The organism is Tropicibacter sp. S64 (assembly GCF_049803835.1).
Taxonomy (GTDB): domain Bacteria; phylum Pseudomonadota; class Alphaproteobacteria; order Rhodobacterales; family Rhodobacteraceae; genus Pacificoceanicola.
The window spans coordinates 135,421-184,963 of the sequence record NZ_JBNAGK010000006.1; the positions used below are offsets into that span (position 1 = coordinate 135,421).

Below are 49,543 nucleotides of genomic sequence, written 5' to 3' on the forward strand. Positions count from 1 at the left end.
ACCCGAGCACCCGGCACATCCCTGAGCAGAACGGCCACCGGATCGTCCGGATCATCGAGATAGACGTGCACCTCCGCCGCGCCCGTGGCGAGGTGCCAGGCGACATTGGCGAGAACCAGCGCGGGCGGCTCGCATACGGTCATCACGATGGCCCAGCTCTGCACGCCCGCACCCCGGTTTCGCTAACAGCCGAAAGCCTAGCGGCAAGGCGAATCCCTGCCAAGCGCTAACAGGAAATCAACTTGTGATCACACCCTGCAAACGTGTGATCACAAATGTCGAAAAAGCGGGGTATTTTCCGCTCCGCAGCAATTTTTTGTTTAACCCGGCCCTGTAAGCGAGCCTATACCGTCACCAAATCGTAGCAAAGCGGGGACAGACGACCCATGAACATCCACGAATATCAAGCCAAGGCGCTTCTGCGCTCATACGGCGCTCCGGTCTCGGACGGCCGCGTTGTGCTGAAGGCCGAAGACGCCAAGCGCGCCGCCGGTGAACTCGATGGCCCGCTCTGGGTGGTCAAGGCACAGATTCACGCCGGTGGCCGTGGCAAAGGCTCCTTCAAGGAAGCCGAAGCCGGCGAGAAGGGTGGCGTGCGTCTGGCCAAGTCGGTCGAAGAGGCCGCCGAGCAAGCCAAGAAGATGCTCGGCAAGACGCTGGTGACGCATCAGACCGGCCCGGCAGGCAAGCAGGTCAACCGCATCTACATCGAAGACGGCTCGGACATCGAGCGTGAGCTGTATCTCGCGCTGCTGGTGGATCGCCAGACCTCGCGCGTCTCCTTCGTCTGCTCCACCGAGGGCGGCATGGACATCGAGGAAGTGGCGGCGAAGACGCCTGAGAAGATCCTCTCCTTCTCCGTCGATCCGGCCACCGGCTACCAGCCGTTCCACGGCCGCCGCATCGCCTTCTCGCTCGGCCTCGAAGGCACGGCGGTGAAGCAATGCGTGAAGCTGATGGGCATCCTCTACAAGGCCTTCATGGAGAAGGACATGGAGATGCTGGAGATCAACCCGCTGATCGTCATGCCCGGCAACGAGCTCAAGGTGCTGGACGCCAAGCTCGGCTTCGACGGCAACGCCATGTACCGCCAGCCGGACGTCGCGGAACTGCGCGACGAGACGGAAGAGGATGCGAAGGAACTTCAGGCGTCGAAGTATGACCTGAACTACATCGCGCTCGACGGTGAGATCGGCTGCATGGTGAACGGCGCGGGCCTCGCCATGGCGACGATGGACATCATCAAGCTCTACGGCGCGGAGCCGGCGAACTTCCTCGACGTGGGCGGCGGCGCGACCAAGGAGAAGGTGACCGAAGCCTTCAAGATCATCACCTCCGATCCGAACGTCAAAGGCATCCTCGTCAACATCTTCGGCGGCATCATGCGCTGCGACGTCATCGCCGAAGGCGTGATCGCGGCTGTGAAGGAAGTCGGCCTGCAGGTTCCGCTGGTTGTGCGTCTCGAAGGCACCAACGTCGAGAAGGGCAAGGAGATCATCGCGACCTCCGGTCTCAACGTGATCGCCGCGGACGACCTCAAGGACGGCGCGCAGAAGATCGTTAAGGCGGTCAAGGGGTAAGCCTGGTGTTGCGGATCTCCTTAATAGCGGCGCTCGGCTTCATTCCGGGCAACGCCTCTTCCCAAGAGGTGCTGCCGCAGGCAATCAAGGGGTATCAAGCTGTATGCCTGAAAGCGGCGCCAGATTTTTCTGGCTACGCGAAACTCGCCAAGCAAAATGGGTTTCGCAAAAACGATGGTTCATTCTACTTGAAGGATGCCGCGGCGCGTGTCGATGTCTTCCCGACGGAACAGGGGTGCGCTTGCGTGACAACACTTGTCGCACCAAACCCGAATGCAACCGCAACGGCCGTTCTGGAAGCAACAGTAAGAAGCTCCGCGAAGGTACAGGATCATCCCAACAAACAAATTGCTGCAGTTCTGACGTGGCCAAACGGCACAAACGCCCTGCAGCTTGAGAGTGACACGCGCGGAAGCGTCCCTTTGGTTCGAGCCACATTGCTGAGCCAAACCGCATGCCCGCGAAAGTGAAATCAGGATAGGAGCCTAAAAATGGCAGTCCTCGTAGACGAAAACACCAAAGTCATCTGTCAGGGGATCACGGGATCCCAGGGCACCTTCCACTCCGAGCAGGCGATTGCCTACGGCACGAAGATGGTTGGCGGCGTGACGCCCGGCAAGGGCGGCACCACCCACCTCGATCTGCCGGTCTTCAACTCGGTGCATGAGGCCAAGCACGTCACCGAGGCGAATGCCTCCGTGATCTACGTCCCGCCGCCCTTTGCCGCCGACTCGATCCTCGAGGCGATCGACGCGGAGATGGAGCTGATCGTCTGCATCACCGAGGGCATCCCGGTACTCGACATGATGCGCGTGAAGCGGGCGCTGGAGACCTCCAAGTCCCGCCTGATCGGCCCGAACTGCCCCGGTGTCATCACCCCGGACGCCTGCAAGATCGGCATCATGCCCGGCCACATCCACAAGCGCGGCTCCGTCGGCGTCGTGTCCCGTTCGGGCACACTGACTTACGAGGCGGTGAAGCAGACCACGGACATGGGCCTCGGCCAGTCCTCCGCAGTCGGCATCGGCGGCGACCCAATCAAGGGCACCGAGCATATCGACGTGCTCGAGATGTTCCTCGCCGACCCGGAGACCACTTCGATCATCATGATCGGTGAAATCGGTGGCTCCGCCGAAGAGGAAGCGGCGCAGTTCCTCGCCGACGAGAAGAAGAAGGGCCGCTGGAAGCCGACCGCCGGTTTCATCGCGGGCCGCACCGCCCCTCCGGGACGCCGCATGGGCCACGCCGGTGCCATCGTCGCCGGTGGCAAGGGCGGCGCAGAGGACAAGATCGAAGCGATGAAGTCCGCCGGAATCGTCGTTGCCGACAGCCCCGCCACGCTGGGCGAGGCCGTCATGGAAGCGATCAACAAGGGGTGATTGGTGCCGGGCATCCGCCCGTCATACATCCCTGACACGAATGAGGAAGGCCGGGTTTTCGAACCCGGCCCTCCGCGCAGAGAAGGAAGCTCCGCGACAGGCGGCCACGGGCCGGCCGCCTTTCCCGAAGCTTCAACCAAGACCAAGGCCGATCCGTGATGCGCAACCCCGAGGTGTTCCAATGAACGACCAGAGCCCCAACGACCTCTTCCACGCTTCCAGCTTCATGCAGGGGCACAACGCGGAATATCTCGAACAGATGTACGCGCGTTATGCGAATGACCCGAATGCCGTGGACGCGGCCTGGCAGGAGTTCTTTGCCCAGCTCGGCGACGACGGCATGGACGTCAAGAAAGAGGCCTCCGGCCCGTCCTGGGCGCGCGCCGACTGGCCGCCTGCCCCGGCGGATGACATCACCGGCGCCCTGACCGGCGAATGGCCGATGCCGGCGGTGCCCGCCGAAGCCCGGGGCGCGGGCAAGAAGATCAAGGAGGCCGCCGAAGCCAAGGGCGTGACCGTCTCCGACGACGCGATCCAACGGGCGGTGCTGGACAGCATCCGGGCGCTGATGATCATCCGCGCCTACCGCATCCGCGGCCACCTCGCCGCTGATCTGGACCCGCTGGGCATGCGCGACAACTCCAGCCACCCGGAGCTCGATCCGAAGTCCTACGGCTTCACCGAGGCCGACATGGACCGCCCGATCTTCATCGACAACGTGCTCGGTCTGCAGATCGCCTCGCTGCGCGAGATCCTGTCGATCGTGAAGCGGACCTACTGCGGCACCTTTGCGCTGCAATACATGCACATCTCCGACCCGGAACAAAGTGCGTGGCTCAAGGAGCGCATCGAGGGCTTCGGCAAGGAAATCGCCTTCACCCGCGAGGGGCGCAAGGCGATCCTGAACAAGATGGTCGAGGCCGAGGGCTTCGAGAAGTTCCTGCACGTCAAGTACATGGGCACCAAGCGGTTCGGTCTCGACGGCGGCGAAAGCCTGATCCCGGCGATGGAGCAGATCATCAAGCGCGGCGGCAACCTCGGCGTCAAGGAGATCGTCATCGGGATGCCGCACCGCGGCCGCCTGTCGGTCCTGGCGAACGTGATGCAGAAGCCCTACAAGGCGATCTTCAACGAATTCCAGGGCGGCAGCTTCAAGCCCGAGGACGTCGACGGCTCCGGCGACGTGAAGTATCACCTCGGTGCTTCCTCGGACCGCGAGTTCGACGGCAACACGGTGCACCTGTCGCTGACGGCCAACCCCTCGCACCTCGAGGCGGTGAACCCGGTGGTTCTTGGAAAGGTCCGCGCCAAGCAGGACCAGATGCACGACTCCGAGCGCAAGAAGGTCATGCCGATCCTGCTGCACGGCGATGCCGCCTTTGCCGGACAGGGCGTCGTGGCGGAGTGCTTCGCGCTCTCCGGCCTGCGTGGTCACCGCACCGGCGGCACCATCCACATCGTGGTGAACAACCAGATCGGCTTCACCACTGCGCCGCACTTCTCGCGCTCCTCGCCCTACCCCACCGACAACGCTCTGGTGGTCGAGGCGCCGATCTTCCACGTCAACGGCGATGACCCGGAGGCCGTGGTGCACGCCGCCAAGGTGGCCACCGAGTTCCGCCAGAAATTCGGCAAGGACGTGGTCATCGACATGTTCTGCTACCGCCGGTTCGGTCACAACGAGGGCGACGAGCCCATGTTCACCAACCCGATCATGTACACCAAGATCAAGAAGCAGAAGACCACGCTGACGCTCTACACCGAGCGGCTGGTAAAGGACGGGCTGATCCCGGAAGGCGAGATCGAGGACATGAAGGCCGCCTTCCAGGCGCATCTGAACGAGGAGTTCGAGGCCGGGAAGACCTACAAGCCGAACAAGGCGGACTGGCTCGACGGCCGCTGGTCACATCTCGACAAGCAGAAGCAGGGCAAGTACCAGCGCGGCAAGACCTCCATCAAACCCGAGACGATGCAGGAGATCGGCACCGCGCTGACCCGCGTGCCGGACGGCTTCCCGCTGCACAAGACCGTCGGCCGGCTGGTGGAGACCCGCGCGGCGATGTTCGAAAGCGGCAAGGGGTTCGACTGGGCGACCGCCGAGGCGCTGGCCTTCGGCTCGCTGCAGACCGAAGGTTATCCCGTGCGCCTCGCCGGGCAGGACAGCACCCGTGGCACCTTCTCCCAGCGGCACTCCGGCTTCATCAACCAGGAAACGGAAGAGCGCTACTACCCGCTCAACCACATCCGGGAGGGGCAGGCAAATTACGAAGTGATCGACTCGGCGCTGTCGGAATACGCGGTGCTCGGCTTCGAGTACGGCTATTCGCTGGCGGAGCCCAACGCGCTGACGCTCTGGGAAGCGCAGTTCGGTGACTTCGCAAACGGCGCGCAGATCATGTTCGACCAGTTCATCTCTTCGGGCGAGTCGAAGTGGCTGCGCATGTCGGGCCTCGTCTGCTTGCTGCCGCACGGCTTCGAGGGTCAGGGGCCGGAGCACTCTTCCGCCCGCCTCGAACGCTTCCTGCAGATGTGCGGCCAGGACAACTGGATCGTGGCCAACTGCTCGACCCCGGCGAACTACTTCCACATCCTGCGCCGCCAGCTGCACCGCTCCTACCGCAAGCCGCTGGTGCTGATGACGCCGAAATCGCTGCTGCGTCACAAGCTCTGCATCTCCGAGGCCGAGGATTTCCTGCCCGGTTCCTCCTTCCACCGCGTCCTCTGGGACGATGCGGAGAAGGGCAACTCGGATACGAAGCTCAAGCCGGACACCGAGATCAAGCGCGTGGTCATGTGTTCGGGCAAGGTCTACTTCGACCTGCTGGAAGAGCGCGACGCCCGAGGCATCGACGATGTCTACATCCTGCGTTTCGAGCAGTTCTACCCCTTCCCGGCCATGTCCGCCGTCAAGGAGCTGGAGCGGTTCAAGAACGCCGAGATGATCTGGTGCCAGGAAGAGCCGAAGAACCAAGGTGCCTGGACCTTCATCGAGCCGAACCTCGAATGGGTGCTCGGCCGCATCGACGCGGCGCACAAGCGTCCGCGTTACGTCGGCCGCGCCACATCCGCCTCCCCGGCAACCGGCCTCGCCTCGAACCACAAGGCCCAGCAAGAAGCGCTCGTGAACGAAGCGCTGACCATCGAATAACGCCCGCAGCGAAAAGGCTGGGCCAGAAGAAGGAAATGAGACAATGACCGAAGTGCGCGTCCCCACGCTCGGGGAATCGGTGTCCGAGGCAACCGTGGCAACCTGGTTCAAGAAGCCGGGTGATGCTGTCGCCGTGGACGAGATGCTCTGTGAGCTGGAAACCGACAAGGTGACGGTGGAGGTGCCCTCTCCCGTCGCCGGCACGCTGGCCGACATCGTCGCCGGTGAGGGTGAGACCGTGGGCGTGGACGCCCTGCTCGCCAACATCTCGGAAGGCGCCGCCGCCGGCCCGGAAGAGACCAAGCCACGGGCCGAGGGGTCGCAGAAGGAAGAAGTCGGCCTCAAACCCGCGAACGGCGGCGAGGCGGTGGACGTCATGGTCCCGACGTTGGGCGAGAGCGTGACCGAAGCGACCGTTTCGACCTGGTTCAAGAAGGTTGGCGACAGCGTCACCCAGGACGAAATGCTGTGCGAGCTGGAAACCGACAAGGTCAGCGTCGAGGTTCCGGCGCCCGCCTCCGGCACCCTGACCGAGATCGTCGCCGGGGAAGGCGCGACGGTGCAGGCCAATGGCAAGCTGGCGGTGATTTCCGCCGGAGAGGGTGCCGCCGCGCCGAAGGCCGAAGCCAAGGCCGACACCCAGTACAGCACGCCGCCCGCGGGCAACGCCGGTCCGAAGGCCGACATCAAGGACGGCCCCGCCGCCGAAAAGGCCATGGCCGAGGCCAACATCAGCCGCGATCAGGTGACCGGCACCGGCCGCGATGGCCGCGCCACGAAGGCCGACGTCGCCGCCGCCGTGGCTGCCGCGAAGTCCGCTCCGGCCGCTTCGGCTCCTGCCTCCGCGCCGCGCGCCCCGGTTCCCGCCGATGACGCCGCCCGCGAGGAGCGCGTCAAGATGACCCGCCTGCGCCAGACCATCGCGCGCCGTCTGAAGGACGCGCAGAACACCGCCGCGATCCTGACCACCTACAACGAGGTGGACATGACGGAGACCATGGCCCTGCGCAACGAATACAAGGACCTCTTCGAGAAGAAGCACGGCGTGCGCCTCGGCTTCATGTCCTTCTTCACGAAGGCCTGCTGCCACGCGCTGAAAGAGGTGCCCGAAGTCAACGCGGAGATTGACGGCACGGACATCGTCTACAAGAACTTCGTGCACATGGGTATTGCCGCGGGCACGCCGCAGGGTCTCGTGGTGCCGGTGATCCGCGACGCTGACCAGATGTCCTTTGCGGAGATCGAGAAGGCGATTGCCGAAAAGGGCAAACGCGCCCGCGACGGCAAGCTCTCCATGGCGGAAATGCAGGGCGGCACCTTCACCATCTCGAACGGCGGCGTCTACGGCTCGCTGATGTCCTCGCCGATCCTCAACCCCCCGCAGTCCGGCATCCTCGGCATGCACAAGATCCAGGACCGCCCGATGGTCATCAGCGGCGAGATCAAGATCCGCCCGATGATGTATCTCGCGCTGTCCTACGATCACCGCATCGTCGACGGCAAAGGCGCGGTGACGTTCCTTGTTCGTGTCAAGGAAGCGCTGGAAGACCCGCGCCGGTTGTTGATGGATTTGTAATCGACCATCGCCGGGCGGACCCGTTCCGCCCGGCTTTCCCTTCGGAGAAGGCTTCATGCCGCGCCGCACCCGAGACCAGCTTCTTGCCGAATTCCACCGGCTCTACGACTGTTTCGAGGCCGCCATCGAGGCATTTCAGGGACTTGGCACCATGTGGGAGCGTGAGCTTCTTGCCGATCACGTCGCGACGCGCGACCGGATGCTGTCCTGGATCGCGGAGGGAAATTCCACTCCTTCGCAGATCGCGGCGGGGGTCCACTCCGCACTCGCGGACATGCGGCTGGGTTTGAAGGACATGACGTGCAACCGACCGGGCCAGGCGGCGTTGTTCCATCATCGCTACGAGGCGATCCGGGGCAAACCGTTCAACGACGACACCGCCGGGCACCCCAGACCGGAGACCACGCCATGACCCTGCAACTTCTCACCCGCCACGACACATTCGACGCTTCCGCCTTCGACAGCGAGGCGGAGAACCGCGCCAATGCGGGCCTCTCCCTGCTGCAACGCTGGACCGAGGGCAGCGCCAGTTGGCAGCTTTACGAAGTCGCCGACGAGGCAAGGGCGAAGGCCTGGCTCGACAAGTCCGCCGCCCTCGGCCACGCCCCCGCCGCCGCGCATTTCCTGAGGACCGCATGACCTACGAGCTTGCCGCGCTGGCCGCCACGGCCCTCATCCATCTCGTCGCTGTCCTCTGGTCGCAGAGGTCGCTCGAGCGTGACATCGGCCATGCGGGCAACGTCGGCACCCGAGAAGGACTGGAGGAGCGTCTCTCCGAGGAGACGCTCCGCCTGCGCCGCGCTCTCGGCAATCATGTCGAGAACACCGGCCTCTTCGTCACCGCCGTGGTCCTCGTCTCCTTCACGGAGACGAACAGCTGGATCACCGCGCTGGCCGCCTGGACCTTCGTCCTGGCGCGCGCCCTCTACTTGCCCGCCTACCGCTTCGGCTGGGTGCCCTTGCGCAGCTACATCTTCATCCTCGGCTTCCTCGCCTGCTTCGTCATGATCATCGCGAGCCTGCTGTCATGACCCCCGAACTCACCGCCCTCACTCTCGCAGCCCTCCTGCAGGTGGTGCATTTCCTGATCTACTCGGTCACGGCGCAGATGCAGGTCGGCACGGGCTACGCCCTCTCCCCGCGCGACACGCCCCGCACGCTCACCGGCGTCGCGGGCCGGGCGCAGCGGGCGATGAACAACCATTTCGAGGGCCTCATACTCTTCGCCATCGCCGCGCTGGTCATCACCTACGCCGACAAGGCGACCCATTCGACCGGCGCCGTCGCCGTGGTCTATCTCATCGCCCGCGTGCTCTATCTGCCCGCCTACCTCTTCGGGCTGAGCCCCTGGCGCAGCTACATCTGGATCGTCGGCTTCCTCGCCACGGTCTACCTGCTCATCCGGGCTCTGACATGACCGCCCGATTTCTTTGTGCTTCAAATATCCCGGGAGTGAATGGGCCGAAGGCCCAGAGAGGGCGGAGCCCTCTTCCCGCCTCAAGGAAAGGACATCAAAATGGCATCTTATGACGTGATCATCATCGGCGGCGGCCCCGGCGGCTATGTCTGCGCCATCCGCTGCGCCCAGCTCGGCCTCAAGACCGCCTGCGTCGAAGGCCGCGAGACTCTCGGCGGCACCTGCCTGAACGTCGGCTGCATCCCGTCGAAGGCCCTGCTGCATGCGTCCCACCAACTGCACGAGGCCGAGCACAACTTCGAGAAAATGGGCCTGAGCGCAGGGAAGGTGAAGGTCGACTGGAAACAGATGCTCGCCTACAAGGATGACGTCATCGGCCAGAACACCAAGGGCATCGAATTCCTGTTCAAGAAGAACAAGGTCGACTGGCTCAAGGGCTGGGGCTCCATTCCCGAGGCCGGCAAGGTCAAGGTCGGTGACGAGATCCACGAGGCCAAGGCCATCGTGATCGCGTCCGGCTCCGAGCCCTCGCCGGTGCCCGGCGCGGACGTGACCGTCGACGAGAAGGTCGTCGTGACCTCCACCGGCGCGCTGGCGCTGCCGAAGGTTCCGAAGCGCATGGTCGTCATTGGTGCCGGTGTGATCGGTCTCGAAATGGGCAGCGTTTACGCCCGCCTTGGCGCGGAGGTCGAGGTGATCGAATTCCTCGACGCCATCACCCCCGGCATGGACAGCGAGGTCCAGAAGACGTTCCAGCGCATCCTGTCCAAGCAGGGCCTGAAATTCACCATGGGCGCGGCGGTGCAAAAGGTCGAAACCAAGGGCGGCAAGGCCACCGTCACCTACAAGCTCCGCAAGGATGACAGCGAGCACACGACCGAAGCGGACGTGGTGCTCTGCGCCACCGGCCGCCGTCCGTACACCGATGGTCTCGGCCTCGAAGGCGTGGGCGTCGAGCTGACCGAGCGCGGACAGGTCAAGACGGACGACCATTGGCAGACCACCGCCAAGGGCATCTACGCCATCGGCGACGCCATCGAAGGCCCGATGCTGGCGCACAAGGCCGAAGACGAGGGCATGGCCGTCGCCGAGGTCATCGCGGGCAAGCACGGCCACGTGAATTACGGCGTGATCCCGGGCGTGATCTACACCGCGCCGGAAGTGGCGTCCGTCGGCAAGACCGAGGACCAGCTCAAGAAGGACGGCGTCGCCTACAAGGTCGGCAAGTTCTCCTTCATGGGCAACGGCCGCGCCAAGGCCGTCTTCCAGGGTGAAGGCTTCGTGAAACTGCTCGCGGACAAGGAAACGGACCGCGTCCTCGGCTGCCACATCATCGGCCCGGGCGCGGGCGACTTGATCCACGAGATCTGCGTCGGCATGGAATTCGGGGCCTCGGCCGAGGACATCGCGCTGACTTGCCATGCGCACCCGACCTTCTCGGAAGCGGTGCGCGAGGCGGCCCTCGCCTGCGGCGACGGCGCGATCCACGCCTGATCCATAGGGTTATCCACAAGATAATACACCGGGAGACACCAGTCTCCCGGTTTTTTCTTGCCGGTGCACCGCCGCGAATTAACCTTATCCGTGCAACAGTTTCGCCCGATGTCCCTGCCAGGACAACAACGGGCAAGAAGTGGTGAGTCGGTATCATGAAGGACCTGGGGGTCATGGGGGCCATAGGCGTGGCGATTTGCGTCTGCGCCGGGGCGGTGCAAGCCGCGCCGATCCAGACGCAGCATAGCCGTGTCCTCGTCGGCGAAAGTGGCGTGCCTGGCGCAGACGGCGCACCGATGCTGCTCTGCGCGGAGACCGATATGCTCAGCGTGTTTTCCTGGCCCCTGCGTGAGACAGTGACCGGCCACACGCTGGCAGTCCAAAGCTGCGAAGCGCAGGACGTGCTGCCGCTGACCGCGGCGGATTATGCCCGGCTCGATGCGGACGGACTGCTGCCCGCGCCGCCAGTGAACGCAAACGCCACGGAAAACCTGAAGCCGGGTCCGGAAACCAAAGGGGCGCTTGCGCTCGTCGCGGCGCTGCTTGCACTGGCGGCCTTCGCCCATGGCCGGGGCCGCAACAGGGCCACACGGAGACTGCGCGCAAGGGCCTGACCGGTCAGCACACTCTCTACGCCCAGCCAGATTTTCTCGTGGATGTGCGCGGTGCAGCTGATCGGCTCGTGCTGCCCGCGCCGTTTTGGCAATGTCGGCGCAAACGAACGCCTGGTCGAGGCAATACGGGCCTGCCGCTCTTCCAGCGTGCCTCTGCGTACAGGTTGGAGAGATCAGCCCGTTCCTCTTCGCTAGGGCGCGTGAGATGCGGGGAGAACGCACCGGTTCGGAGATCGGCACCACGCCTGTCATGCGAAGCCGGCGTGAACCCCAGCTGCGCGCCCTCTCCATCGGCGCTATGGTTCAGCTCGCTGTGCGCGAAGCGCCCTTCCGCGACGGCACGGGTCTACGCGGCGCCATGCCCTCCCCTGTGGGGAGGGTTGGGTGGGGTTGCGACGGTTGTGAGGGTGCGACGGTCAAGCGGGATACCTCCGCCGCGCCGAAGTCACCAGAGTTTCGGCTGCGCCCGTTCCACGTAGGTGCGGTCATATTCCGCGCCGCCTTCGCGCCCGTCCGTCAGTTCCGCCATGATCTGGCCAACCGTCGGCACCGCATCCTTGTCGTCGCGGGTCCAGAGGCGCGATCGGATCAGCGCCTTGGCGCATTGGCTGTAGACCTCGTCGACCGTGATCACCATCACCGTTGCCGGTAGGCGGGTCTTCTTGCGGAAGCTCTCACGCAGTTCCGCATCGTCGGTCAACACGGCACGGCCGTTGACCCGGATCGTGGTGGTGCTCCCCGGCACGAGGAACAGCAGCGCGATCCGCGGGTCGCGGATGATGTCACGCAGCGCATCCAGCCGGTTGTTGCCCCACCAGTCGGGCATCAGAATGGTCTTTTCATTCGTCACCCGCACCACCGGACCATCATCGCCGCGCGGGGTTCCATGGACACCCTCCGGGCCGACCGTGGAGAGGACGCAGAACACGCTGCCCTCGATCCACGCGCGATAGGACGGCGTGAGGTGATCCGCCACCTTGGTCAGCGACAACGGCACGGGCTCGCCGTAGAGCGCGTGCAGATCGTCAAGCGTTTGCAGTACCCGCATCGAATCCGGCCTCCTTCATCAGCGCATTGGACGCGTGTTCCACCTCTTGTTCAAGTCGGGTGACGAATTCCGCCTGGGGGACGCCCGGCGGGATCATCGGCAGGAATTCGACCACCGCCAGACCCGGCTTGCGATAGATTCCCGTGCGCGGCCAGAACACGCCGACATTGGTGGCGGCGGGCACGCAGGGCTGCTGCAATTGCTTGTACAGCACGGCGGCACCCACCTTGTAGGGGATGTGCTTTCCCGGGGCGACGCGGGTGCCTTGCGGGTAGATGATCAACTGCCCCGGCTCGGCGGTGCCCTTTTCCACGTCGCGCATCATGCGGGTGATGGCCTGCGCCCGTTTGCCCCGGTTCACCGGCACGCAGCCGATGCGCCAGGCGTAAAGGCCGATGAACGGTGTCCACAGAAGCTCGCGCTTCATGATGAACTTGGCGGCGGGGACCGCGCCAAAGATCAGGATGATGTCGAAGAAGGACTGGTGCTTGGCGGCGATGACCACCTCGCCGGTGGGGATCTCGCCCCGGATCTCGCTCCTGAGACCGACCAGCCAGGACGCGCTCCAGCGCACCCATTTGGCGTAGAGCCGGCAGGCAAGACGCGCCGCCCGGCGCGAGAACACCGCGAAGGGAAAGAACAGGATGCCGAGGACGGCCATGGCGAGATACATCTGGAAAAGAAATATCCAGGAACGGACCCATTGCAGCATCAGTCGAGCCTTTCCAGTACGCGGCGGGCGGCATAGCCGGTGGCCAGGAACGCCACCAGCGCCGCCAATGGGGGCACGAGGACCGGATAGACCCAGTGCAGCCCCTGGAAGCGCAGCCCGGTGAGGAACGCCCCCGCATCGCCCGCGCCGGGCATGAAGAGGATCGCGATCAGCCCGAGCAACGCCCCCGCCCCGGCGCCGATCAGCGTGCGCAGGGTGAAGCGGCGGACGAAGGCGCTGGCGATATAGGCGTCTGTCGCGCCGACGAGGCGCAGCACCGCGATGACCCGGGCGTTGGCAGAGAGCGCGGCATTGGCGGCGAGGATCACCATGGCCCCCGTCGCCGCGCCGATCAGCAGGATCGAGGTCCATCCAAGCAACCGCAGCCGCGCCGCGGCGGCGATCAGGGGGCGGCGCCAGCGGGTGTGCTCGTCGAGAACGGCGCCGGGAACCTCGGCCTGCAGGCGCAACCGCAGGCCCTCGCTGTCGTAACCGCTCCCGTCTTCCTGCACCTCGATCAGTTGCGGCACCGGCAGGCTTTCGATCGGCAGGTCCGGGCCGAACCAAGGCTCCAGCAGGGCCTTCTGCTCGTCGGCGCTCAGCGCCCGGGCGGAGGCGACGCCGGGGGTCTGTTCCAGCACCTTGAGCGCAGCGGCGGTCTGTTCCGCCATCTGCCCGGCGGGCGCGGAGATCCGCAGCGTCGCGGAGCGGGCCAGTTCGGTATCCCAGGTCGACGCGAGCCGGCCGGAGGCCAGCGACAGCGCCAGCGCAAACACCGTCAGGAAGGCCATGGCCCCGCTGGTGAACACCGTCAGCCAGACGGTGAACCCGGCGGGCGGCACAACTCGGTCGGCGCCCGCGTCGCGGGTCAGCACCGCGCGCATCATCTGCATCCAGCCGTTCACAGGTCCGCCCCCGCCGAGAGGATGCTGCGGTCGGAGATGCGCAGCACCCGCGCCTGCACCTGCGCCTTGGCGGCGCGGATCAGGGCAAGGTCATGGGTGGCGATCATCACCGTCTTGCCCATCTTGTTCAGCTCGACCAGCAGCCGCAGCAGCCGTTGCGACATCTCCCAATCGACGTTGCCTGTCGGCTCGTCGGCGAGGATGATGTCCGGCGAGAGGATCAGGGCGCGGGCAAGCGCCGCCCGCTGCCGCTCACCGCCGGAAAGCTCCGGCGGCAGTGCATCGGCGCGTCCGGTCAGGCCAACCCAGGTCAACAACTCGTGCAGGTTGTCCATCTCGTCCTGCACCGCATGGCCGGAGACGCTCAGCGGCAGGGCGATATTCTCGATCACCGGAAGGTGATCGAGAAACTGGCAGTCCTGGTGCACCACTCCGATCCGTCGCCGTGCCATCGCCACCGCGTCACGGTCGAACCCTGCAAGGTCCTCGCCGAACAGCCGCAGCGATCCGGAGGTGGGGCGCAACGCGCCGTAGCACAGCTTGAGGAAGGTCGTCTTGCCAGCGCCGGAGGGGCCTGTCAGGAAGTGGAAGGACCCGGGAGGCAGGCTCAGGCTGATGTCCGTCAGCAGCGCCTCGCCGCTGTAGGCATAGGCCACGTTTTCAAGCTCGATCACGCCGGTCTGCCCCGCACCCTTTTGTCGTGGTTGCCCCTATTTGCTACAGGTTGGAGCCGGTTTCAATGTACCGCGGTTAAGGATTGGACATTTCCCCTGTAGCCGGGCAACTTATGCAGAAGAATCCGTGCCTCGAAGAACAGAAGGACAGGACGTGAGCAGAATTCGGCTGATCTGCCCCAATTGCGGCGCCCAATACGAGGTGCCCGCAGAGGTGATCCCCGACACCGGGCGCGACGTGCAATGCTCCAATTGCGCGCATACCTGGTTCCAGGCGCACCCCGACCATGACACCGCCCTTGCCGAGGAACAGGGTGCCGCGCCGGAGCCCGAAACCTGGGAGCCGGAGGAAGACGAGGACGAGGGCGACCGCGCCCTGGTGCAGCCCGCCGCACGGGACGAGGCTGGCCACGACGACGAGGACGAGGACGACTGGGAACCGGAGGCTGCGCCGGAGCCGCGTCGCCGCGAGCTTGACCCGCAGGTTGCCGAGGTGCTCCGCGAGGAGGCAGAGCGGGAGCGCCGCCGTCGTCAGGCCGAGGCCGAGACTTTCGAGATGCAACAGGATCTCGGACTGGAAGAGCCGAGCGAGGACGCCCCCGCGCGGCGTGCCCGAGAAGCCCGTGCCCGCATGGCACACATCCGGGGCGAGGACCTGAAGGCGGAGACGCCCGCCGAGGCCGCGCCCGAGGAGCACCCGGAGCAATCGCCGCGCCGCAGACGCAGCCGCCCGACCGAGGAAGGCGCGGGCCGCGCGGCCGCCGCGGCCTCCGCCGCCGTGGCGGAATCCCGGCGTGAGCTGTTGCCGGACGTGGAAGAGATCAACCAGACGCTCCGGGCCAGTTCCGAACCGCGCAGCCGGGTCACCGATGCCGACGAGGGCCGCGTGACCGTGAGCGACAGCAAGCCGGTCAGATCCGGCGGCGGCTTTGCCCGGGGGTTCTTTTTCATCGTGCTGCTCTTCGCGGTCCTGGTCGCGGTCTACGTCTCCGCGCCGCAGATCAAGTCCGCCATTCCGCAGGTGGCGCCGATGGTGGACGGTTACGTCGCCTGGGTCGACGGGCTTCGGATCTGGCTCGACCGGGAGGTGACCAGTCTGATGACGTCGCTGGACGGCATGAGTTCCGAAGCCATGCCGGAACCGGACCAGACCACGGCTCCCGCCAGCGAGTAACCCCGGCGGGCCGCACCCAAGCCAGTTTGGACAGGCCCGCGCGGATTGTGATACTGTGCCCGCAGGCGTCGTCAGAACGCCGGTTAAAGCGCCCCGCCTTGAACTTGAGACGCCGCTACCCTTCCATGCCTTCGGCATTCTCGGGACATCGGCGCCACTGGATGATTCAAGTCAAAAGCGGGACGCTGCAGAGCAGGAGTGCACGGCATGATCGGACGAGCCCTGGCCCTTGCGGGCGGTTTGAGCGGCGCTGCCACCTTTTCGCAGTTTCCGGAATATTCGCAGCAGTACATGCAGCGCCTCGGCGGCGCGGTCGATGAGTTGTCACGGCAGATCACCCGCTACGAACGCGACGCCGCGACAGTCGGGCTGGACCTCGACGGGCTGATCGAGCAGCTGGGCGCGGAGGGCGACCTCAGCGCCATGCAGGCGGCGAACATCCGGGCAGACATCGCCCGGCACGACACGCTTCAGGCGGACCTGGCGGCGCTGGAAGGGGCCGGACCGTTCATGCGGGCGAAACTGGCCACGCATCTGGGGGACCGGGACATCGCACGCCGGGCACTGGAGACCTACAAGCCCGCCGCGCCGATCACCTTCGAGGGCGCTGTCTTTGCCGGAAGCGGATTCCTTGGCGGATGGCTCGGGATCACGGCGCTGCTCGCCTTCCTCGTCGGCGGGCTGTCGAGCCTGAAGCGCCTTGTCGCCCCGCGCCGCCGGGCATGATCATTCCGTGGAGATCAGCACCGCCTCCACCCGCCGGTTCGCCTCCCGCCCCTCCGAGGTGAGGTTGCTCGCCACGGGGGACAGGTAGCCGACCCCTTCCGCGCCGATCTGGCTCTCCGGGATGCCATGACGCTGGCGCAGGTAAGTCACCGCGGAGGCCGCCCGTTTGCGCGACAGCGCCTGATTGCCCGCGAGAGATCCAATCGCATCGGTATGCCCGACGAACAGCACGGTGCGGGCCGGATTGGCTTTGAGATACGCCGCGATGGTGTCGAGCGAAGGCACCGTGCCGTCCCCGAGGGAAGAGGAGCCGGTCTGAAACACCATGTCGTGCAGGATCGCGTGTCCTGCAGTTTCGAGCCGCGTGACCACGTCTCCTGTTTCGGCGGTCCCGGGGCTCTGCGATACCGCCGGCCTCACCGGCGCGCCGTTCGCCCGGGTCTGCCCGCCGGTTCCGGCGCGGATGATCTGGAGGTAAGCCGATGTCGCATCGCGGCTGGCGATCAGCGACACCGCCCCGCCCGTCTCGCTCACCGCAGACACCGCGATGTAATCCGTCAGGTCCACGAACATCTGCGGTGCCGGCAGGACCAGCGTGTCGAACCGGAAGTCGAAGCCGCCGCAGGCGCGGGCGAGACAGTCGAGCACGATCTCGTACCCCGCCCCGGTCAGCTGGTCCCGCAAGGGCGCGATCAGTTGCAGGGGCGTCAGGCCGCTACCCTCGATGCGCCAGCTTTGCGCTGTCACCGCGCCCTCGATCCGCCGCGTCGGCAGGCCACCATCCGCGGTCCAGGGCGCGATCGGCAGGTCATAGGCCCCCGCCTCCTGGGTGACCTCCCGCGTCAGGCTGGCCCCGGCGGGCAGGGACAGGTCCTGCGCCTGCGCCGCGCCCGCCAGCAGGCAGACAGCCAGATCAGCGAGCCGCCGCGTGATAGTCATCGTTCGGTCGCATGTCCGTCGCGCTGGCCACCCGGTTTGTCATGTTGAAGAACCCCGCCACGTTGGCGATGTCCCAGATGTCGCGGTCCGTGAAGCCGACATCGCGCAGCCCCTGCCGGTCCGCCTCCACGATCTCGGCGCTCGCCTTCGTCATCTTCTCCGCAAAGGCCAGCATCGCGGTCTGCCGCGCATCCAGATCCGCCACGCGCCAGTTCATCACCATCATCTCGCCGAGCTTCGGATCGCCCGACAGCTGCCGCACCGCCGCGCCATGCGCCGTGAGGCAATAGAAGCACTTGTTGACCGAGGAGACGACCACCGCGATCATCTCGCGCTCCAGCTTCGTCAGCCCGGAGGGGGCCAGCATCAGATCGTTGTAGAGCGCGGTGAAGCAATTCAGCTTGTCGATGTCGAAGGCATAGGCCTTGAGCACGTTCGGCACCATGCCGAGCTTGTCCTGGCAGACGTCGAAATACTTCTGCGTCTCCGGCGGCAAGGGATCGACCATCGGCAGGTCGAGCGCGGTGGGGTTTGTCACGGTGTCTTTTGCCATCTCAGGCCTCCTCCCTCTGCGGCAGCATTCGGTAGTGGTACTCTCCCACGATCTCCATACCGAGGGAAGCATAGAGGGCATTGCCGCCCACGTTGCCCTTGGTCACGAGGATCGCCAGCCATTCCGCCCCGTTCGCCACCGCCCAGAAGGCCGCGGCGCGCATCATCCAGCCGCCGAGCCCCTTCTTGCGCTGATGCGGCAGGATTTCCAGCGCGTGCAACATGCAGATGCCATCATGGATTGCGCAGAAGGCCGTGCCACCTGGGCTGTCCGACACGCGGCCGAAAATGCCGGTCTTCGGAACGCTCACCCGCTCCATGATCGCCTGCCGGGCCTCGCCGATGCCGCCGACCTCCCAGATCTCGCGCATGATGGCGAGCGGCTCCCAGATGGTGAAGGCGCAGACGCGCGGCAAGGGACGGTCCGTCAGATCGCGGGCGCGAACCAGTCGGATCACGGTGGCATCGACCGCCGTATAGCCCATTTCGGCCAACGTTTCGTCCAGCTTCCCGTCCTCGGGCCTCAGGGTAAAGAGCGGGGTCTGCCCCATCAGTTGCATCGCCTTCTCGGCGGCGGAGATGTCGTCCTCCTGCCAGTCACCAAACGCAGAGGCCGCCGAGACCCGCTTGCCCCCGCCCCGCCCCTCTCGCAGCAGCCAGGGACCGGCCTTCACCGTCGCGGCGGCGGGCCAAGTGGCGTTGATCGTTGCAAAAAGCCGATCGTCAGTAGGGCGATTGTCCATCATGCCCCGTTTATGGCGTGGGGTTGGGGCGCTGTCCATCGGTTGAATGCGCTGCCCCCGTCACGCCGGAAACAACCCCGCAAGCTCTGCCATCGCCCGCTCCACCCTGCCGCCGTCGCTGCCGCGGATCACGACATTTGCGCCATAGACGCCATCGCGCTGGAACGGGTACGAACCCATGGACAAATCCGGATAGCGCTGCGCCAGGGCTGCCAGCGGTTCGGCGATCTCTCCCTCGCCCCGCATGATCCGCAAGCTCTGGCTCAGGAGCGGGGCGCCGCCGGTGAGATGTGGCAGGATACTGGCCACCATGGCCTGGAACACCGCCGGGACCCCGGCCATGACATGCACGTTCTCCATGGTGAAGCCGGGCGCGATGCTCACCGGGTTGTCGATCAGCGTCGCCCCATCCGGAATCCGCGCCATCCGTTGGCGAGCGGCGTTGAACTCCACCCCCTGCCGTTCGTAATGCGCAGCCAGCAGAGCGCGGGCATCGTCCCGCACGTCGATATGCACCCCAAAGGCCTCGGCCACGCAATCGGCGGTGATGTCGTCATGGGTCGGACCGATCCCGCCGCTCGTCACCACCACGTCGAAACCCTTGCGCAGAGCGTTCAGCGCCGCAACGATGGCCGGGCGGTCGTCAGAGACCACACGCACCTCCCTGAGATCGACGCCATGCTTGGTGAACTCCTGCGCGAGATAATGCATGTTCGCATCGCGCGTGCGCCCGGAGAGGATTTCATCCCCGATGACGAGCATGGCGGCGGTGGGGTTGGGCATGGCGGTCTCCTTGCGCGGTGTCGCCCCACGGTATAGCCCCTCTTCATGCGCTTTCAATCCGAACTGATCCCCGCCACGCTGCTGCGTCGTTACAAACGCTTCCTGGCCGATTGCCTGCTGGCGGATGGAACGGAGATCACCGCCCATGTCGCCAATCCCGGCTCCATGCTGGGACTGAAGGACGAAGGGCTGAAGATCTGGCTGGAGCCGAATGACGATCCCCGCAAGAAACTGAAATACGCCTGGCGGCTGGTGGACCACGGCGGCGGCCACTTCACCGGCGTCGACACGGGCGTGCCGAACCGCATGCTGAAGGCTGCCCTGATGGCGGGCGAAGTCCCGGGACTGGACGGCTATGATCTCGTTCGCCCGGAAGTGAAATACGGTGAAAACTCCCGCATCGACTTCCTGCTGACCGGCGCGGGCCGACCTGACGCTTATGTCGAGGTCAAATCCGTCACCCTCTCCCGCAAGCCCGGCCTTGCCGAGTTCCCCGACAGCGTCACGGCACGCGGCACCAAACACCTGCACGAACTGGCCACCATGGCGCAGACCGGCCACCGTGCCGTCATGCTCTACCTCGTTCAGCGTACCGACTGCGCCGAAGTCACCCTCGCCTCGGACATCGACCCGGCCTACACCGAAGCCTGCACAAAAGCCCGTGCCACCGGCGTCGAAATCCTCTGCTTCAACTGCGGCATAAGCCCCGAAGGTGTCACCTTGGGCAAACCGCTCCCCTTCATCGCGTAGGAAAAGGGCCGCCGCTGATGCGCCGACCCCTTGTTCTTCTTGGTCTCAATACCCCTGGGGGAGGCTCGAAGGGCCGTGGGGGCAAAGCCCCCGCATGCGCCGCAGGCGCATTCCGGCGACAGATCAGACCTTGAGATTCGGAATGATCTGCTTCTTGCGGCTCATGATGCCCGGCAGGACGACGGTATCGCCGGACACGCTCGCACCAAAGCTCTTCTCCGCCACGGTCTTCACCAGGTCGTTCGGCACGAGCAGCGTGGCTTCTTCCTTGATGATGTCGACGACGAACAGCAGGACCTCGTCGCAGCCGTCCTCGGCGCAGACGGTCTTGAAGCTCTCCATCAGGCTGGCCTTGCGGTCCAGCGGGATCGACGGCGCGGTCGTCTCGAGCACGGAGACGCGGAACTTGGTGCCACCGACCTCGTATTCCTTGGAGTCCATGCGGATCAGCTCCGCGTCGGAGAAGGCGGAGACGTCCGACTTCGCCGCAAACAGCTCGGCAGCATAATCCGGGATCGACACACCGAGATCGGCCGCGAGTTTCTCGGCCACGGCCTTGTCATGCGCCGTGGTGGTCGGCGAGCGGAATTCCAGCGTGTCGGAGAGGATGCAGGACAGCGCAGCCCCCTTCATCGCTTCCGGCATCTTCGCCGCATCGTCGCCCATCAGGTCGAGCATGATCGTCGCGGTGCAGGCCAGCGGGCGCACGGTGATGTCGATCGGACCCTTGGTCTCGAGACCGCCGACCAGCTTGTGGTGGTCGATGATCGCGCGGATGTCGGCGCTGTTGATCGAGGCCGGCAGTTCGGCGGGGTTGTTGGTGTCGACGATGACCACCGGCGCGCCCTCGGCCACGTCGGAGATGATCTCCGGCTTGTCGAGGTTCCAGCGGGTCAGCACGAAGGCCGCTTCGGTGTTCGGCTCACCGAGAAGCACGGGCTTGGCGGCCTCGCCCTTGATTTCATTGAGATACCAGGCCCAGATGATCGGGCTGCCGGTGCTGTCGGTGTCGGGGCTCTTGTGGCCGAAAACCTGCGTGGTCATGGGAATCCTCATGTCAAAGGTCGTGTTTTGACGCCCCTTTACCTTTGCAAGCGCAGAATGTCACCCCGCCTTGCGCAGGGTGCGACCACGCGTGACGGTAAGGATGATTTTAGACTAAAATCATTCTCACCCCCTGCGCCGCCGCAAAGCCGCGATGCCGCCAAGTCCGGCCAGCAGCAGCCCGCCCGCAGCGGGCAGCGGCACCTGCGACGGCGTGTAGTCGTAGGTCAGGACCGCCGACCAGATGCCGTCATTGAAGCCACTGAACACCGGCGCATCATACGCCGTGTCGATCATGGTGCTCAGACGGCTCCCGGAGGTGAGCGTGCTGGACAGGCTGAATTGTCCGGTCAGCATGTTGGAGGCCGCGTATGCCGTGTCCCAGGCGGCTGCCGAGTAGGTCCGCGTCCCGGTTCTGTGAAAATCGAGCGTGTCGCTCTGCGGGCAGGTCGGCGGCGAAAACGTGCTGGCGTTGCAGGACACGGAAACCGTCTGGGTGTTGGCGATGATGGTGAAGCCATCGAACCCGGTCGTCAGCGAGGCAAACGAGGTGCCGGACGCCCCGGTTCCCGCGTCGTCGAGCATCCAGGTCATCGCGTAATCCACATGGACGGTGATCCGTGCGAAGTTCAGCGCCCCTAGGCCGCTGTCGAACGCGTCCAGGGCAAGGGGAAACAGGCCTGAGGTGCTGCTAGTTCCTGACCCGGGCGTGACATCCACGACGGTCCGGGTCAGATTGAGAGAATAGTCGAACGTCACGGTCTCGGACTGTGCGGCGGAGGCTGTGACAAGCAGAACGGGTATCATGAAAGACAGACGTGTCATGTTTTTTCCTGCAATCGGTGCGGACGGGAGGCCGGTTTGGCATCCCACGACACGCCTTGAAAATATGCCGGCGCTCCGCAAGAGAATGGCAGGATCGTAAAACACACGCCCACCCGCGATCAAGCGCGCATCGCACTGACCATCACGGCGGCCAGTCAGGCGTTCAGACCCTTATCGTGGCAATGGCGTGCGGCCCTTGTTGTAATCCGACCAATCCTCGATTTCCGGGTAATACCGCTTGCGCCACGCCCGCACCTTCGGGTTCATCACCCGGCGCCAGAGGGGGGGAACCATCGCGCTCAGCCCCATCAGCGGATAGCCGAAGGGCAATTGCGGGGCCTCCTGTTCGGAGTAGGTCTGGAGCAGCGGGAACCGCCGGTCCGGCTTGTAGTGATGGTCCGAATGGCGCTGTAGGTTGATCATCAGCCAGTTGGTCGCCCGGTGCGCCGCGTTCCACGAGTGGCGCGGCAGGACGTGCTCGTACTTGCCATCGCCAAGGTGCTTGCGTGTCAGCCCGTAATGTTCGACGTAATTCACGACTTCCAGCTGCCAGATCGCCACCCCTGCCTGCACCACGAAGAGCCCGAGACCAACCCATCCGCCAAGGGAAAACGCCAGCGCCAGCATGGCCAGCTGCAAGCCCCAGTACCGCCAGAAAGGATTGCTTCGATCGCGCCACGAGCGCCCCCTGCGCGCCAGCATGTCTTTCTCCGCCTGAAAGGACGACAGCAAACTCTCCCGAAGCACCCGCGGATAGAAGCGATGGAACCCCTCGTTGTACCGCGCCGTGACCGCATCGCGCGGCGTGCCGACATACCGGTGATGCACCAGCAGATGCTCGGAGCGGAAATGCGAATACAGGACCATCGCCATGAGGATGTCGCCGAGCCAGCGCTCCCGCGCGGTCTTCTGATGCATCAGCTCGTGGGCATAGACGATCCCCACGGTCCCGGACATCACCCCGACGCCGAAGAAAATCCCGAGCCGCTCCAAGCCTCCGAGGTGCGCGGCCCCGCTGACATAGGTGATCAGACCGAACAGCGTCACCATCTGCACCGGCACCCAGACCTGCGTCAGGGCTTTGTACCAGCCGAGATGCTCCTCCCCGGTCTGCGGATCGGCATTCTCCTTGTTCAGCCCGACCAGCACGTCGATGGCCGAGAACAGGTACCAGGTGCACAGAGGGGTCAGCACGATCCACCATCCGCCCAGGAGCGCCCCGGTCCAGAGCAGCGGAACCAGGGTGAACGACAGGAAGAACGGCAGGGCCGAGGTGAACCGGCCAAGGGTGTCTGCGGGGATCATGGATCTGCTCCGGTTTTGCTCCGGATCATACCGACAAAATGCATCCACAAGAAGAGGCCGCGCCGCCGCAGAAGGCACCTTTGCGGACCAAACGGCGTGCCGCGTGCGGAGAAACGCGCCACGTCCCGGCTTTCTTCTCTTCAACAATACTCACCGTACCACACCGGCCGCCCGCGACTGGGCCGAAGGGTCAGCTTCGCCCCTTCCACGGCACCAGCGCCTTCTCCGCCAGCCGCATCAGAACGTCGATGCTGAAGCCGATGACGCCGATGAGGATGATCCCGAGCAGGACGATGTCGGTGTTCTGAAACTTGGAGGCGACCATGATCATCATGCCCGCGCCTTCCTCGGCCGCCACCAGCTCGGCGGCCACCACGGTCCCCCAGCACACGCCCATGGCAACCCGCGCCCCGGTGAATATCTCCGGCAGCGAGTTGGGCACGATGACGTGCCGCATGATCTGTGCCTTGCTTGCGCCCAGCGAATAGGCCGCGTGGACCTTGGTGATGTTCACGCCCGAAACGCCGGCCCGTGCCGCGATGGCCATGATCCAGAGCGCGGCCAGGAACAGCAGGATGACCTTGCCTTCTTCCCCGATACCCGCCCAGAGGATGACCAGCGGGATCAGCGCCAGCGGCGGCACCGGGCGCATGAACTCGACGATGGGGTCGAACCAGCCGCGGAACCAGTCCGACAGCCCCATGGCATAGCCGAGCGGGATGCCGACCAGCGCCCCCAGCAGGAAACCTTCGAGTACCCGCAGCAGCGACCAGCCGAGATGCGCCCAGAGCGGGGTGCCCCGGAACCCTTCGTTCCAGAGTTGGAAGAAGCGTGAGACCACTGTCTCCGGTGCCGGCAGCCAGATCGGCTCCATCTGCCAGCCCTTTGCCGGCTCGACATTGAGCGATCCTTTCTGGCTCATGCTCACCTGGCCGAAGTCCGTCTTGACGGTTTCGCCCGGCGCGATGGGGGTGCCATTGACGGCAACCACCCTGTGCCCCTGATCGCGGCCCAGCTCATCGTTGTTGTCCACCCGGACCAGCCCGGAGCGCCAGGCCCCGACCGTGTCGCTGTCGTTCTTCGCCCACCCCTCGCCCGGCGCCACCTCCGGCGCAGTGACCTCCGTGCCGACCTCGAAGACCCGCACGGTCACCGTTGCGTCGTCCGGCTCCACGCCATCCGCGGTGGCGGTGTAGGTGAAAACGGCGTCGCCGAGGAACGGCCCCGGCGCGTGCAGGAAAGACGGGATCAGTTTCGAACCCGTGAATGCGCCCCAGAGCAGGAATATGACCAGGATCGACACCACCGAGGCGATACGGTTCGGTCGCACCGCGCTTTCGTCGCCGAAGGTGACGGTCTTGAGCGACGTATAATCGTGCAGGCTCCGCTGCACGGCCACCTTCACGATGAAAAAGGCGGCGACGAAGATCAGGACATAGAGGCCGAGGACGATCATGCGGTCTCCTCCGCGCGTCCCATGATTTCCTCTTCCATGTCCCAGATCATGCCGAGAATCTCCTCGCGCCTCGTGGCGAACTCCGGGTGTTTCTTCACCTGCCGCAGGTCGGCATTCACACCGAGATCGGCGAAGGGAAGCCGGTACTCGCGATGGATGCGACCCGGGCGCGGGGCCATGACGATCAACCGCTCGCCAAGGAGCAGAGCCTCCTCCACCGAATGGGTGATGAGGATGATCGTCTTGCCGGTCTCCTTCCAGAGCTTCAGCACGAGGCTTTGCATCTTCTCCCGGGTCAGCGCGTCCAGTGCGCCCAAAGGCTCGTCCATCAGGATCACGTCCGGATCATTGGCGAGGCAACGGGCCAGCGCCACGCGCTGCTGCATGCCACCGGAGAGCTCATAGACGGCCTTTTCCTTGAAATCTCGCAGACCGACGACCTCGAGCAGGTGATCGACCGTCCCTGACCACTCGCGCTCGGACTTGCCCGCCATGCGCGGTCCGAAGCTGACATTGGCGCGCACGTCCATCCACTCGAACAGGGCCCCCTGCTGGAACACCATGCCGCGCTCCGCGTCCGGGCCTTTGACCGGGTGGCCGTTCAGGGTAATCCTGCCCGAGGTCGGGGCGAGGAAGCCGGCGACGATGTTGAGAAGCGTGGTCTTGCCGCAGCCGGACGGGCCGAGCACGCTGACAAGCTCGCCCTGTGCAATGTCGAGCGAGACATCCTTGAGTGCCTGCACCGACGAGCCGTTCGGCAAGTCGAATCGCATGGACAGCGATTGGATGGAAAGGCCTGTTTCGGTCAAGGCGTACCCCCTGAAAGTCCGGGCAAGACCGCGACAAGGGCGGTCAAGAGCCGTCGACGGCTTTCGCAGATTCCGTCCACGGAATTTGCGCGGCCCCCGAAAGGGAGCCGCGCGGCCGTCTCACATCCCGGACGCCGCTTGCAGCGGACCGGTGTTCACGTGATCGGCATAGCTGTCCAGGGCCGAGCCGATCGAGCCGGCGTTGACGAACACGTCCGCCACGCCCTTCATGAACTCCTGCGCGCCGCCGCCGAGCCACTTGGCCGACAACTGGTCTTCCACAGTCGGGAAGACGAAGGTCGAGATGGTCGCCATGGTGGCCTCCTCGTCCATGCCCGCGTCTTTGGCGATCACCGGCAGCATCTCCGCACGGTTTGCCTCATCCGCCCACATGGCGTTGGCTTTCGCCGTGACCGCGAGGAACTTCGCCACCGTATCGCTGTTGTTCGCAACCCAGCCCGCCGGGCCGGAGGTCACGTCGAACACGAGGATGCCCAGCTCTTCCTTCTCCGCCCCGGTCAGCAGCACGTTGCCGTGCTCCTTCATCCGGCGAAGCGAGCCGCCCCAGCCGCAGGCCATGTCCACCGAGCCCTGCGCAATCGCCGCCGCGCCATCGGGCGGCGCCATGTCGACGATCTCCATCGACGCGAGATCGACCCCGAAATGGTTCATCTGCTTGAGGAACCCGTAGTGCGCGGCGGTGCCGAGCGGCACGGCAACCTTCTTGCCCGCCAGTTCCCCGGCGCTGTCCTTGTCGATCTCCAGCGCCTCGCGCACGACGCAGTTGTCGTTGTCCGAGTAACTCACCGCCACGTCGAGGATCTGGAGGTCCTGCCCGGCGCTGGTTGCGACAACGAAGGGCGGCACGCCCTGCGACACGCTCAGCTGCACGTCGCCCGAGGCCATCGCCGCGCTCATCGCGGTGCCGGTGTCGAAGCTGACCCAGTTGACCGGCATGCCGAGCGCCTCGTCATACATGCCCTCGACCTTGGCGTATTCGAAGGGCATCGGCCATTCGAGGAAATAGCCCACGGTGATGCCGCCATGGCTCTCGGCCAGCGCCGCCTGTGCGCCGGTCAGAAGCGCGATCCCGGCCACGGCGGTCTTCAAGGATGTCTTGAAAGTCATTGTCTTGTCTTCCCCTGTTGCGCTCCGGACAAACCCGGCGCGAGGTTCATTCCGGCCATCCGAGGACAGCCCCCTGATCCGGCGCCTTGAAAGCGCTCTGGCCTGATCCGACCGGAAAACAGGCAACCGATCAACGATTTTTCAAAGGCTTGGCATTCGCCCATGGACAGCGGCAGCGCCCCCAACCTGCGCGAGGGTCCTCCAACGATCTGAAAACCCAGAAAAAATGCATCCATTCCTTCACCACCACACTCAAAGGCCCTGGTATCTGGCCATACACGCGCACCCTCTCTGGCCCTATCGGCTGCCCGCTTTTCTGGCTGATGTGCCGGCAAAACCCGCTATCTTGCGGGCAATCCAAATTCCCGCGCCACGAAGGAGATGATTTCATGGACGGCACGCTTTCCCAGAACGACCTGAGCCACATCGTCGAGGCCGACAAGGCCCACGTCTGGCACCATCTCGTCCAGCACAAGGCCTTCGAGACCAAGGACCCGAACATCATCATCGAAGGCAAGGACATGCGCGTCTGGAATCAGGCGGGCAAGGAACATCTCGATGCGGTCTCCGGCGGCGTCTGGACGGTGAACGTCGGCTACGGCCGCGAGTCGATCGCCAAAGCTGTCTATGACCAGTTGATGAAGCTGAATTATTTCGCAGGCGCCGCGGGCTCCGTTCCCGGCGCGCTGTTCGCCGAGAAGCTGATCGAGAAGATGCCGGGCATGAGCCGCGTCTACTATTGCAACTCCGGTTCGGAGGCCAACGAGAAGGCCTTCAAGATGGTCCGCCAGATCGCCCACAAACGCTACGGCGGCAGGAAGCACAAGATCCTCTACCGCGACCGCGACTACCACGGCACCACCATCGGCTGCCTGTCGGCGGGCGGTCAGGACGAGCGCAACGCGCAGTACGGGCCGTTTGCACCGGGCTTCGTGCGCGTCCCGCACTGCCTCGAATATCGCGCCGCCGACCAGGGTGCGCCGACCGAGAACTACGGTGAATGGGCGGCGGACCAGATCGAGCAGGTGATCCTGCGTGAAGGCCCGGACACCATCGGCGCGCTCTGCCTCGAGCCTGTCACCGCGGGCGGCGGCGTCATCACGCCCCCCGCCGGCTATTGGCAGAAGGTGCAGGCGATTTGCCGCAAGTACGACATCCTCCTGCATATCGACGAGGTGGTCTGTGGCGTCGGGCGCACCGGCACCTGGTTCGGCTACCAGCAATACGGCATCGAGCCGGACATGGTGACGATGGCGAAGGGCGTCGCGTCGGGCTATGCCGCCATCGCCTGCCTGACCACCACCGAGGCGGTGTTCGACCTGTTCAAGGACGACGCCAGCGATCCGCTGAACTACTTCCGCGACATCAGCACCTTCGGCGGCTGCACCGCCGGTCCCGCCGCCGCGCTGGAGAACATGCGTATCATCGAGGACGAGGACCTGCTCGGCAACACCACGAAGATGGGCGACTACATGCTCGGCAAGCTTGGCGAGTTGCAGGACAAGCACCAGATCATTGGCAACGTGCGCGGCAAGGGTCTCTTCCTCGGCGCGGAGCTGGTCTCCGACCGCGAAAGCCGCACCCCCGCCGCCGAAGCCAAGGTACAGGCGGTCGTCGGCGACTGCATGGCGCAGGGCGTCATCATCGGTGCGACGAACCGCTCCGTGCCCGGCTACAATAACACGCTGTGCTTCTCCCCAGCGCTCATTGCGACGAAGGACGACATCGACCAGATCCTCGACGCTGTCGACGGTGCCCTGACCCGCGTGTTCGGTTAAGCCTGTGGAGCCGGTCCTCAACGAGTACGGCCAGCCCATCGGGCCGGCCCTGACCTCCCGCGTGCCCTGCCCGCCGCCGCCGCACAGCGTGCTGCAGGGCAGGCATGTCACGCTGGTTCCGCTCGTCCCGGAACACGCAGCGGGCTTCCTCGAAGCCTTCACCGATCCATCCGGCTGGACCTACCTGCCGCGGGGTCCCTTCACCGACCTCGCCGATGCGCAGGCCTGGACCGACGCGGCCGCCGAAAGCAAGGACCCGCTCTACTACACCGCGCTGGTGGGCGGCAAACCCGTGGGTTTTCTCTCCTACCTGCGCATTGCGCTCTGGTCGGGCCGCATCGAGGTCGGCTTCATTCACCTGGCCCCGGCCCTGCAAGGCACCACCGCCGCCACAGAAGCGCAATTCCTGTTGATGGCGCACGCCTTCGACGATCTCGGCTACCGGCGCTACGAGTGGAAATGCGACTCGCTCAATGGCCCATCCCGCCGTGCGGCAGAGCGACTCGGCTTCACCTACGAAGGCACTTTGCGGCAGGCCATGCACTACAAGGGCCGGAACCGCGACACTTCCTGGTTCTCGGTTCTCGATGGCGAATGGCCCGCGGTCAAGGCCCGCTTCACGGCCTGGCTCGATCCGTCCAACTTCGACGACGCCGGGAACCAGAAGCGCCGCCTGCAGGACTGCTGACCTTCCCGTTTCCTCTTGCCGCAAATATCCCCGCCGGAGGCAAACCCGCGGGATGGTGGGCGGGGCGATGTCCGTCAGGACGAGCGCCGTCCCCGGCCCGCGTCCGAACACACAGAAAGCAAAAGGGCCGCCGAGGGCGACCCTTCCGAACCTGTCGATCGTAACAGGGTATCAGCCGTTGACGCTGTCCTTCAGGGCCTTCGCGATGGTCATCTTGACCTGCTTGTCGGCTTCCTTCTTGAACTGCTCGCCGGTCGCGGGGTTGCGCACCATGCGCTCCGGACGCTCGCGGCAGTAGATCTTGCCCACGCCCGGCAGGGTCACGGCGCCGCCGCCCGACACTTCCGAGGTGATGATGTCGACCAGCGAATCCAGAGCCGCGCCCGCGGTCTTCTTGTCGCTGTCCATTTTCTCTGCCAGTGCAGCGACCAGCTGGGTTTTCGTCATCGGCTTGGACATTTTTTCTATCTCCTTACTGCCCACCTTTGGGGCCTCTGGCGCGCATTAAAACCGTATGTAGCGGGCAAACACAACTGTTAGCGGCCCGAAACCCCTGTTTTACGGCATTTTCACGCAATTTCCCCGGCGTCAAAGGAAGGCGGTTTCCTCGAAAGACCGCAATTTGCGGCTGTGGATGCGCTCGAGCGGCATTTTGGACAGGGTTTCCATCGCGCGAATCCCTATGCGCAGGTGGCGTGTCACCTGCGTCTGGTAGAATTCAGACGCCATGCCGGGAAGCTTCAATTCACCATGCAGCGGCTTGTCGCTGACGCAAAGCAGTGTGCCATAAGGCACGCGAAAGCGGAAACCGTTCGCCGCGATCGTCGCGCTTTCCATGTCGAGGGCGATCGCCCGCGACTGGCTGAGTCGCTGCACCGGCCCGGTGTGGTCGCGCAACTCCCAGTTGCGGTTGTCGACGCTGGCCACAGTGCCGGTCCGCATGACCCGCTTGAGGTCGTAGCCCTCGAGTTGCGTCTCCTGCTCCACCGCGTCTTCCAGCGCGATCTGGATTTCCGCGAGCGCCGGAATCGGCACCCAGACCGGCAGATCGTCGTCGAGCACCTTGTCCTCGCGCAGGTAGGCATGGGCCAGCACGAAGTCCCCCAGCGATTGCGAATTCCTGAGCCCGGCGCAATGCCCCACCATCAGCCAGGCGTGCGGGCGCAGCACCGCGATGTGGTCCGTCGCGGTCTTGGCGTTCGACGGTCCGACGCCGATGTTCACCAAAGTGATCCCCGCCCCGTTCGGTTTCTTGAGGTGGTAGGTCGGCATTTGCGGCATCCGCGCCGCGTCCGGAAGACTCCCGTCCGCCGTGGTTATCTCGGCGTTGCCGGTGCTGACGAAGGAAGTGTAGCCGCTTGCGGGATCGGCCAGCATGGCGCGGGCATAGGCCTCGAATTCACTGACATAGAACTGGTAGTTGGTGAACAGCACGTGGTTCTGGAAGTGCGACGGCGCGGTCGCGGTGTAATGGGCCAGCCGCGCCAGCGAGTAATCCACCCGCTGCGCGGTGAACGGCGCGAGCGGCAGCGTGCCATCGGCCGCCGCCCCGGCCACGCCGTTGACGATATCGTCGTTGGTGCTGGCGAGGTCCGGCACGTCGAACACGTCGCGCAGCACGAAATCCGCCGCCCCCTCATGCGGGACGGTAATGTCCGGGAAGTTGGCGACGGCGAAATGCACCGGCATCGGCGTGTCGGACAGGCCCACCTGCACGGACACGCCGTGGTTGCCGATCAACAGTCCGATCTGCTGTTCCAGATAGTGCCGGAACATGCGCGGCCGTGTCACCGTCGTCGCGTAACTGCCCGGGGCCGTCACATGGCCGAAGCTCAGGCGGCTGTCGGTCTTGGCAAAGCTGGTCGTGGTGATGCGCACCTCCGGATAGTACGCGCGGATGCGCACGCCCGGGTGGCCCTCTGCCATGGCGCAGAGAAACCTGTCTCGCAGGAAGGCCGCCGCCGCGTCGTAGAGATCGCAGAGCCGGTCCACAGCTGCCTTCGGCGTGTCGAACATTTCCGGCCCCGGCGCCTCGGGCACGACGAGTTCCAATCCCGATGTCTGATCCTGCATGACGGCCTCCGGTCCGGTTCTGTGTTCTTGTTATGCGCGCAGGGTGACAGCTTGCCACAAGGGCCGCAAGGGGACGATGGCGTCCGTTCACCGGGCCGGCCCAGATTGACTCCGGTGGCGGGGGCTGTCTCAATGCGCGGGCAAACAGGAGGCCCCCATGAACGCACCCAAAGCCATAGCCAACATCGAGTACTGGGAAGAGCGCTGCGACCTTGCCGCCGCCTTCCGCTGGACGGCGCGGATGAACATGCACGAGGGCGTGGCCAACCACTTCAGCCTGTCGGTGAACGACGACGGCTCGAAGTTCCTGATCAACCCGAGCCTCAAGCACTTCAGTCGCATCCGCGCGTCGGACCTGGTTCTGATGGACGCCAACGATCCCGAAAGCATGAACCGACCCGACGCGCCGGACCCGACCGCCTGGGGCCTGCACGGCGGCATCCACAAGGCCTGCGCCCATGCCCGCTGCGCCATGCATGTGCATTCGGTCCACGCCACCGTGCTGGCGACGCTGAAGGACAAGCGCCTGCCGCCCATCGAGCAGAATTGCGCGATGTTCTTCAATCGGTATGTCATCGACGAGGGCTATGGCGGGCTGGCCTTCGAGGACGAGGGCGCACGCTGTGCGCGGCTGATGAGCGATCCGAAGAAGAAGGTGATGATCATGGGCAACCATGGCGTCATGGTGATCGGCGATACGGTGGCCGAGACCTTCAACCGGCTCTACTATTTCGAGCGTGCCGCGGAGACCTATATCCGCGCCCTGCAGACCGGGCAGCCGCTGGACGTGCTATCCGACGAGGTGGCGGAAAAGACCGCGCAGGAAATCGAGGATTACCCGGTGCCGCAGGATGCGCGTTTCCTCGAGGAATTGCGCCTCATTCTGGATGAAGAGGGCGACAGCTACGCCAGCTGACGCCGCGCGGGCGTGAGGATAATTTTAGACTAAAATTATCCTCACCGTCAGTCACCGCAGCCCGGTTTCTTCCAGCAGGCCCTTCCGCTTGGCCTCGTAATAGTAGCCCTTGGCGTACCACATGATCGCCGCATCCGGGTTGCCTTCGGAAACGAGATAGGCGCCCTTGAGGTACTTCAGAGCGTATTTGAGGTTCACCTCGGCTTCCAGGAGATCCTCGTTCGATCCCTGGAACCCCATCCCGCGCGCCGTTTGCGGCAGGATCTGGAACAGGCCCCAGTAAGGACCGTTCCGGGCCCAGGGACGATGCGTGCTCTCGCGGATCGCGAGGCGATGCACGAGCGAGCGCGGCAGTTCGTAGAAATCCGCCCACTTGTTGATCGAGGCCCGCAACTCCGGCGTCTCGTTCGGGTAAAGCGGCGGCGAAAACGCCATCGCGGGTGCAGGCGTTGCAGCCTCCTTGGGGGCGGCGCAGGCCATGGGCAGGCTGACAAGGCAAAGCAGAAGGGCGCGGCGGAGCAGCATCCTCGGGTTCTCCGGACTGACGATCGCAAATCCTCTACGCCAGGTCATGCAACCTTGGGAGTCCCTTGGTCAACCATCGGCAAAGGCCCGCGCATGGGTCTGCCGCGACCGGGACTTGCATCGCGCCTCCGCCGCGATACCTTGGCAGGTATGACAGGCACGCTTCTCTCCCTCGGGCACGGCTATGCCGCGCATGCCCTCGCCCGGCGGCTGGTGCCGCAGGGCTGGACCGTTCTCGGCACGACCCGCTCGCCGGACCGCGCCGAGACCCTGCGCGCGGATGGGGTCACACCCCTGCCCTGGGAACGCGTCGCCGTCTCCGAAGCCCTCGACACGGCGACCCACCTGCTGGTTTCCGCCGCACCGGACGAGCAGGGCGATCCGTCGATCCGCCTGCTCGGCCCGGCGCTGGAGGCGCGGGCGGAGGCGCTGCATTGGGCCGGCTACCTGTCGACCACCGGCGTCTACGGCGACCATCACGGCGCCTGGATCGACGAAACCACGCCGCTCATGCCGACAACCCGGCGCGGCGAAGCCCGGGTCAAGGCCGAGGCCGCCTGGGGCGCCATCCCGCATCTACCGCTGCATGTCTTCCGCCTCGCCGGGATATACGGTCCCGGGCGCGGCCCGTTCGAGAAGGTCCGCAGCGGCACCGCCCGGCGCATCGTGAAGCCGGGACAGGTGTTCAGCCGCATTCACGTCGCGGACATCGCGCAGGTGCTCGAAGCCTCCATCAAGGCCCCGAATCCCGGTGCCGCCTACAACCTCTGCGACGATGATCCGGCGCCGCCGCAGGACGTCATCGCTTACGCTGCGGAACTCCTCGGCCTTCCGATCCCGCCGGAAATCCCATTCGAGCAGGCGGAACTTTCCCCCATGGCCCGCAGTTTCTATTCCGAAAGCAAGCGCGTCTCCAACGCCCGCATCAAGCATGAGCTGGGCGTCGCGTTGATCTACCCGGATTACAGAAGCGGACTGAAAGCCCTGCTGGATGAGCAACTCTGATACCCTGAAGTCGGCCCCCGGCGGCACCGGCACAGACAGCGACCCGGTCAGCCTGTGCGACATTCTCGACCGCGTCGAGCCGCGCGACGGCGAGGCCTCGGTGTCCGTTCAGACCATGCTCGAACGCATCGGCACCCGTTCCTTTCCCGCGATCATCCTGGCGCCCGCGGTGCTGCTGGTCTCGCCCGTTTCGGGCATTCCGACCGTGCCGACGCTGGCCGGGCTGATCATGGTGATCATCGCGCTCCAGGCGCTGTTCGGGCGCACGCATCTGTGGTTGCCAGGGTTTCTCACCCGGCGCAGCATCGGTGCTACAAAGCTGCAGAAAGGCGTGAACTGGCTGCGCAAGCCGGCGGCCTGGATGGATCGTCACAGCCACGGACGCCTGTGTTTTCTCACCCGCCGCCCGATGAAGTGGGTTGCCTATGGTGCCACCATCGCCATCGCCATCAGCTGGCCCGCGCTGGAAATCCTGCCCTTCGTCACCAGCTTTGGCGCGGGGGCGATTGCCATGATCATGTTCGGCATGATGACCCGCGACGGAGCTTATGTCGTCGCGGGCTACGTGCAGGGCATCGCCCTGTACGCGATCCTGCTCGCGCTGTGGGGCGGGCTGCTCGGCAGCGGACTCGGCGCGGGACTCAGCGGTTTCTTCGGCTCCTGACACGGCACGTGCGATTGTCCCGGTGACACAGGCCGGTCATTGAAATTGCCGGGAAGACCCCGAGGATCGTCCCGCCAATCAGCGCCGGTGGGGTTCAGGCCCGTTTGTCGAGGCTGGCCACGCCCAAGACGTCCAGCACTTTCGCCTCGATATGCTCCGCGTTCATCGCCGCGACATCATACATCGCTGCCGGGCTTGCCTGGTCGATGAAGATGTCGGGCAGCACCATGGAGCGATATTTCAGCCCACGATCAAAGACGCCTTCTTCCGCCAGAAGCTGCGCCACATGGCTGCCGAAACCGCCGACCGCGCCCTCCTCGATGGTGATGAGCGCGTCATGCTCCGCCGCCAGCCGCAGGATCAGGTCCCGGTCCAGCGGCTTGGCAAAGCGCGCATCCGCCACGGTCGGGGTGATCCCCCGGGCCCGCAGCGCTTCAGAGGCCTTCATCACCTCGCCCAGCCGCGTTCCGAAGGACAGGATCGCCACACCCTTGCCCTTCTGGATCATCCGGCCCTTGCCGATTTCCAGCACTTCGCCGCGCTCCGGCATGGTCACGCCCTCGCCCTCGCCGCGCGGGTAGCGGAAGGCAATCGGGCCGTCATTGTGCGCCGCGGCTGTCGCCACCATGTGCTTGAGCTCCGCCTCGTCTGCGGCGGCCATGACAACGAACCCCGGCAGGTTGGCGAGATAGGCCACGTCAAAAGAACCCGCATGGGTCGCTCCGTCCGCGCCCACAAGCCCCGCCCGGTCGATGGCGAAGCGCACCGGCAGTCGCTGGATCGCCACGTCATGCACCACCTGATCATAACCCCGCTGGAGGAAGGTCGAATACATGGCGCAGAAAGGCTTCATGCCGCCTGCGGCCAGCCCCGCGCAGAAGGTCACGCCATGCTGTTCAGCGATACCGACATCGAAACAGCGGCTCGGGTAGCGTTCGGCAAAGAGGTCCAGCCCGGTACCATCGGGCATCGCCGCCGTCACAGCGCAGATCTGCGGATCGTGCGCCGCTTCCTGAAGCAAAGCCTCGGCAAACACCTTCGTATAAGACGGCGCGTTCGAGGGCGCTTTCTTCTGCTCCCCGGTCAGCACGTCGAACTTGCCCCGGGCGTGGCCCTTGTCGGCGGCGTGCTCGGCGGGACGGTAGCCTTTGCCCTTCTTGGTCAGCACATGGATCAGGATCGGCCCGGTCGCCCGTTGCCGCACCGTGCGGAGCACCGGCAGAAGCTGCTCCATGTCATGCCCGTCGATCGGCCCGAGGTAGCTGAATCCCAGTTGCTCGAAAAGCGTGCCGCCCACGGTCATGCCCTTGAGCATGTCCTTCGCCCGCTTCGCCCCTTCCCGGAATGGCTCCGGCAGGAAGCTGACTGCCCCCTTGGCGGCGGCTTTCAGGTCCTGAAACGGTGCTTCGGCATAAAGCCGGCTGAGGTAGGAGGACATCGCCCCCGTCGGCGGGGCGATACTCATCTCGTTGTCGTTCAGAATGACGATCAGCCGCTTCTTCAGATGCCCGGCGTTGTTCAGCGCCTCATAGGCCATGCCTGCGCTGATCGAACCATCGCCGATCACCGCAATCGCATCGCCATGGCCGGTGTCGCAGCTGCCGCCCAGATCGCGGGCCACCGCAAAGCCAAGCGCCGCGCTGATGGAGGTGCTGGAATGCGCCGCACCGAAGGGATCGAACGGCGACTCCGACCGTTTGGTGAAGCCCGAAAGCCCGCCTTCCTGCCGCAGCGTGTTCATCCGGTCCCGCCGTCCCGTCAGGATCTTGTGCGGGTAACATTGGTGCGAGACGTCCCAGACGATCTTGTCCCGGGGCGCGTCAAACACCGCGTGCAGCGCCACGGTCAGCTCCACCACGCCCAGACCCGCCCCAAGATGCCCGCCGGTCTGGCTGACCGCGTGAATCGTCTCTGCCCGCACCTCGCCCGCCAGACGCACCAGTTCCGCGTCGCTGAATTGCTTCAGGTCGGACGGCAGCGTGACGCGGTCGAGCAGCGGGGTTGCGGGTTTGTCGGACATGCGGTGGCCTTCCGGTCTTTCAGTTTCGGCGCGAGATAACGAAGCGGGCGGCCTGCCGCAAGCAATCGGCCTTGTCACCGTAAACAGATAGGGCCCCGCAGGCCTCCGTCACCAGATCCGATGCGCGGCGTTTCGCCCCGTCCAATCCCAGATGGCTGACAAAGGTCGCCTTGCCGCGCCCCGCATCCTTGCCGACCGCCTTGCCCACCTCCGCCGCGTCCCCTTCGACGTCGAGCACATCGTCCCAGATCTGGAACGCCAGCCCCAGCTTGTCGCCGTAGCGATGCAACGGTCCGGTGTCGGCCCCGGCCAGCACCGCGCCTGCCGTGCAGGACCAGCGCAGCAGCGCCCCGGTCTTCAGCGATTGCAGCCGCTCGATCTGCTTGAGCGAAAGCGGCTCCTCGACCTGCTCCGCATCCATGTCGAGCATCTGGCCAAGCACCATGCCCTCCTTGCCCGCCGCCTTGCCAAGGCTCTCGACGAGGTTGCAGCAGGCGGCGTATTTCACCGGCGCGTCCAGTTCGGCAATCTCCGGGGAGGCCAGCAGCCTGAACGCCAGCGTCTGCAAGGCATCGCCCGCCAGCACCGCCACCGCCTCGTCCCACGTCTTGTGCACCGTCGGCCGCCCGCGCCGCATGGCGTCGTCATCCATGCAAGGCAGATCGTCGTGCACGAGGCTGTAGGCGTGCAGGCACTCCACCGCCAGCGCCGCCTGCAAGGCCGCGGCCTCCGGCACGCCGTGCAGCCGTGCGCTCTCCATCACGAGAAAGCCGCGCAGCATCTTGCCCCCTTCGAGCGCGTAATGCATCGCATCGGTCAGCGGCCGCTTGGCCACCTTCAGAAAACTCGCCCGGCGCATGATCCGCACCGCATCCGCCTTCAGGGCCGCCGGGAAATCCACCTTTGTCGCAACCGTCTGGTTCACAATCCATCCACCGCCTTGAGACCGGCCGGATTGCCATCCGCGTCCAAAGTAATGGCCGCGACCTTCTCTTCGGCTTCCTTCAGCTTGGCATCGCAGCGCTTGCGCAACTCCGCGCCACGCTCGTAGAGCTTGATCGACGCATCCAGCGCCACGTCGCCGCGTTCCAGCTGGCCGACCACCTGTTCCAGTTCCGCCATCGCCTCTTCGAAGGTCATCTCCGTGACCGGCTTGTCGTTCATTGCCCTGCCTCCATCAGCACGTCCACATGCGCCCGGGCCGAAGCCGCCAGCGCCGCCAGATCGTAGCCGCCTTCCAGCACGGATACCACTCGACCCTTGCAGACTTCCGCAGCGATCGTGCAGATTTCCCCGGTGATCCAGCGGAAATCCTCGACGCCCCAGTTCAGCTGCGCCAGCGGATCGTCCTGATGCGCATCGAAGCCCGCCGAGATGACGATCAGCTCCGGGGCAAACTCCCGCAACCGCTTCAGCGCGGGCGTCCACGCCCTGCGCATCGCCTCGCCGCCCGAGTTCGGCGCCAGCGGCAGATTCAGCACATTGTCATGCGCCCCGCGCTCCGTCGCATCGCCGCTGCCCGGCCAAAGCGGCATCTGGTGCGAGCCGATGAACAGGCTGCGGGGCTCGGCCCAGAGCAGGTCCTGCGTGCCGTTGCCGTGATGTACGTCGAAATCCAGCACTGCCACCCGCGCCAGCCCGTGCCGCTCCAGCGCATGTTTTGCCGCCAGAGCCGCGTTCCCGAACAGGCAGAAGCCCATGGGAGTCTCCGTCTCCGCATGATGCCCCGGCGGGCGCGTCGCCACGAAAGCGTTCGCAACCGCGCCGCCCAGCACCATGTCCACGGCCTTCAGCGCCCCGCCGGCAGCCCGCTTTGCCGCCCGCATCGAGCCCGGCGACATCCAGGTGTCCGAATCGATCTGCGCCGCGCCGGTGACCGGCTCCGCCGCACCGATACGGTCGATGTAGGCCTGCGGATGACACAGGCGCAGGTCTTCATCGGTGCAGACCGGGGCCTCCTCGCGCACGAGATCGAGCCCCTGTAAAGCCTCCAGAACATGCTCCAGCCGCGCCACCCGCTCCGGGTGCCCCTGCGGCGTGACGTGTTTCAGGCAATCCGCATGTGTGATCAGTGCCGTCGCCATCGCGCGCTCCCTGTTTCTTCTTGGTAAAAATACCCAAAGCAGCCCCGCAGGGCCGCTCTCAGTCCGGAGCCAGCATATACCCCGCCCCCCGCACCGTCTGCAAATAGCGCGGCTGTTTGGGATCGGTTTCCAGCTTGCGCCGCAGCCGGGTGATCTGCACGTCGACCGCCCGCTCCTGAGCCTGCCCCTTGTCGCGGCCCAGGTCCTCCACCAGCTTCGCTCGGCTGATTGCCTCGCCCGGCATCTTCGAGAAGATGCGCATAAGCTGGCTTTCGGTCGCGGTCAGCCGCACCAGGTCCTCGCCCTTCCACATCTCGCCCCGCTCGATGTCATAGCGGAAATCACCCATGGTCAGCAGCTTGGGCGCGGTCTCTTCAGCCGGGGTCTCCGGCATCCGCCGCAGGATGGCGTTGATCCGCAGCAACAACTCCTTCGGCTCGAAGGGCTTCGCGAGGTAATCGTCTGCCCCGGCCTCCAGCCCGGCGATCCGGTCCTCGGTTTCGGCCTTGGCCGTCAGCAGCAGGATCGGCGTTGTGCTGTCCTCGCGGATCCCCCGCGTCAGGCTCACGCCATCCTCGCCCGGCATCATCACGTCGAGCACGATCATGTCGAACTCCAGCCCCGCCAGCAGCCGCCGGGCGTGCGCCGCATCGCGCGCCGCACTCACCATGAATCCGTTCCGGATCAGGAACTTCTGCAACAATCCACGAATACGCTCATCATCGTCGACAATCAGCAGATGGACATCCGCTTCGCTCATCCCCGGCCCTCCCTGAGACCGTGATACTGCCGTCGCATCTCCGGGTCCATCATTGCTTCGAGCACCTTGCGAAAACCGGAGACCGCCTCCGGCCCCGCCTGTTTGTAGGCCGCCCGCATCCGCGCCCGCTGCGCATCCGACAGCCGCGTGTCGAGCGCGATGCCCGCGTCGGTCAGGAACAGATGCCGCTCGCGCTTGTCCTGCCGCCCGACCCGCGACTCGACCAGCCCGTCCTCGATCAGCGTGCGCAGCACCCGGTTCAGCGATTGCTTGGTGACGCCCAGAATCGACAGCAGATTGTTGACTGTCGTGCCTGGAGCGCCGTGGATGAAGTGCAGGGCGCGGTGGTGCGCCCGCCCGTAACTCAGTGTCGCCAGGATGCGGTCGGGATCGGCGGTAAACCCCCGATAGGCAAAGAACATCGCCTCGATCCCCTGCCGCAGTTGCTCGTCCGTCAGGTAGAGCAGCATGTCACCGCCGATTGCCTGGTTGCCCTGTGTGTCTGCCATACCCGCCCCCGCTCGAAACCTCTCACCGCGCATTTTAAGTCAGCCTTGTTGACATTCCAACCCGGAACTGTTAGCGAAGTCCAGTTTTTGCGCAATTTTATGTCCGGTTCGGACATTTATTGAGCAACATATGAAAAGGCAAGGCGCAATAGGAGGGTGCAATGGCAACTGGCGCATATGATGATCGCGATGGCAAGATCTGGCTGGATGGCCAGCTTGTGGAGTGGCGTGACGCCCAGGTGCACATCCTGACGCACGGCCTGCACTACGCCAGCTCCGTGTTCGAGGGCGAGCGGGCCTATAACGGCAAGATTTTCCTGTCGCGCAAACACTCGGAGCGGCTGCATTTCTCCGCCGGTGAGCTCGATTTCGAGATCCCCTATTCCGTCGACGAGATCGAGACGGCCAAGGCCGCGGTGCTCGAAGCCAACGGCCTGACCGACGCCTACGTGCGGGCGGTGGCCTGGCGCGGCGCCGGCCCGGACATGGGTGTCTCCTCCGCCCGCAACCCCGTTCGCCTGGCGATCGCGGCCTGGTCCTGGGGCAACTACTACGGCGATGCCAAGATGAAGGGAGCCAAGCTCGACATCTCGAAGTGGAAGCGCCCCTCGCCCGAGACCATCCCCGTCCGTGCCAAGGCTGCTGGTCTCTACATGATCTGCACCACGTCCAAGCACGCCGCCGAGGCGAAGGGCTGTTCGGATGCCCTGTTCATGGACTATCGCGGCTACGTCGCCGAAGCGACCGGCGCGAACATCTTCTTCGTCAAGAATGGCGAAGTGCACACGCCGGACCCGGATTGCTTCCTCAACGGCCTGACCCGTCAGACCGTCATCGGTATGCTGAAGGACCGCGGCATCACCGTGCACGAGCGGCACATCATGCCCGAGGAGTTGGAAGGGTTCGAGCAGTGCTGGCTTACCGGCACCGCTGCCGAGGTCACCCCGGTCGGCCAGATCGGCGATTACACCTTCGAGGTGGGTGCGCTGACCCGCGAGATTTCCGAGGCCTACGAGAAGCTGGTCCGCAGCTGATCGCCGCGCCTTCGCGAAACGGCAAAAGGCACCGGAGTGATCCGGTGCCTTTTTCATTGTCTGCTGGAGGCGGTCGTCAGAACAGCGAGCGCAGCATCGCCGTGCTGCCCTGAATGATCGCATTGAGCTCCACGATCCGCGCAAGCCGCTTCTCGATCTCGTTTTGCCCGGCGTCGAGCTGGTCCACGATGCCCGCCAGTTCCGTCCCGGACTGGGCCAGCGAGGCACTCTCGATCTTGCACATCATCCGGGTGGAGCTGAGGCCGGTCACGTACCGTTTCATGTCCAGAACGCTGCGGGCAAAGCGGCGCGCTTCCACCTCGACGTTGTGCAGCGACTCGACCGTACGACCGAGCAAGACCTCCTCGCGTTTCTGCAGGCGCGCACGCTCATCCGCGATACTGACGGTGTCGGGATAGTGCACCTCCTCTTTTTCGAACAGCGCCCGCATCTCGCATTGCAGCGCCCGTGCAAAGCTGAGGAACTGCCCCTCGAGGATGGCCGAGCGCATCCGCGAGAACACGCATTTGTCACCATCGACGAACGTGTTCACCCAGTTCGACATTTCCTCGAGCATCTGGCTGTAGTTGACCGAGATCGCACTGATCGGACCGCCGGCGTTTTCCAGGCGGGAGGCAATGATGCTCATGTTCATCGGCACCGTGCGGATCGCCTGGAATGCCTCCGTCATGCCGGTGGTCTCTTCCGCAACCTCCGAAATCGCCTTCGACATTTCCAGGTATTTCAGCTGGATCGTGTCCATCGGCTTGTTCAATTGCGCTTCACGCTCCCGGAACTCGCTGGCGAGCGCCATGGACTGGAAGGCGTTGTAGTTGGCGTAACCCGCCTTCTGCAGCAGCTTGACGATATTTTCCGCGCTGTCGGCGGGGCTCAGCCCGTCCTCCTTCTCGCGGCGCAGCGCCTCGGTATAGATCGTCTGGACGGAGGGCAGCAGGCCGCTGACAGGTTTGATCCGTGTCGAGAGATAACCGCTGTCCGTCGGCGAAACCAGCGCGAACACCCAGTAATAGCGCCCGTCCTTTGCCCGGTTCTTGACATAGCAGCCGGTGACCTTCTCTTCCTTGATCCGTTCCCACATCAGGTGAAACACACCGCGCGGCATGTCCGGATGGCGGATGATCTTGTGCGGCGCCCCGATCAACTCGGACCAGTCGTAACCGGCCAGCCGCTGGAAGACCGAGTTGCCCGAGAGGATGACGCCGCGCTTGTCCGTGCGGGAATAGAACGTCTCGCCCACGGCAAAGGAGACTTCGCCGGTGCTGGTGGAACGGGCCGCCTCGGCGGCGAAGTCTGGATTGAGTTCGGTCATGAGACCCCCCGAAGAATGTTCCCGGGAAATCTCGCTCATCCGCTTTAAGAATTACCTAAGCCGCCCCGCGAACTACCAGCAATTCGCGGAGCATTTTCCTAAATCGCCGTCTTAACCCGGGCTCATCCCGCGCAACCGCTCGGACCGGCGACGCAGCAGTTCCAGCGTGGTGAGAAGCGCGATGGAAATTCCCACAAGGATCGTCGCCACGGCGAGAATCGTCGGGCTGATCTGCTCACGCAGGCCGATGAACATCTGCCAGGGCAGCGTCTGCTGATTGGCCGAGCCGACGAAGATGACGACCACGACCTCGTCGAAGGAGGTGATGAAGGCAAACAGGCCGCCGGAAATCACGCCGGGCAGGATCAGCGGCATCTGCACGCGGAAAAACGTCGTGACCGGGTCCGCCCCCATGTTCGCCGCCGCCCGGGTCAGCGAGCGGTCGAAGCCCACGAGCGTTGCCGTCACCGTGATGATCACGAACGGAATGCCCAGAGCCGCATGCGCCAGCACCACCCCGAAGTATGTCCCCTGCAGGCCGACCCGCGAGTAGAAGAAATACATGCCCGCGGCGGAGATGATCAGCGGCACGATCATCGGCGAGATCAAGATCGCCATGATCGCGCGGCGGAAAGGCACGTGTTCGGACGACAGACCGATGGCCGCGAGCGTGCCAAAACTGACCGAAAGGAACGTCGCCATGGGCGCGATCTTGAGCGAGTTCCACATCGCGTGCTGCCACTCGCTGGACTGGAAGAAGTCGCGGTAATGCTTGAGGCTGTAGCCCGCCGGATCGAAGCGCAGCATCTCCGGCGTGAAGGTGAAGAAGTTCTCGGCATTGAAGCTGAGCGGGATCACCACGAGGATGGGCGTGATGAGGAAGACGAAGATCGCCCCGCAGATTACCCGGAAGGTATAGTGCCAGAGCACCTGGCCCGCGGTCAGATAGGGCGGCAGCGGCACACGGTAACGGCCCATGCCGACCCAGTACGTCAGCCAGCCGAAGAACCAGCCGAACAGCGCGCCCAGGACCAGCCCCGGCAACCCGCCAAAGACCAATCCGGCGATCAGCATGAGGGCGACCAGTCCCGCCTTCGCAGTTTTCTCCAGCGAGGGCGACAGGACTTCGAGCAGCACGAAGGCCACCGCCGCCATCAGCACGAAGCCTGCCAGCATTCCCAGAAGGGTCGAGCCGCTGGAGGCCCCGACGAACATGCCGAAGAAGGCTCCGAAGGCGCCGACCACGGGGGCGGCGAAAGCGATCGGTTTCTTGACTGCTACGGTTTCAACGGCCATGTCTCAGCCCCCCAGCTTGACGTTGTCGATGCCGACGATCTTGTCGTAGGCCCAGTAGAGGGCAAGAACCACCACCAGCAGGATGGCCCCCAGCGCCGCCGCCAGACCCCAGTTGAGGCTCGACGAGATGTGGTAGGCGATCCGGTTGGAAATGAACGTCCCGGTGGTACCGCCGACGATGGCCGGCGTGATGTAGTAGCCGATGGCCAGGATGAACACGAGGATCGACCCCGCGCCGATGCCGGGCACCGACTGCGGGAAGTAGACCCGCCAGAAGGTTGTCCAGTTGGTCGCGCCCAGAGATTTGGCGGCGCGCACGTAGGTCGGTGGAATGGTGCTCATCACCGAATACATCGGCAGGATCATGAACGGCAGCAGGATGTGCGTCATGGCGACGATGGTGCCGAACTGGTTGTTCATCATGATCAGGCGGTTGGCATCATCCACGAGGCCGAGCCAGACGAGCACGTCGTTGATCACCCCCTGCTGTTGCAGCATCACCTTCCAGGCGGAGGTCCGCACGAGGAGCGAGGTCCAGAACGGCAGCAGCACGAGGATCATCAGCAGGTTCGCCGTACGCGCAGGCAGGTTAGAGAGCAGGTAGGCAATCGGATAGGCCAGCAGTATGCACGAGAAGGTGATGACCAGGCTCATGAACATCGTCCGCTTGAACAGCAGCCCGTAGATCCGTTGGCTCTCATCCCGCAGGCCGACACCGTCCGGCGTGTTCTGCATATCGACGGCGTTGAGGTAATAGCCGGACGTCAACTTCGGCGAGAATATCTGGATGGTGCGCCAGATTTCCGCGTTGCCCCAGTCCTTGTCGGTCTCCTCGAACGTCTCCTGGAAACTCATGGTCTCGAAGTCCGGGGACGCCACCAGCGCGTCGGCGGCCTTGAGCATGTCTGCGCGCGGGCCGGTGTAGCCGGAGACATCCGCCTCCGCGAGGTCCTGGTACAGCGCGGTGTACACGGCGCTCCACGGCTCCTCGCGCAGCGGGCTCTTGTCATCCTCGGTTTGGGTGAACCGGGCGAAGACGGTGTATTGCTCGGCGGTGCGCGGCAGCAGGGCCTCGATTTCCCCGGAGACCTGGAACGGCGGCTGGTCCGCGCCCTTCTGCCAGGCGCGCTGCTCTTCGAGCCATGCCGGATCGCCCATCAACTCGGCCCAGGGCTCGCCTTTGTCCCAGTCCTTGTCCAGATCGGTGAACTGGTCCTGATACAGCTCGCCCAGATCCTCCAACCCCCGTCCGGACTTGCGGAACATCGAGGACGCGCCGGTCATCTCGTAGTTCAGACGCGATCCGAGGCGCGTGTGCAACTTGTTCTCCGCGGCGATGAAGATATCGTAATAAGCCGCCTCGAAGACCTTCTCCGACGGCAGCGACCCGTCGGACCCGTCGTAATCCTTCAGCGCTTCGGTGGTGCGCGGCAGGGTCTCGGAGACGATCTGGTTCTCGACCGACCGCCACAGCATGTCGCCGATCGGCACGATGAAGGTCAGCAGGACGAACAGCAGCAGCGGCGCGATCAACATCAGTGCGCGGAGCTTCTGGCGGCGCAGGGCGCGCGCAAGGCTCCGCTTCAGCGGCGTTCCGTCGGCGGCGAGCATCTTGCCGTTGGTGGATGCATCACTCATGGCTCAGGCCCCCTCGACCAGGATGATAGTGCTTGTCGCGGTGCGGCGGCGGATCTCGGCAACCTCTTGATAGGCGGGATCGTTGTACGCGCGGCGCGCCGTTTCAAAATCGGGAAATTCAATGACGACGTGGCGGTTCTGCGTCTCGCCCTCGGGCGTTTCGGACTGCCCGCCCCGGACGATGAACCTGGCACCGTAGCTTTCCAGGATCGGCGTGTCGCGCTCGATGTATTCCTTGTAAGCCTCGGGATCGTTCACCGTGATATGGCCGATGATATAGCCTTTGGGCATGTCCCATTTCCCCTGTCGTTGGCGGGCAGGGCGGGGTCCGGCCCCGCCATGCCTCCTGTCTTGCGGCGGGCGGGGTTCGTCCCCGCCTCACCCTGACTGCGTCAGCGGCTTATTGTGCCAGCCACGCCTGGAACTTCGCGTCGATGTCGTCGCGGTAGTCAGCCCAGAACTCGTAGTTGTAGAGGAACGTGTTCTTGGCGTTCTCCGGATCGGTCGGCATGTGCGGCGCCATCTCGATGCCGAGTTCGGCGTGCTTGCCGACCAGCGGTGCGGAGGACTGACGCGCCGGGCCGTAGGAGATGTACTTCGCCTGATCGGCGAGGCGCTGGGTGTCGGTGGCGAACTTCAGGAAGTCCTTCACACGGGCCAGACGATCCTCCGGCAGACCGGCAGGGATGATCCAGCCGTCAAGGTCGAACACCTGGGCGTCCCACAGCATGGCGACCGGCTGCTTCTGCTCCTCGATCACCGAGAACAGGCGGCCGTTGTAGGTGGACCCCATGACCACTTCGCCGTCGGCGAGCAGCTGCGGCGTGTCGGCACCGGCGGACCACCAGATCACGCTGTCCTTGATGGTATCGAGCTTGGCAAGCGCCTGCTCCTGGCCTTCTTCGGTCTCCAGCACGTCGTAAACCTCGTCCTTGGCGACGCCGTCACAGAGCAGGGCCCATTCCATGTTGTTGATCGGACGCTTCTCCAGAGCGCGCTTGCCCGGATAGGTCTCAAGGTCGAACACGGCGCAGACGTCGGTCGGCGGCGTGTCGCCCACCATGTCGGTGCGATAGCCGAAAGTGGTCGAGTAAACGATCTGCGGAATGAAGCAGTCGGAGACCAGAAGGTCGCCGAAGTCATCCTCGGCGGAGGTGCCATCGGGCGCCGCCGCGAGATCGGTTTCCGGGTCGATTTCCATCGCCAGGCCTTCGTCGCACAGGCGGATGGCGTCGGAGGCCACCACGTCGACGAGATCCCAGGTGATGTTGCCGGCTTCGTTCATCGCGCGCAGCTTGGCCACCGCTTCGTTCGAGCTCTCGTCCCACGACGCGGAGACTTCCGGATGCATGGCGAGATACGGCTCGACATAGGCCTTCTGCTGCGACGCCTGGTAGGCACCACCCCAGCTGACCAGCGTCATGCTGTTGGCCATGTTGCCATGGCTTTCGGCGTATGCGCCGGCGGCCGCGACGGTCAGGACCGTGGTGGTCATGAGGGTCTTGGTGAGTTTCATGTCTTGCTCCCTGGTAAACTACCCGTTTCGTTCTGGGGGGTCGGCGTTACGGGTTCCAACGGTCAACCCCTCGACTTGCCAGCAGGCCGGTCATCCCCGAGCGGCCCGCTGCAATGCTCAGTAAACCTTAGCTCGCATCGAGCGCACGGCAATCCTGTGGCAGCCAGCCGATCTCGATCTCGCTGCCCGGCTCGTGCCGGATCTGGTCCGGTGCGTTGCGGGTCTTGATGACGAAATCGTCCCGCCCCGCGACGCGCAGCCGGGTGCGGAAGATGTCGCCCATGTAGATGAATTCGAGCACCGTGGCCTTGAGCGTATGCGCCCCCGGCTTGAGACGATCCTTGTTGAATTCGACGCGCTCCGGACGGATCGACACGCGGGTCTTCTCGCCGACCTTGCTGACGTTGATCGGCATGGCGTCGATCATCTGACCGTCGTCGAGCTTGACCACGCAGCTGTCGCCCGCGATCTCGGTGATCGTGCCGTCCAGCGTGTTGTTCTCGCCGATGAACTGCGCGACGAAGCTGTTCTTCGGCGCCTCGTACAGGACGTCAGGCGGATCGAGCTGCTGGATGCGGCCATCGTTGAACACGGCGACCCGGTCCGACATGGTCAGCGCTTCGGTCTGGTCGTGCGTCACGTAGACCGTGGTGATCCCGAGCTCGTGGGCCAGGCGCGTGATCTCGAACTGCATATGCTCGCGCAGCTGTTTGTCGAGCGCGCCGAGCGGCTCGTCCATCAGCACCAGTTCCGGCTCGAAGACCAGTGCGCGGGCCAGAGCGATCCGCTGCTGCTGACCACCCGAAAGCTGCGCCGGGCGGCGGCCGCCGAAAGCGCCCATCTGCACCATGTCCAGCGCCCGCTTGACCTTGGCCTCGCGGTCGGACTTGCCGATCTTTCGGACCTCCAGCGGGAACGAAAGGTTCTCGGCCACGGTCATGTGCGGAAACAGCGCGTAGTTCTGGAAGACCATGCCGATGCCGCGCTTGTGCGGCGGGATGTTGTTGATACTGATCCCGTCCAGCTTGATCTCGCCATGGGTTGCCGTCTCGAAGCCCGCAAGCATCATCAGGCAAGTGGTCTTGCCGGAACCGGACGGCCCGAGCATGGTGAGAAATTCGCCCTTGGGCATCGACAGGTTCAGATCCTTGACGACCAAAGTCTCGCCGTCATAGCTCTTCTGAACACGCTCAAAGGCGACGAAAGCGTCGCCGTTCGTTTGATCAGCCAAAACAGGCTCCCCGTTTCATGTCCGCGGATTTGCTCCGCTGTCTTGATACCAAGGACTAAAGCGCGACCGAGCCAGCGTTGCAACCTGTTCCCTGATTTTTTGCACATTGCCAGTAAATCCGGGAAATCTGGCTGGGAAAGCGACGGATTTCAGGTCATTTGCGGCATGAAGGGACGCCATCATTGCAAATTTCCTGCTCTACGAACTGGCCGGAACAGCACGCGCGGAGGCATGTGGGCCTGAGTCTCCCCGATTTTCGCACAGAATCCGGAGCCACCGCGCCCAATAATTGTGCCGCTTCCGGGCAAACTGCCACAATTGTGGCATCGGAACGCTTGCAATCGCGGGGCGGCGGGGTTTCATGAAGAGCAAGACGCGGACCGGACCGGATCTGGCGGCACGTCCGCGCGGACGGCGGTGTCGCTCGCAGGCCGCTCGCATGTCCCCCGACTACAAGGCGCATTCGATGACCACCACAGCCGACACCGAAACGATCCTGTCCGACCTGATTGCCTATCCGACGGTATCCTCGGACAGCAACCTCGCCATGATCGGGCACATGGCCTCGCGGCTCGAGGATCTCGGCGCGCGGTGCCAGGTGTTCCACGACGACAGCGGCACCAAGGCCAACCTCTGGGCCACCCTCGGGCCGGAGGGCGACGGCGGCGTGGTTCTGTCGGGACATTCCGACGTGGTGCCGGTCACTGACCAGGACTGGTTGTGCGACCCGTTCACCCTCCACGAACGCGACGACCTGCTGTACGGCCGCGGAACCTGCGACATGAAGGGGTTCATCGCCGCGACACTGGCGATGGCGCCGCTCTGGGCCAAAAGCCGCCTGACACGCCCGCTGCACTTCTGCTTCACCCATGACGAGGAGGTCGGCTGCCTCGGCGCGAGGGCGCTTGTCCCGGAATTGCAACGACAAGGCATCCGGCCGGCCATGGCAATCATCGGCGAGCCGACGTCGATGCAGATCATCGAGGGGCACAAGGGCTGCTGCGAGTACACGACGCGCTTCACCGGCCTCGAAGGCCACGGCTCGGCCCCTGATCGCGGCGTCAATGCCGTGTCCTACGCGGTGCGCTACGTGGCGCGGCTGCTGGAGCTTGCGGAGGACCTGAAAAGCCGCGCCCCGCGCGACTCGCGCTTCGATCCGCCGTGGACGACGGTGAACATCGGACGGCTGTCCGGCGGCGTCGCACATAACGTGATCCCGGGCAAGGCGGAGGTCGACTGGGAAATGCGCCCGGTGGAATGGGGTGACGCGGATTTCGTCAAGTCGGCAATCGCCGCTTTTGTCGAAACCGAACTTCTGCCCGCCATGCGCGCGGTCTCGCCGCATGCGGACATCTCCACGGACGTGATCGGCGAAGTCGTGGGCCTCGAGCCGATGACCGACAACGCGGTCCGCGACCTGGTGCACCAGCTGACCGGCGGCAATTCCTGCGATGTGGTGCCCTTCGGCACGGAAGCCGGGCTGTTCCAGCAGATGGGCATGAGCGTCGTGGTTTGCGGACCGGGCTCGATCGCGCAGGCGCACAAGCCGGACGAGTATATCTCGCGCGCACAACTCGGGGAGTGCCTGGCGATGTTGCACGGGCTGGGGCGATCCCTCGTCTGAGGAGTTTCGCCCCGCGTGGGCCCGGGGGCCCCCCCGCCGTGGGCGGGGGAAAAATTTTGCGGGGCCCAAAT

51 protein-coding genes (1 of these 51 cut by a window edge) are annotated in these 49,543 nt (G+C 64.9%); 21 read left to right on the top strand and 30 right to left on the bottom strand.

Annotation, left to right across the window (positions count from 1 at the left end):
- Positions 1-164 carry the 5' portion of a glycosyltransferase family 2 protein gene (locus ACP159_RS11370; RefSeq protein WP_425099832.1) on the bottom strand. 865 nt of this gene lie to the left of the window's left edge, so the window shows 164 of its 1,029 coding nt (coding positions 1-164); its start codon is at positions 162-164; the stop codon falls past the left edge of the window.
- A 222-nt stretch (positions 165-386) separates the two neighbouring features.
- Here ACP159_RS11370 and sucC point away from each other — a divergent pair, with 222 nt between their 5' ends.
- From sucC to ACP159_RS11425, 11 genes are all read left to right on the top strand, one after another.
- Positions 387-1,580, top strand: a complete 1,194-nt coding sequence (gene sucC / locus ACP159_RS11375; RefSeq protein ID WP_425099834.1) for an ADP-forming succinate--CoA ligase subunit beta — start codon at positions 387-389, stop codon at positions 1,578-1,580.
- Between the two features lie 5 nt (positions 1,581-1,585).
- Positions 1,586-2,050, top strand: coding sequence for a hypothetical protein (locus ACP159_RS11380; protein ID WP_425099835.1), 465 nt, complete (start codon positions 1,586-1,588; stop codon positions 2,048-2,050).
- Positions 2,051-2,071: 21 nt separating this feature from the next.
- Positions 2,072-2,959 (top strand): succinate--CoA ligase subunit alpha, encoded by an 888-nt coding sequence (gene sucD, locus ACP159_RS11385; RefSeq protein WP_425099836.1) that lies wholly within the window; start codon positions 2,072-2,074, stop codon positions 2,957-2,959.
- A gap of 181 nt (positions 2,960-3,140) precedes the next feature.
- The gene (locus tag ACP159_RS11390) at positions 3,141-6,107 is read left to right on the top strand and encodes a 2-oxoglutarate dehydrogenase E1 component (RefSeq protein WP_425099837.1); all 2,967 of its coding nucleotides are present in this window, start codon (positions 3,141-3,143) and stop codon (positions 6,105-6,107) included.
- Between the two features lie 43 nt (positions 6,108-6,150).
- Complete coding sequence (gene odhB, locus ACP159_RS11395; RefSeq protein WP_425099838.1) at positions 6,151-7,683, top strand: 2-oxoglutarate dehydrogenase complex dihydrolipoyllysine-residue succinyltransferase; 1,533 nt, start codon at positions 6,151-6,153, stop codon at positions 7,681-7,683.
- A 55-nt stretch (positions 7,684-7,738) separates the two neighbouring features.
- Entirely contained in the window at positions 7,739-8,095 is a 357-nt protein-coding gene (locus ACP159_RS11400; RefSeq protein WP_425099839.1) for a hypothetical protein, read from the top strand.
- On the top strand, positions 8,092-8,322 hold the full coding sequence (locus tag ACP159_RS11405) for a hypothetical protein (protein WP_425099840.1): 231 nt from the start codon (positions 8,092-8,094) through the stop codon (positions 8,320-8,322). The genes ACP159_RS11400 and ACP159_RS11405 overlap by 4 nt, the downstream gene beginning before the upstream one ends.
- A complete protein-coding gene (locus ACP159_RS11410) occupies positions 8,319-8,714 on the top strand; it encodes an MAPEG family protein (RefSeq protein ID WP_425099841.1) in 396 nt (131 codons plus the stop codon). The genes ACP159_RS11405 and ACP159_RS11410 overlap by 4 nt, the downstream gene beginning before the upstream one ends.
- Positions 8,711-9,100 (top strand): MAPEG family protein, encoded by a 390-nt coding sequence (locus ACP159_RS11415; protein WP_425099842.1) that lies wholly within the window; start codon positions 8,711-8,713, stop codon positions 9,098-9,100. Before ACP159_RS11410 ends, ACP159_RS11415 begins: the two co-directional genes overlap by 4 nt.
- Before the next feature lie 99 nt (positions 9,101-9,199).
- The gene (gene lpdA, locus ACP159_RS11420; protein WP_425099843.1) at positions 9,200-10,594 is read left to right on the top strand and encodes a dihydrolipoyl dehydrogenase; all 1,395 of its coding nucleotides are present in this window, start codon (positions 9,200-9,202) and stop codon (positions 10,592-10,594) included.
- 155 nt (positions 10,595-10,749) lie between these two features.
- Positions 10,750-11,208: a hypothetical protein gene (locus ACP159_RS11425; protein ID WP_425099844.1), complete on the top strand. Its 459-nt coding sequence runs from the start codon at positions 10,750-10,752 to the stop codon at positions 11,206-11,208.
- A 445-nt stretch (positions 11,209-11,653) separates the two neighbouring features.
- On the opposite strand, the gene ACP159_RS11430 is transcribed toward ACP159_RS11425, so the two are convergent.
- Genes ACP159_RS11430 through ACP159_RS11445 form a run of 4 tightly spaced genes read right to left on the bottom strand, consistent with a single transcriptional unit; the run spans position 11,654 to position 14,547 of the window.
- On the bottom strand, positions 11,654-12,256 hold the full coding sequence (locus tag ACP159_RS11430) for a pyridoxamine 5'-phosphate oxidase family protein (protein WP_425099845.1): 603 nt from the start codon (positions 12,254-12,256) through the stop codon (positions 11,654-11,656).
- The gene (locus ACP159_RS11435; RefSeq protein ID WP_425099846.1) at positions 12,234-12,968 is read right to left on the bottom strand and encodes a lysophospholipid acyltransferase family protein; all 735 of its coding nucleotides are present in this window, start codon (positions 12,966-12,968) and stop codon (positions 12,234-12,236) included. Before ACP159_RS11435 ends, ACP159_RS11430 begins: the two co-directional genes overlap by 23 nt.
- Positions 12,968-13,861, bottom strand: a complete 894-nt coding sequence (locus tag ACP159_RS11440; protein WP_425100018.1) for a cell division protein FtsX — start codon at positions 13,859-13,861, stop codon at positions 12,968-12,970. The genes ACP159_RS11435 and ACP159_RS11440 overlap by 1 nt, the downstream gene beginning before the upstream one ends.
- Positions 13,862-13,869: 8 nt before the next feature.
- The gene (locus tag ACP159_RS11445; RefSeq protein WP_425099847.1) at positions 13,870-14,547 is read right to left on the bottom strand and encodes a cell division ATP-binding protein FtsE; all 678 of its coding nucleotides are present in this window, start codon (positions 14,545-14,547) and stop codon (positions 13,870-13,872) included.
- A 154-nt stretch (positions 14,548-14,701) separates the two neighbouring features.
- Between ACP159_RS11445 and ACP159_RS11450 the strand changes: the two genes are divergently transcribed.
- Both ACP159_RS11450 and ACP159_RS11455 read left to right on the top strand, forming a co-directional pair.
- Positions 14,702-15,721, top strand: a complete 1,020-nt coding sequence (locus tag ACP159_RS11450; RefSeq protein WP_425099848.1) for a zinc-ribbon domain-containing protein — start codon at positions 14,702-14,704, stop codon at positions 15,719-15,721.
- 207 nt (positions 15,722-15,928) lie between these two features.
- Positions 15,929-16,447 (top strand): DUF2937 family protein, encoded by a 519-nt coding sequence (locus ACP159_RS11455; protein WP_425099849.1) that lies wholly within the window; start codon positions 15,929-15,931, stop codon positions 16,445-16,447.
- Here the strand turns inward: ACP159_RS11455 and ACP159_RS11460 are convergent, their stop codons facing one another.
- Genes ACP159_RS11460 through ACP159_RS11475 form a run of 4 tightly spaced genes read right to left on the bottom strand, consistent with a single transcriptional unit; the run spans position 16,448 to position 19,464 of the window.
- The gene (locus ACP159_RS11460) at positions 16,448-17,386 is read right to left on the bottom strand and encodes an OmpA family protein (protein ID WP_425099850.1); all 939 of its coding nucleotides are present in this window, start codon (positions 17,384-17,386) and stop codon (positions 16,448-16,450) included. It lies immediately after the preceding gene.
- Positions 17,361-17,939 carry a peroxidase-related enzyme gene (locus ACP159_RS11465; protein WP_425099851.1) on the bottom strand — a complete coding sequence of 193 codons (579 nt, stop codon included), beginning with the start codon at positions 17,937-17,939 and terminating at the stop codon, positions 17,361-17,363. Before ACP159_RS11465 ends, ACP159_RS11460 begins: the two co-directional genes overlap by 26 nt.
- Before the next feature lies 1 nt (position 17,940).
- On the bottom strand, positions 17,941-18,684 hold the full coding sequence (locus tag ACP159_RS11470; protein WP_425099852.1) for a GNAT family N-acetyltransferase: 744 nt from the start codon (positions 18,682-18,684) through the stop codon (positions 17,941-17,943).
- A 57-nt stretch (positions 18,685-18,741) separates the two neighbouring features.
- Positions 18,742-19,464: a competence/damage-inducible protein A gene (locus tag ACP159_RS11475; protein WP_425099853.1), complete on the bottom strand. Its 723-nt coding sequence runs from the start codon at positions 19,462-19,464 to the stop codon at positions 18,742-18,744.
- Between the two features lie 45 nt (positions 19,465-19,509).
- Here ACP159_RS11475 and sfsA point away from each other — a divergent pair, with 45 nt between their 5' ends.
- Positions 19,510-20,214 carry a DNA/RNA nuclease SfsA gene (sfsA, locus tag ACP159_RS11480; RefSeq protein WP_425099854.1) on the top strand — a complete coding sequence of 235 codons (705 nt, stop codon included), beginning with the start codon at positions 19,510-19,512 and terminating at the stop codon, positions 20,212-20,214.
- 123 nt (positions 20,215-20,337) lie between these two features.
- On the opposite strand, the gene ACP159_RS11485 is transcribed toward sfsA, so the two are convergent.
- The 6 genes from ACP159_RS11485 to ACP159_RS11510 all read right to left on the bottom strand — a co-directional run bounded on the left by ACP159_RS11485 (position 20,338) and on the right by ACP159_RS11510 (position 26,781).
- Positions 20,338-21,258 carry a manganese-dependent inorganic pyrophosphatase gene (locus tag ACP159_RS11485; RefSeq protein ID WP_425099855.1) on the bottom strand — a complete coding sequence of 307 codons (921 nt, stop codon included), beginning with the start codon at positions 21,256-21,258 and terminating at the stop codon, positions 20,338-20,340.
- Between the two features lie 126 nt (positions 21,259-21,384).
- Positions 21,385-22,083 carry a VPLPA-CTERM sorting domain-containing protein gene (locus ACP159_RS11490; protein ID WP_425099856.1) on the bottom strand — a complete coding sequence of 233 codons (699 nt, stop codon included), beginning with the start codon at positions 22,081-22,083 and terminating at the stop codon, positions 21,385-21,387.
- A gap of 171 nt (positions 22,084-22,254) precedes the next feature.
- On the bottom strand, positions 22,255-23,388 hold the full coding sequence (locus tag ACP159_RS11495) for an alkane 1-monooxygenase (protein ID WP_425099857.1): 1,134 nt from the start codon (positions 23,386-23,388) through the stop codon (positions 22,255-22,257).
- 190 nt (positions 23,389-23,578) lie between these two features.
- Positions 23,579-24,844, bottom strand: a complete 1,266-nt coding sequence (locus ACP159_RS11500) for an ABC transporter permease (RefSeq protein WP_425099858.1) — start codon at positions 24,842-24,844, stop codon at positions 23,579-23,581.
- Positions 24,841-25,617 carry an ATP-binding cassette domain-containing protein gene (locus ACP159_RS11505; RefSeq protein ID WP_425099859.1) on the bottom strand — a complete coding sequence of 259 codons (777 nt, stop codon included), beginning with the start codon at positions 25,615-25,617 and terminating at the stop codon, positions 24,841-24,843. Before ACP159_RS11505 ends, ACP159_RS11500 begins: the two co-directional genes overlap by 4 nt.
- A gap of 156 nt (positions 25,618-25,773) precedes the next feature.
- Complete coding sequence (locus tag ACP159_RS11510) at positions 25,774-26,781, bottom strand: ABC transporter substrate-binding protein (RefSeq protein ID WP_425099860.1); 1,008 nt, start codon at positions 26,779-26,781, stop codon at positions 25,774-25,776.
- A gap of 389 nt (positions 26,782-27,170) precedes the next feature.
- Between ACP159_RS11510 and ACP159_RS11515 the strand changes: the two genes are divergently transcribed.
- Positions 27,171-28,559, top strand: a complete 1,389-nt coding sequence (locus ACP159_RS11515; protein ID WP_425099861.1) for an aspartate aminotransferase family protein — start codon at positions 27,171-27,173, stop codon at positions 28,557-28,559.
- A gap of 4 nt (positions 28,560-28,563) precedes the next feature.
- Positions 28,564-29,247 (top strand): GNAT family N-acetyltransferase, encoded by a 684-nt coding sequence (locus ACP159_RS11520; protein WP_425099862.1) that lies wholly within the window; start codon positions 28,564-28,566, stop codon positions 29,245-29,247.
- A gap of 171 nt (positions 29,248-29,418) precedes the next feature.
- On the opposite strand, the gene ACP159_RS11525 is transcribed toward ACP159_RS11520, so the two are convergent.
- Together ACP159_RS11525 and ACP159_RS11530 are read right to left on the bottom strand one after the other, a co-directional pair.
- Positions 29,419-29,706 (bottom strand): HU family DNA-binding protein, encoded by a 288-nt coding sequence (locus ACP159_RS11525; RefSeq protein WP_425099863.1) that lies wholly within the window; start codon positions 29,704-29,706, stop codon positions 29,419-29,421.
- A 129-nt stretch (positions 29,707-29,835) separates the two neighbouring features.
- Positions 29,836-31,320 carry an AMP nucleosidase gene (locus tag ACP159_RS11530; RefSeq protein WP_425099864.1) on the bottom strand — a complete coding sequence of 495 codons (1,485 nt, stop codon included), beginning with the start codon at positions 31,318-31,320 and terminating at the stop codon, positions 29,836-29,838.
- 157 nt (positions 31,321-31,477) lie between these two features.
- Here ACP159_RS11530 and ACP159_RS11535 point away from each other — a divergent pair, with 157 nt between their 5' ends.
- Positions 31,478-32,236: a class II aldolase and adducin N-terminal domain-containing protein gene (locus tag ACP159_RS11535; RefSeq protein WP_425099865.1), complete on the top strand. Its 759-nt coding sequence runs from the start codon at positions 31,478-31,480 to the stop codon at positions 32,234-32,236.
- Positions 32,237-32,287: 51 nt separating this feature from the next.
- On the opposite strand, the gene ACP159_RS11540 is transcribed toward ACP159_RS11535, so the two are convergent.
- Positions 32,288-32,809 carry a transglycosylase SLT domain-containing protein gene (locus ACP159_RS11540; protein WP_425099866.1) on the bottom strand — a complete coding sequence of 174 codons (522 nt, stop codon included), beginning with the start codon at positions 32,807-32,809 and terminating at the stop codon, positions 32,288-32,290.
- A gap of 102 nt (positions 32,810-32,911) precedes the next feature.
- Between ACP159_RS11540 and ACP159_RS11545 the strand changes: the two genes are divergently transcribed.
- Together ACP159_RS11545 and ACP159_RS11550 are read left to right on the top strand one after the other, a co-directional pair.
- Positions 32,912-33,766 (top strand): SDR family oxidoreductase, encoded by an 855-nt coding sequence (locus tag ACP159_RS11545; protein ID WP_425099867.1) that lies wholly within the window; start codon positions 32,912-32,914, stop codon positions 33,764-33,766.
- Positions 33,753-34,430 carry an exopolysaccharide biosynthesis protein gene (locus ACP159_RS11550; protein ID WP_425099868.1) on the top strand — a complete coding sequence of 226 codons (678 nt, stop codon included), beginning with the start codon at positions 33,753-33,755 and terminating at the stop codon, positions 34,428-34,430. The genes ACP159_RS11545 and ACP159_RS11550 overlap by 14 nt, the downstream gene beginning before the upstream one ends.
- 94 nt (positions 34,431-34,524) lie before the next feature.
- Here ACP159_RS11550 and dxs read toward each other — a convergent pair whose 3' ends face one another.
- The 6 genes from dxs to ACP159_RS11580 all read right to left on the bottom strand — a co-directional run bounded on the left by dxs (position 34,525) and on the right by ACP159_RS11580 (position 39,803).
- Entirely contained in the window at positions 34,525-36,450 is a 1,926-nt protein-coding gene (gene dxs, locus ACP159_RS11555) for a 1-deoxy-D-xylulose-5-phosphate synthase (RefSeq protein ID WP_425099869.1), read from the bottom strand.
- A 19-nt stretch (positions 36,451-36,469) separates the two neighbouring features.
- Complete coding sequence (locus ACP159_RS11560; RefSeq protein ID WP_425100019.1) at positions 36,470-37,309, bottom strand: polyprenyl synthetase family protein; 840 nt, start codon at positions 37,307-37,309, stop codon at positions 36,470-36,472.
- 62 nt (positions 37,310-37,371) lie between these two features.
- Positions 37,372-37,614 (bottom strand): exodeoxyribonuclease VII small subunit, encoded by a 243-nt coding sequence (locus ACP159_RS11565; protein WP_425099870.1) that lies wholly within the window; start codon positions 37,612-37,614, stop codon positions 37,372-37,374.
- Positions 37,611-38,534, bottom strand: a complete 924-nt coding sequence (locus ACP159_RS11570; protein ID WP_425099871.1) for a histone deacetylase family protein — start codon at positions 38,532-38,534, stop codon at positions 37,611-37,613. Before ACP159_RS11570 ends, ACP159_RS11565 begins: the two co-directional genes overlap by 4 nt.
- A 58-nt stretch (positions 38,535-38,592) precedes the next feature.
- Complete coding sequence (locus tag ACP159_RS11575) at positions 38,593-39,294, bottom strand: response regulator (RefSeq protein WP_425099872.1); 702 nt, start codon at positions 39,292-39,294, stop codon at positions 38,593-38,595.
- Positions 39,291-39,803: a MarR family winged helix-turn-helix transcriptional regulator gene (locus ACP159_RS11580; RefSeq protein ID WP_425099873.1), complete on the bottom strand. Its 513-nt coding sequence runs from the start codon at positions 39,801-39,803 to the stop codon at positions 39,291-39,293. Before ACP159_RS11580 ends, ACP159_RS11575 begins: the two co-directional genes overlap by 4 nt.
- A gap of 161 nt (positions 39,804-39,964) precedes the next feature.
- Between ACP159_RS11580 and ACP159_RS11585 the strand changes: the two genes are divergently transcribed.
- Complete coding sequence (locus ACP159_RS11585) at positions 39,965-40,837, top strand: branched-chain amino acid aminotransferase (protein ID WP_425099874.1); 873 nt, start codon at positions 39,965-39,967, stop codon at positions 40,835-40,837.
- Positions 40,838-40,913: 76 nt separating this feature from the next.
- Here the strand turns inward: ACP159_RS11585 and ACP159_RS11590 are convergent, their stop codons facing one another.
- From ACP159_RS11590 to ACP159_RS11615, 6 genes are all read right to left on the bottom strand, one after another.
- Positions 40,914-42,167, bottom strand: coding sequence for a PAS domain-containing protein (locus tag ACP159_RS11590; protein ID WP_425099875.1), 1,254 nt, complete (start codon positions 42,165-42,167; stop codon positions 40,914-40,916).
- A 111-nt stretch (positions 42,168-42,278) separates the two neighbouring features.
- Positions 42,279-43,463: an ABC transporter permease gene (locus ACP159_RS11595; protein ID WP_425099876.1), complete on the bottom strand. Its 1,185-nt coding sequence runs from the start codon at positions 43,461-43,463 to the stop codon at positions 42,279-42,281.
- A gap of 3 nt (positions 43,464-43,466) precedes the next feature.
- A complete protein-coding gene (locus ACP159_RS11600; protein ID WP_425099877.1) occupies positions 43,467-45,101 on the bottom strand; it encodes an ABC transporter permease in 1,635 nt (544 codons plus the stop codon).
- A gap of 3 nt (positions 45,102-45,104) precedes the next feature.
- Positions 45,105-45,392, bottom strand: a complete 288-nt coding sequence (locus ACP159_RS11605) for a DUF1330 domain-containing protein (RefSeq protein ID WP_425099878.1) — start codon at positions 45,390-45,392, stop codon at positions 45,105-45,107.
- 109 nt (positions 45,393-45,501) lie between these two features.
- Complete coding sequence (locus ACP159_RS11610; protein ID WP_425099879.1) at positions 45,502-46,617, bottom strand: extracellular solute-binding protein; 1,116 nt, start codon at positions 46,615-46,617, stop codon at positions 45,502-45,504.
- A gap of 127 nt (positions 46,618-46,744) precedes the next feature.
- Positions 46,745-47,848 carry an ABC transporter ATP-binding protein gene (locus tag ACP159_RS11615; RefSeq protein WP_425099880.1) on the bottom strand — a complete coding sequence of 368 codons (1,104 nt, stop codon included), beginning with the start codon at positions 47,846-47,848 and terminating at the stop codon, positions 46,745-46,747.
- A gap of 466 nt (positions 47,849-48,314) precedes the next feature.
- Here ACP159_RS11615 and argE point away from each other — a divergent pair, with 466 nt between their 5' ends.
- Positions 48,315-49,472, top strand: coding sequence for an acetylornithine deacetylase (argE, locus tag ACP159_RS11620; RefSeq protein WP_425100020.1), 1,158 nt, complete (start codon positions 48,315-48,317; stop codon positions 49,470-49,472).
- Positions 49,473-49,543: the final 71 nt, after the last annotated feature.

What these genes read in the sequence shown, in the direction of transcription:
- sucC (WP_425099834.1), top strand. Translation starts at nt 387, where the DNA reads ATGAACATCCACGAATATCAAGCCAAGGCGCTTCTGCGCTCATACGGC.
- sucD (WP_425099836.1), top strand. Translation starts at nt 2,072, where the DNA reads ATGGCAGTCCTCGTAGACGAAAACACCAAAGTCATCTGTCAGGGGATC.
- ACP159_RS11390 (WP_425099837.1), top strand. Translation starts at nt 3,141, where the DNA reads ATGAACGACCAGAGCCCCAACGACCTCTTCCACGCTTCCAGCTTCATG.
- odhB (WP_425099838.1), top strand. Translation starts at nt 6,151, where the DNA reads ATGACCGAAGTGCGCGTCCCCACGCTCGGGGAATCGGTGTCCGAGGCA.
- ACP159_RS11400 (WP_425099839.1), top strand. Translation starts at nt 7,739, where the DNA reads ATGCCGCGCCGCACCCGAGACCAGCTTCTTGCCGAATTCCACCGGCTC.
- ACP159_RS11405 (WP_425099840.1), top strand. Translation starts at nt 8,092, where the DNA reads ATGACCCTGCAACTTCTCACCCGCCACGACACATTCGACGCTTCCGCC.
- ACP159_RS11410 (WP_425099841.1), top strand. Translation starts at nt 8,319, where the DNA reads ATGACCTACGAGCTTGCCGCGCTGGCCGCCACGGCCCTCATCCATCTC.
- ACP159_RS11415 (WP_425099842.1), top strand. Translation starts at nt 8,711, where the DNA reads ATGACCCCCGAACTCACCGCCCTCACTCTCGCAGCCCTCCTGCAGGTG.
- lpdA (WP_425099843.1), top strand. Translation starts at nt 9,200, where the DNA reads ATGGCATCTTATGACGTGATCATCATCGGCGGCGGCCCCGGCGGCTAT.
- ACP159_RS11425 (WP_425099844.1), top strand. Translation starts at nt 10,750, where the DNA reads ATGAAGGACCTGGGGGTCATGGGGGCCATAGGCGTGGCGATTTGCGTC.
- ACP159_RS11430 (WP_425099845.1), bottom strand. Translation starts at nt 12,256, where the DNA reads ATGCGGGTACTGCAAACGCTTGACGATCTGCACGCGCTCTACGGCGAG.
- ACP159_RS11435 (WP_425099846.1), bottom strand. Translation starts at nt 12,968, where the DNA reads ATGCTGCAATGGGTCCGTTCCTGGATATTTCTTTTCCAGATGTATCTC.
- ACP159_RS11440 (WP_425100018.1), bottom strand. Translation starts at nt 13,861, where the DNA reads ATGCAGATGATGCGCGCGGTGCTGACCCGCGACGCGGGCGCCGACCGA.
- ACP159_RS11455 (WP_425099849.1), top strand. Translation starts at nt 15,929, where the DNA reads ATGATCGGACGAGCCCTGGCCCTTGCGGGCGGTTTGAGCGGCGCTGCC.
- ACP159_RS11460 (WP_425099850.1), bottom strand. Translation starts at nt 17,386, where the DNA reads ATGACTATCACGCGGCGGCTCGCTGATCTGGCTGTCTGCCTGCTGGCG.
- ACP159_RS11465 (WP_425099851.1), bottom strand. Translation starts at nt 17,939, where the DNA reads ATGGCAAAAGACACCGTGACAAACCCCACCGCGCTCGACCTGCCGATG.
- ACP159_RS11470 (WP_425099852.1), bottom strand. Translation starts at nt 18,684, where the DNA reads ATGATGGACAATCGCCCTACTGACGATCGGCTTTTTGCAACGATCAAC.
- ACP159_RS11475 (WP_425099853.1), bottom strand. Translation starts at nt 19,464, where the DNA reads ATGCCCAACCCCACCGCCGCCATGCTCGTCATCGGGGATGAAATCCTC.
- sfsA (WP_425099854.1), top strand. Translation starts at nt 19,510, where the DNA reads ATGCGCTTTCAATCCGAACTGATCCCCGCCACGCTGCTGCGTCGTTAC.
- ACP159_RS11485 (WP_425099855.1), bottom strand. Translation starts at nt 21,258, where the DNA reads ATGACCACGCAGGTTTTCGGCCACAAGAGCCCCGACACCGACAGCACC.
- ACP159_RS11490 (WP_425099856.1), bottom strand. Translation starts at nt 22,083, where the DNA reads ATGACACGTCTGTCTTTCATGATACCCGTTCTGCTTGTCACAGCCTCC.
- ACP159_RS11495 (WP_425099857.1), bottom strand. Translation starts at nt 23,388, where the DNA reads ATGATCCCCGCAGACACCCTTGGCCGGTTCACCTCGGCCCTGCCGTTC.
- ACP159_RS11500 (WP_425099858.1), bottom strand. Translation starts at nt 24,844, where the DNA reads ATGATCGTCCTCGGCCTCTATGTCCTGATCTTCGTCGCCGCCTTTTTC.
- ACP159_RS11505 (WP_425099859.1), bottom strand. Translation starts at nt 25,617, where the DNA reads ATGCGATTCGACTTGCCGAACGGCTCGTCGGTGCAGGCACTCAAGGAT.
- ACP159_RS11510 (WP_425099860.1), bottom strand. Translation starts at nt 26,781, where the DNA reads ATGACTTTCAAGACATCCTTGAAGACCGCCGTGGCCGGGATCGCGCTT.
- ACP159_RS11515 (WP_425099861.1), top strand. Translation starts at nt 27,171, where the DNA reads ATGGACGGCACGCTTTCCCAGAACGACCTGAGCCACATCGTCGAGGCC.
- ACP159_RS11525 (WP_425099863.1), bottom strand. Translation starts at nt 29,706, where the DNA reads ATGTCCAAGCCGATGACGAAAACCCAGCTGGTCGCTGCACTGGCAGAG.
- ACP159_RS11530 (WP_425099864.1), bottom strand. Translation starts at nt 31,320, where the DNA reads ATGCAGGATCAGACATCGGGATTGGAACTCGTCGTGCCCGAGGCGCCG.
- ACP159_RS11535 (WP_425099865.1), top strand. Translation starts at nt 31,478, where the DNA reads ATGAACGCACCCAAAGCCATAGCCAACATCGAGTACTGGGAAGAGCGC.
- ACP159_RS11540 (WP_425099866.1), bottom strand. Translation starts at nt 32,809, where the DNA reads ATGACCTGGCGTAGAGGATTTGCGATCGTCAGTCCGGAGAACCCGAGG.
- ACP159_RS11545 (WP_425099867.1), top strand. Translation starts at nt 32,912, where the DNA reads ATGACAGGCACGCTTCTCTCCCTCGGGCACGGCTATGCCGCGCATGCC.
- ACP159_RS11550 (WP_425099868.1), top strand. Translation starts at nt 33,753, where the DNA reads ATGAGCAACTCTGATACCCTGAAGTCGGCCCCCGGCGGCACCGGCACA.
- dxs (WP_425099869.1), bottom strand. Translation starts at nt 36,450, where the DNA reads ATGTCCGACAAACCCGCAACCCCGCTGCTCGACCGCGTCACGCTGCCG.
- ACP159_RS11560 (WP_425100019.1), bottom strand. Translation starts at nt 37,309, where the DNA reads ATGCGCCGGGCGAGTTTTCTGAAGGTGGCCAAGCGGCCGCTGACCGAT.
- ACP159_RS11565 (WP_425099870.1), bottom strand. Translation starts at nt 37,614, where the DNA reads ATGAACGACAAGCCGGTCACGGAGATGACCTTCGAAGAGGCGATGGCG.
- ACP159_RS11570 (WP_425099871.1), bottom strand. Translation starts at nt 38,534, where the DNA reads ATGGCGACGGCACTGATCACACATGCGGATTGCCTGAAACACGTCACG.
- ACP159_RS11575 (WP_425099872.1), bottom strand. Translation starts at nt 39,294, where the DNA reads ATGAGCGAAGCGGATGTCCATCTGCTGATTGTCGACGATGATGAGCGT.
- ACP159_RS11580 (WP_425099873.1), bottom strand. Translation starts at nt 39,803, where the DNA reads ATGGCAGACACACAGGGCAACCAGGCAATCGGCGGTGACATGCTGCTC.
- ACP159_RS11585 (WP_425099874.1), top strand. Translation starts at nt 39,965, where the DNA reads ATGGCAACTGGCGCATATGATGATCGCGATGGCAAGATCTGGCTGGAT.
- ACP159_RS11590 (WP_425099875.1), bottom strand. Translation starts at nt 42,167, where the DNA reads ATGACCGAACTCAATCCAGACTTCGCCGCCGAGGCGGCCCGTTCCACC.
- ACP159_RS11595 (WP_425099876.1), bottom strand. Translation starts at nt 43,463, where the DNA reads ATGGCCGTTGAAACCGTAGCAGTCAAGAAACCGATCGCTTTCGCCGCC.
- ACP159_RS11600 (WP_425099877.1), bottom strand. Translation starts at nt 45,101, where the DNA reads ATGAGTGATGCATCCACCAACGGCAAGATGCTCGCCGCCGACGGAACG.
- ACP159_RS11605 (WP_425099878.1), bottom strand. Translation starts at nt 45,392, where the DNA reads ATGCCCAAAGGCTATATCATCGGCCATATCACGGTGAACGATCCCGAG.
- ACP159_RS11610 (WP_425099879.1), bottom strand. Translation starts at nt 46,617, where the DNA reads ATGAAACTCACCAAGACCCTCATGACCACCACGGTCCTGACCGTCGCG.
- argE (WP_425100020.1), top strand. Translation starts at nt 48,315, where the DNA reads ATGACCACCACAGCCGACACCGAAACGATCCTGTCCGACCTGATTGCC.